The organism is Novosphingobium sp. KCTC 2891 (genome assembly GCF_025938155.1).
Classification (GTDB): domain Bacteria; phylum Pseudomonadota; class Alphaproteobacteria; order Sphingomonadales; family Sphingomonadaceae; genus Novosphingobium.
Genome location: NZ_JAPCZG010000008.1, coordinates 115833 through 172216 on the forward strand (window position 1 = coordinate 115833; position 56384 = coordinate 172216).

Sequence of the window (56384 nt, forward strand, 5' to 3'; positions counted from 1 at the left end):
TGGTCTGGCCGATTGGCTGGGGCTGGGCGCGGACGAACTCGATGCGCTGGAGCGTTCCGGCGCCATTGTGCAGGGCGCTGCCGGCGGATAGGTTTTCGCGCCCGTCATACGTATGCGGCTGGACAAAGTCGCGCGCACGGCCATGACAGCGCGGTACAAAGGGCCGTCAACGCACGACCCGCGTTGAGGAGAGACCTGACCATGGCGCTTGCCCCGTCTGCCGCGAGCAGCACCGATCCGTCCCCCGTCGAAGGCGAGGGCGGCCACATCGATGCGCCCGAACTGCGCCTGTTCGTGATGGCGCTGTTCTTCATCTTCGGCGGCATCACCTCGCTCAACGACGTGATCATCCCGAAGCTGAAAGAGCTGTTCACGCTCAACTACATGCAGGCGATGCTGGTGCAGTCGGCGTTCTTCGCCGCCTACTTCATCGTCTCGATTCCCGGCGCGGCGCTGGTCAAGCGCGTGGGTTACATGCGCGGTGCGGTGATCGGGTTGCTGACGATGATGGCGGGCTGCCTGCTGTTCATCCCGGCCTCGGCCAGCGCCACGTTCGGCGTGTTCCTGCTGGCGCTGTTCGTGCTGGCGAGCGGCGTGACGATCGTGCAGGTCGTCACCAACCCCCTGATCACGCTGCTGGGCGCGCCGCAATCCGCGAGCAGCCGGCTGACGTTCGCGCAGGCGTTCAATTCGCTGGGCACCACGATCTTCCCCTATTTCGGCGCGATCGTGATCCTGGGCAGCCTTGCCACGGTCAGTGCGTCGCAGCTTTCGGGCGCGGCGCTCGATGCCTATCGCGTCGCGGAAACGCAGGCGGTGGTGCGCGCCTACATCGGGCTGGCGGTGGCGCTGCTGCTGATCGCGGGCGTGGTGTGGATGAACCGCAACCGTCTGAAGGGCGAGCGCCACGAAGGCGGCTCGGCGCTGAAGAGCCTCGACCTGCTCACGCGTCCGCGCTTCGCTTTCGGCGCGGCGTGCATCTTCCTCTATGTCGGCGCGGAAGTCTCGATCGGCTCGATGATCGTGAACTACCTCAAGCAGGCCCACGTCCTGGGCCTTGACGAGCAGAGCGCGGGCAAGCTGATTCCGCTCTACTGGGGCGGTGCGCTGGTAGGCCGGTTCGTGGGGTCTGCGGTGCTGCGGATGGTCAGCCCCGGCAAGGTGCTGGCGTCGAGCGCGGTGGGCGCGATCCTGCTCATCCTGCTTTCGGCCAACAGCACCGGCGCGCTGGCGGGCTATGCGCTGCTGGCGATCGGCCTGACGAACTCGATCATGTTCCCCACGATCTTCAGCCTTGCTTGCGAAGGCCTGGGCAAGCGTGCGGCCGACGGTTCGGGCGTGATCTGCGTGGCCATCGTGGGCGGCGCGGTGATCCCGCCGCTGACCGGCGGCCTGGCCGACAGCACGGGCAGCCTTGCCATCGCGCTGGCGCTGCCGGCGGCATGTTACGGTGTGATCGCGCTGTTCGGGCTTTATGCCCGGCGGCGGGTCGCGGCCGCGTAAGCTCTGGCGGATAAATCTACCGGGCGCGTTGACTTTTGCGGTCAACGCGCCATCTGATACCCCTATGCTATCGCAAAAGACGCGCTACACCATCCGCGCCTTGCAGCACCTGGCCGATACTTTCGGGCAAGGCCCGGTGCGGCTGGATGCGATTGCCGAGGCGCAGAATATCCCTCGCAAGTTCCTGACCGTGATCCTTTCGGAAATGGCGCGAGAGGGGATCGTCGTCTCGCAGCGTGGGCGCGAGGGCGGCTATGAACTGGCCCTGTCGCCGGTCGACATCCGTTATGGCGACATCATCCGGCTGACGCGCGGCAGCCTTGCGCTGGTGCCCTGCGCCAGCCGCAACGCGCACGAGACTTGCGCCAACTGCCTGCCCGAAGCCGAATGCCGGCTGCGCGGACTCATGCTCCAACTGCGCGACGAGATGGCGGCGATGCTGGACCGCGTCACGCTGGCCGATCCGATTCCGCTGGAACCGCCGTTCGAAGGCGTGGAGCCCGCAACCGCCTGAAAGCGAGGGCTGAACGGGCACGTTTCGGGCCTGTTTCGCGGACTTTTTTCGATGCACTTCGCGGCATCCTTGCAGCATCTTGAAGATGCACGCGAACTTCACTTGGCGTTCATCGGGCCGCTGGTTATAGGGCGGACATGACCCTTCCTGCTTCCGCCCGCGCTTCCCTGCGGCTCGTCGTCCTTGCCGCCGCAACCGCCGCTCTGGGCCTGACCGCCGGTTGTGCCGGCGGTGCGAAGTCGAAGAAGGACGTGGCCTATGTCGCGCGCGACGTGGACACGCTCTACGCTGCCGCGAAAGACCGGCTCGACCGGGGTAATCCCAAGCAGGCGGCGGCGCTGTTCGACGAAGTCGAGCGCCAGCATCCCTATTCGCCGTGGGCGCGCCGCGCACAGCTGATGAGCGCGTTCAGCTACTACGCCGCGCGCGACTATCCCAAGTCGGTGCAGTCGGCGCAGCGGTTCCTGTCGATCCACCCCGGCAACAAGGACGCGCCCTACGCCTATTACCTGATCGCGCTTTGCTATTACGAGCAGATCAGCGACGTCACGCGTGACCAGAAGATCACGCAGCAGGCGTTGAACGCGCTGACCGAAGTGTCGCGCCGCTATCCCAACACGGATTACGCCACCGATGCGAAGCTGAAGCTCGACCTTGTCAACGATCACCTCGCGGGCAAGGAAATGGAGATCGGCCGCTTCTACCAGCGCAGCGGCAAGTGGCTGGCAGGCACGCTCCGCTTCCGCACCGTGGTCGACAAGTATCAGGCGACCAGCCACACGCCCGAGGCGCTGTATCGCCTTGTCGAGAGCTACCTTGCGCTGGGCGTGCCCGAAGAAGCGCAGAAGGCCGCCTCCGTGCTGGGCAACAACTATCCCGGCAGCGAGTGGTACCAGAAGGCGTTCAAGCTGATGAACGACAAGGCGCCCGGCACTTCTGCCGTCTGACGCTTTGGTTCGGTTCTCCGGGCCGGCATTATCCGACGAAGAAAAGGGGCCGCTCCGGGCAAGGAGCGGCCCCTTTCAGTTTGCCCGTCGTTCAGGCGATTGGGGGGCGACGGGCGGTTCGAAAGAATCAGGCGGCGATCATCGGTTCGATGCGCGACGAGGCGGCGGTGGTCAGCGCGGACAGGAACTGGTCCGTGGCGCGGTCCCAGTTGTAGCTCGCGCCGTGGACGGCCGCGCCCATGCGATCGCAGCGCAGCGCTTCGGTGATGGCGCGTGACAGGTCTTTGTGAACAGCGCCCACGCGCATAGGCAGGTTGCTGGTCGCGCCGCGCCCTTCGGCCCCGATGATATCGAGCGGGCCGGGGACGGGGAATGCCGCGACCGGCACGCCGCAGGCCAGGGCCTCGATCATCACCAGCCCGAAGGTATCGGTGCGGCTGGGGAACACGAACACATCGGCTCCGGCATAGGCCCGCGCGAGCCTCTCGCCCGAAAGTGCACCGAGGAACGTGACGTGCGGGTACCGCGCGCGCAGCATGGCGAGGTCCGGGCCGTCGCCGACGACGACCTTGGAGCCTTCCTCCGGCGCATCGAGAAACGCGGTGAGGTTCTTTTCAACCGCGACGCGCCCGACGTTCAGCATGATCGGACCGGCAAGGCCGGCGTATTCCTCCAGGGGAGCGTGGCCGGGGTGGAACAGGTCTCCGTCAATCCCGCGCGACCAAAGCCGCGCGTGGCCGATTCCCTGCTGCGCGAGTTCGGCGGCCAGCGTGGGCGTGGAGACGAGGACCGCGTGGCTGGGGGCGTGGAACCGCCGCATCAGCGGCCAGAAGTGCGCCGCGTCGATCCCGGTCCGCACCGCTGCATAATCGGGAAAGCGCGTGTGGAAAGCGGAGGTGAAGGGCACGCGGTTGGCCTTGCACCAGCCACGCGCGCTCCAGCCGATCGGGCCTTCGGTGGCGATGTGGACGATGTCCGGCGCGAAATCCCTGAGCGTGCGGCGCAGGCCGAAGCGGGGGGCCATCGCCAGCCTGATTTCGTTGTAGCCCGGCAGGGCGAAAGTGAAGAACTGGCTGGGTGTGATCAGTTCCACGTCGTGCCCGCGCTGGATCAGCCGGTCCACGGTGGTGGCAAGCGTTCGGACGACGCCGTTGACCTGGGGGTGCCAGGCATCGGTGCAGATGGCGATCCTCATGCCGTTTCCTTCTCGCGCGTGGGGGCGGGCTGCGGATGAGCGGCCGTGGCGGTGGCCGCATGGTGCTTGCGGGTTTCGGCGGCCCAGTCGATGATCGACATCTCGCCGACGAAGTCCTCGACCAGCGCGGTGCAGCTTTCGACCCAGTCGCCGTCGTTGTAGTAGGTCACCCCGCCGATCTGGCGGATTTCGGCGCAATGGATGTGGCCGCAGACCACCCCGTCGGCGCCCTGGTCACGCGCGGCATGGGCCACGGCTTCCTCGAAGTCGCAGACGAACTGGACCGCGTTCTTGACCCGCTTCTTCATGTAGGCGGAGAGCGACCAGTAAGGCAGCTTGAACTGGCGGCGCACCGCGTTGACCCAGCGGTTGGCGCGCAGCAGCACTTCGTAGGCCTTGTCGCCCAGGAAGGCGAGCCAGCGCGCGTAGAGCACCACGCCGTCGAAGCCATCGCCGTGGGTGACGAGCAGCTTGCGCCCGTCCGCGGTGATGTGGATCGTATCGAGCGCGAGTTCCACACCGCCGAAGTTCATGCCCGCATAAGGGCGGAGCATTTCGTCGTGGTTGCCCGCGATCAGCACCACGCGCGTCCCGCGGTGCGCCATCTTGAGCACGCGGCGGACCACTTCGTTGTGCGCGTCGGGCCAGTACCAGCCCTTGGACAGTCGCCAGCCATCGACGATGTCGCCCACGAGGTAGAGCGTCTCGCATTCGATCGAGGCGAGGAAGTCCAGCAGCATAGGGGCGTTGCAGCCCCGTGTGCCAAGGTGAAGGTCCGAGATCCAGACCGTCCGCACCCGCCGCTTGGGACGGAAGCTGACGGGCTCGGGATGTTCCAGCCATGCGGGAATCGACGTGGCGAGTTCAGTGATGCTCGGCATTGCGGCGCTGGCCTTGTTGCGGCTTGCCATCGGGTGCCTCCTGGATCGTCTGGTCCTGCTCCGAATCTCCTGTCACAATCACGTTTCGTTCGCGTGGCACCCTGTCACACTGCTGCAACAGGCGCGGCGTGATGCCGGCAGCCGGCTTGTCCGGGCGAACAGGGGGAGAACGGATGGTGACGAAGCCGATGCGCCGCGCTAAGACCGGGGGCAGATGCTGACCGGCCTTTCCATTCGCAACGTGGTGCTGATCGAGGCGCTGGACCTGGCGTTCTCGGGCGGTCTTGGCGTGCTGACCGGCGAGACGGGCGCGGGCAAGTCGATCCTGCTGGATTCGCTGGGCCTGATTTTGGGCGACCGCGCCGACAGCGGGTTGGTGCGCGCGGGCGAAGATCAGGCCAGCGTGACCGCGACCTTCGAATTCGCCAGCCTTCCCGGGCCTTTGCGCGGCGCACTCGCGGATGCGGATATCGATGTGGAGCCGGGCGAGCCGCTCATTATCCGCCGGCGTCTGCGCGCCGATGGGGGTAGCAAGGCTTTCGTCAACGACCAGCCGGTGGGCGTGGCGCTGCTGCGCGAGATGGCCCGCAGCCTTGTCGAACTGCACGGCCAGCATGACGATCGCGGGCTGGTCAACGCGCGCGGCCACCGCACGTTGCTGGACCGTTACGCCCGGACCGACGTGGCGGCCGTGGCCGATGCGTGGGACAAGTGGCGCCGGGCCGAGGATGCACTGGCTGCCGCGCGGGCGCAGATCGAGCAGGCTGCCGCAGAGCAGGACCTGCTGCTGGCGCATCTTGCCGAACTGACCGCGCTGGAACCCGTGCCCGGCGAGGAAGAGGAACTCGCCGGCCAGCGCGCCACCATGCAGAAGGGCGAGCGGCTTTCGGGCGACCTTGCCACCTTGCAGCACTTGTGGACGGGATCGGATTCCGCGCTGGCCTCCTTGCGCGGCGCGGCCCGGCGGCTGGACCGGATCGCGCATGAACTGCCCCTGCTGGCCGAGGCGCTGGAGGCGCTGGACCGCGCGGTGATCGAGGCGGGCGAGGCCGAGGACAAGCTGGCGCAGGCGGCCGAGGCGCTCGCGCACGATCCCGCGCTGCTCGACCGGATCGAGACGCGGCTGTTCGATCTGCGCGCCGCAGCGCGCAAGCACCATTGCACGGTCGATGAATTGCCCGAGAAGATGGCCGCGATGCGCGCCGCGCTCGATGCGATCGAAGGCGGCGAGGCACAGATGGCCGGCCTTGCGCGGGCGGCGCAGGAAGCGGGCCTCGATTATCGCGCCAAGGCGGAATTGCTGTCGGTGGCACGCGCAGAAGCGGCGCGGCGGCTTGATGCGGCAGTGGCGGCGGAACTCGCGCCGCTCAAACTCGATGCGGCAAAGTTCCGGACCGCCGTGGTGCGCCTGCCAGATGACCGCTGGGGCGCGCAGGGCGTGGACGCGGTGGAATTCCTGATCTCGACCAATCCCGGCGCCGACTTCGCCCCGCTGGCCAAGATCGCCAGCGGCGGCGAGCTTTCGCGCTTCATCCTCGCGCTCAAGGTGGCGCTCGCGGAAGAAGGCGGTGCGGCCACGGTGATTTTCGACGAGATCGACCGGGGCGTGGGCGGCGCGGTGGCCAGCGCGATCGGCGAGCGGCTGGCGCGGCTGGCGCACGGTGGGCAGCTGCTGGCGGTAACGCACAGCCCGCAGGTCGCGGCGCGCGGCAACGCGCACTACCTCATCGCCAAGTCGAGCGAGGGCACGGTGACGCGCACGTCGGTCACGCTGCTCGATTCCGCGGGACGGCAGGAGGAAATCGCGCGGATGCTCTCGGGCGCGGAAATCACCGCCGAGGCGCGGGCGCAGGCGGACCGGCTGCTCGAACAGGCATGAGCATGGAAACGGGACACCCCCTCGACCGGCCGGTGTGGAATGCGCTGGGCGGGCGGCAGGCGTCGCTGGCCGTGGCGCGGGGCGATGTGCGCAGGCTCGATCCGGCTTATGGACCATTTGCCGCAGCGGCGCCCGGATGCAAGGCCGCACTGGCCGGGCTGCTGCACGACATTGCGGACGAGGTATGGCTGGTGGAGCCTGGCACGGTGCCGCCGCCACCGGGCACGAGAACGGTTCGCACCGCGCCGTTGTTGCAGATGATCGCGGATGGCGGGCTGCCGCTCGCGCCGCATGAGGCAGATATCGTTCCGCTGGGCGAGGGCGACGTGCCCGAGATGACCGCGCTGGCACTGGCGACCGAGCCGGGGCCATGGGGACCATCGACCTGGCGCTACGGGCAATTCTATGGCGTCCGCATCGACGGGCGGCTCGCGGCGATGGCGGGCGAGCGGATGCGCCCCGGTGATGGGCTGGCTGAAGTCAGCGGCGTGTGTACCTGGCCCGAATTTCGCGGGCAGGGGCTTGCTGCCCGGCTGATCCGCCGGGTCGTGGCCGGCCTGATCGCGCGCGGCGACACGCCGTTTCTGCACAGCTATGCCGGCAACGCTGGCGCGATCCGGCTTTACGAATCGCTCGGCTTCCGGCCACGCCGGGAAATGGTGGCGACGATACTCGGGAAGGCGGAATGAGCGTCGAGGGACTGACCGAAGCGGATGCGGCGAACGAGCTGATGCGGCTGGCGAAAGCGATCGCGCGGCACGACCGGCTCTACCACGCCGAGGACGCGCCCGAGATCACCGACGCCGAATATGACGCGCTGGTGCGCCGCAATGCCGAGATCGAGGCAGCGTTCCCGCATCTGATCCGCGCCGATAGCCCGAGCCGGAAGGTGGGACACGAGATCGCCGCCTCGCCGCTGTCGAAAGTGACGCACGAGGTTCGCATGATGAGCCTCGACAACGCTTTCAGCGACGAGGAGGTCGAGGACTTCGTGGCGCGCGTGCGGCGCTTCCTGGCGCTGCCGGCCGACGCCGAGGTGGCGATGACCGCCGAGGACAAGATCGACGGCCTGTCCTGCTCGCTGCGCTATGAGCACGGACGGCTGGTGCGCGCGGCCACGCGCGGCGACGGGCAGGTGGGCGAGGACGTGACGGCGAATGTCGCGCACATTGCCGACATTCCGCAGGAACTGCGCGGCGAGGGCCTGTTCGACGTGCCGGCGGTGTTCGAGGTGCGCGGCGAGGTCTATATGGCCAAGGCCGATTTCCTCGCGCTCAACGAAGCCCAAGCGGAGAAGGGTGAGAAGATCTTCGCCAATCCCCGCAACGCGGCAGCGGGATCGCTGCGGCAGAAGGACGCGAGCGTGACTGCGAGCCGGCCCTTGCGCTTCCTCGCGCATGGCTGGGGTGCGGCCAGCGACGTGCCCGAGACCACGCAGTTCGCCATGATGCAGCGCATCGCCCGCTGGGGCGTGCCGGTCTCCTCGCTGCTGGTGCGCTGTCATTCCGTGGCCGACATGACCGCGCATTACCGCGCCATCCAGCAGGCCCGCGCGGACTTGCCGCACGATATCGACGGCGTGGTCTACAAGGTGGACCGGCTCGACTGGCAGGAGCGGCTGGGCTTTGTCGCCAAGGCGCCGCGCTGGGGCATGGCGCACAAGTTTCCCGCCGAGCAGGCCGAGACGACGCTGGAAGCCATCGACATCCAGGTGGGCCGCACCGGCAAGCTGACCCCTGTGGGGCGGCTCAAGCCGGTGTTGGTGGGCGGGGTGACCGTGACCAACGTGACGCTGCATAACCGTGACGAGATCGGCCGGCTGGGCGTGCGCGTGGGCGACCGCGTGGTGCTGCAGCGCGCGGGCGACGTCATCCCGCAGGTGGTCGAGAACCTGACGCGCGACGAACCGCGCGAGGCTTATGCCTTCCCCGATCACTGCCCCGAATGCGGATCGGAAGCCGTGGCCGAGGAGGGCGAAGTGGACGTCCGCTGCACGGGTGGCCTCGTCTGCCCGGCACAGCGGACCGAGCGACTCAAGCACTTCGTCAGCCGCGGTGCGCTCGATATCGAGGGGCTGGGCGAGAAGACCATCGCCGAGTTCTTCGCGCTGGGCTGGCTGGAAAGCCCGGCAGACATCTACCGCCTTCGCAAGCGCCGCAGCGACATCGTCGGGCGCGAGGGGTGGAAGGACAAGTCTGTGGATAACCTGTTGGCAGCGATCGAAGCGAAGCGTTCGCCCGATGCCGCCCGGCTGTTGTTCGGACTGGGTATCCGCCACGTGGGCGCGGTGACCGCGCGCGACCTGATGAAGCGTTTCGTCACGCTGCCGGCGCTGCGCGAGACGGCACAGCGCGCGCATGGCGGCGATGCCGAGGCGGCAAGCGAAGCTGCGGGCGAACTGCTCTCCATCGAAGGCGTCGGTCCGGTGGTGGTCGAGGCGCTGGGCGACTTCTTCCACGAGCACCACAACGTCGAGGTGTGGGACGACCTCCTCTCCGAAGTCAGCCCACCCGACTACATCGTCGAAACCCGGGCCAGCGAAGTCGCGGGCAAGACCGTGGTGTTCACGGGCAAGCTCGAAACCATGAGCCGCGACGAGGCCAAGGCGCAGGCCGAGGCGCTGGGCGCGCGCGCGGCGGGCACCGTCTCCGCCAAGACCGACCTTGTCGTCGCCGGGCCGGGGGCGGGATCGAAGCTCAAGCAGGCGGAAAAGTTCGGTGTGCCGGTGATTGACGAGGCCGCATGGGCGGAGATCGTCCGCGCGGCCGGCTGAACGCGAAAAGGGGAACAACATGGCGCTGCACACCTGGTGGCTGTTCGTGGTCACCGTCTTTTTCGTCTCCGCGTCGCCGGGGCCGAATATGCTCCATGTGATGGCGCGCAGCGTCGAACTGGGCGTGGCCCGCAGCGTGGCGGCAATGGCCGGGTGCTTCGTCGCGGTGCTGAGCCTGCTCACCGCCTCGGCGCTGGGGCTGACCGCGCTGCTGCTGGCGATTCCCGGCGCGTTCGCGGTGCTGCGCGTGCTCGGCGCGGGCTATCTGATCTGGCTCGGTTACAAGGCCTGGACAGCCGAGGATGCCCCCATCGACATCGGCGAGGGCGAGGTTTCGCCGCAGCTTTCGACCTGGCGAATCTTCCGCACGGCTTTCGTCATCGGTATCAGCAATCCCAAGGCGCTGCTGTTTGCCGCGGCGTTCCTGCCGCAGTTCATCGATGCCTCGCGGCCCGAATTGCCGCAGTTCGGCGTGATGGTGCTGACCTTCGGCGTCATCGAGATCTCGTGGTATTTCGTTTACGCGCTGGGCGGTCGCTCGATCGCCTCGGCCCTGACGAGGCCTTCGCTCAAGACGCTGTTCAACCGGGTCACGGGCGGGCTGTTCGTGGCGTTCGGCCTCGCCATGCTGGGGTCTCGCACCTGACAATCACATAACGACAAGGGGATGGGGATGCTGGAAGAACTGGCGGCGCTCGGCGCCGAAGCGGGCGCGCTGCTCAAGGCGCGGGGGCAGACGGTCGCGGTGGTCGATGGCGCGACGGGCGGGCTGATCTCGGCCGGGCTGCTGGCGATGCCGGGCGCCTCCGCCTATTTCACCGGGGCCGGCATCGTCTACACGCTGAAGGGCCGGCGCATCCTGCTGGGGCATGAACCGGGCAGCCTGCGTCCCTATCGCTCGGCTACGGAAGCCTATGCGCTGCGGCAGGCGGAACTGATCCGTGCGCGGTTCGATGCCGACTGGGGCATTGCCGAAACGGGCGCGGCGGGGCCGGGCAAGCATCCGCTGGGGGTGGCATCGGGCACCAGCGCGATCGGTGTCGTGGGGCCGGACGGCGTCACCGCATCGGTGCTGGTCGAGACCGGCAGCGAGGACCGGCTGGGCAACATGCAGGCGTTTGCCCGGGCAGCGCTGACGCTGCTCCGGGACACGCTCACGTCACGTTAGGTGTTGTTCGGGAATCACTCCGGAACGTAGACGGGACGGCGCTTTTCGAGGAAGGCGCGCATCCCCTCGGCGAAGTTCTTGCTGCCCGCCGTCATCAGCTGGTTGCGGTTTTCCAGCGCCATGACGTGCTCCAGGCTGGAGCCGTCGACCGAGACATTGATGCCTTCCTTGGTCATGCGCAGACCCATCGGCGATGCGGCGAGCATATCGTCGACATAGCTCTGCGCTGCCGATTCCAGCTGTTCGTCGGGCACGACTTCGGAAACGAGGCCGGTGGCGAGCGCGCGCGGAGCGTGGATGAAACGGCCGGTCAGCATCAGCTCCGAGGCGACCGATGTGCCGACGAGGCGGGGCAGGAAATAGCTGACGCCCATGTCGCACGAGGACAGGCCGAGCTTGATGAAAGCGGCATTCATGCGCGCGCTTTCACCCGCAATGCGAATGTCCGAAGCAAGCGCGAAGGCGAAGCCGCCACCGCACGCCGGGCCGTGGATCAGCGAGACGATCGGCTGCGGGCAGCGACGCATCTTGATATAGACGTCGGCCAGCCACCCCTGGAAGCCGAAGCCCCCGCCGAATGGCACTTCGCCGCGTTCGTCGCTGCGCTCCTTGATATCCAGCCCGGCGCAGAACGCTTTTCCTGCGCCGCGCATCACCACGATGCGGACCGTGCGATCATGATAGAGCTTGCCGAAGTAGTCGTTCAGCTCGCCCACCATCTCCGACGAAATCGAGTTCAGCGCGTCGGGCCGGTTGAGCGTGAGCCAATCGACCTCGCCGCGCTTTTCGATCAGAATCGTGTTGTAGCTCATCTCCGCATCCCCGCTTGTTAATTGTCCGGTTAAGTGGCGATACCGCACCAGATGCAGGGGGACAAGCCGGGCGTTACCGGTGGCGCGCCCATTCGCCGGCGCCGCGCCGCCGCAGCCACAGGATCGACCAGTCGCCGCGCACCATGCGTGCTGCGAGCCGCAGGCCGGCCTTGCGATAGGCGGCGCGCACGGCCGGTTCCTGCGTTTCGAGCAGCCCGGCAAGCAGCACGCTGCCGCCCGGCGCGACCGATGCAGCGAAATCGGGGGCGAGTTCGACCAGCGGTCCGGCGAGGATGTTGGCGATCAGCAGATCATAGGGCCCGGCGGCGCGCAGGAGGGGATGATCCATGCCCTGGGCGATCACCATCGCCATGCGTCCCGGCCCATCGCCCAGCGCGATGCCGTTGGCATCGGCATTGTCGGCCACAACCGGACCGCACACCGCGTCGATGTCGCTGGCTGTGGCGCGCGCACGCGGCCACAGGTGCATGGCGGCGAACGCGAGCAGGCCGGTGCCGGTGCCAATGTCGGCAAGGTTGCGGACGCGAACGCCCTGCCGCTTCATGTGGGCCAGCATGGCAAGGCATCCCGCCGTGGTGGCATGCTGCCCGGTGCCGAAGGCCTGGCTGGCGGGGATCAGGAAATTGCGGATGCCCGGCGCATCAAGGTCGGGATAGTCGGGCGTGTGGACGTAGAACGGCCCTTCGTGGATCGGCTCGACGCCCTGCTGGCTGAGCGTGACCCAGTCGGTTTCGGGCAGCTTCTCGATGATCAGGCTCGGCGCATCATCGCCGAACAGGCTGATGATCGAGGCCTTGTCGGCCTTGGTGGGCTTGCGGCCCATCCAGGCCTCGAGCTGCCAGTCCTCGGGCTTGTCCTCGGCGATTTCGCTGCCGGCGATGACAATGTCAGGATTCCAGTCGATGGCATCCTCGTGCCTGACCAGGGCCGCCTCAATCACGCCGCGCGGGCCAAAAACGGTAATCTTCCAGCTTTCAGCGGACATAGCTGGCTCCATTGGCGTCGATCGTGGTGCCGGTCATGCTGGGCGGCGCGTCGAGCGCGCAGAAGGTCGCGATCGTGGCGATTTCGTCAGGGGTCGCGACACGGCCAAGCGGGATGTCGGCCAGCAGGCCGGGACCGCCCCGGCTGGCGAGATAATCGCCGGCCATGGCGGTGTCGGTGAAGCCGGGGGTAATCGCGAAGCTCAGGATCCCTTGCGCCGCATAACCGCGCGCTATGGTCTTGTGCATGGCGATCATGCCGCCCTTGGCTGCCGCATAGTGCCAGTGGTCGGGCGAATCTCCGCGATAGCCCGCACGGCTGGCGACATGGACGATGCGGCCGGCATGGCCGCGCTCCAGCCAGTGCTGGACGGCAAAGCGGGAAAGCTGGGCTGCAGAGGTCAGGTTGATGCGCAAGGTGTCCTCGAACGCGTCGAGCCATGCGATGTCCGACCCGGCGATCGGGTTGGCCTCGAACAGCCCCGCATTGTTCACCAGCACGTCGATGGTGCCGCCCGCCGCTTCCAGCGCCGCCTGCCACAGCCGTTGCGGGGCGCCGGGATCGGCCAGGTCGGCCCCGATCACGCCGGGGGCGGGGCGGCTGCCGTGGCGGACCACGCGGATGCCGCGCGCCGCGAGGGACTCCGCGATCGCCGCGCCGATGCCGCGGGTGGACCCGGTGACGAGCGCTGCGGGGGGCAAGGTCGATGTTTCCATGGCCCCCTCTAGGCCATTGATTTGCCGCGCTGCAACCGGCGGATGGCATTTGGACCTTCGGCCTGCTTGCACAGGATAGCATTTCGACTAATACGAATCGCGTCCCGACCGTGGCATAGGCCCGGTCCGTCAACCAATTCGAGGGGGTTACAATGGCGCAGGCGCGCAGCAACCGGCCACTTTCGCCGCATCTCCAGATCTGGCGCTGGGGCCCGGCGATGCTGGTCTCGATCCTGCATCGCGTTACCGGCAACGGTCTGGCCTTCGCGGGCCTGGGCCTGCTGCTGTGGTGGGTCGGCGCGATCGCAAGTGGTCCGGAAAGCTATCAGACGTTCCTCGACTGGGTCTGGCTCGGCACCGGTGGCGGCCTTCAGGTCGTGACCGCGCTGCTCGGCAAGGTGGTCCTGGTCGGCCTTACCTGGGCGTTCTTCCAGCACGCGGCTTCGGGCATCCGTCACCTCGTGCTCGATATCGGCGCGGGTTACGAGCTTGAAACCAACGCCCGCTGGTCGACGCTGACGCTGGTCTTCTCCGTCCTCGCCACCATCCTCTTCTGGGCTTTCGTGCTGCTGCGCTGAGCGCCGGCACGATCTGTCCTTCCCAACACTCGGGGGTTTCATGGGTAACGGTACCTCAATCGGTCGCGTCCGCGGGCTCGGCTCCAGCCACCAGGGCACGCACCACTGGCTGCTCAGCCGCTTGACTGCGGTCGGCAACCTCGTCCTCATTCCGTTCCTGCTGGTCAGCCTGGCGCTGATGCCGTCGCACGATTACGCGACCGTCCACGCCTGGTTGTCCAAGCCGGTGCCGTCGACGGCGCTGGTGCTGATCCTGATCAACACCTTCTATCACGCGCGCCTTGGCGTGCAGGTCATGCTGGAAGACTACATCCACGAAGAAGGCGGCAAGGTCGTCGCGTGGCTGCTGGTCAACATCGTGCCCTTCGCCGGTGCCGCGTTCGGCATCATCTCGGTTATCCGTATTGCTCTCGGGGGCGCCTGAGCCATGACTTCTACCCAGCCTGCCTACAAGATCATCGACCACACCTACGACACCGTCGTGGTGGGGGCCGGCGGCTCGGGCCTGCGCGCCACCATGGGTTCGGCCCAGGCCGGCCTGCGCACCGCCTGCATCACCAAAGTGTTCCCCACGCGCTCGCACACCGTTGCGGCGCAGGGCGGCATCGCGGCCTCGCTCGGCAACAACAGCCCGGACCACTGGACCTGGCACATGTACGACACCGTCAAGGGGTCGGACTGGCTGGGCGACCAGGACGCCATCGAATACATGGTGCGCGAAGCTCCGGCGGCCGTCTATGAACTGGAACACGCCGGCGTTCCCTTCAGCCGCAATGCCGAAGGCACGATCTACCAGCGTCCGTTCGGCGGCCACATGCAGAACATGGGCGAAGGCCCGCCGGTGCAGCGCACCTGCGCCGCGGCCGACCGCACCGGCCACGCCATGCTCCACGCGCTGTATCAGCAGAGCCTGAAGTACGACGCGGACTTCTTCATCGAATACTTCGCGATCGACCTGATCATGGAGAACGGCCAGTGCCGCGGCGTGATCGCGCTGTGCATGGACGATGGTTCGATCCACCGCTTCCGCAGCCACGCGGTCGTGCTGGCGACGGGCGGCTATGGCCGTTCGTACTTCACCGCCACTTCGGCGCACACCTGCACGGGTGATGGCGGCGGCATGGTGCTGCGCGCGGGCCTGCCGCTGCAGGACATGGAATTCGTCCAGTTCCACCCGACCGGCATCTACGGCGCGGGCGTGCTGATCACCGAAGGCGCACGCGGCGAGGGCGGCTACCTCACCAACTCCGAAGGCGAGCGTTTCATGGAACGCTACGCTCCTTCGGCGAAGGATCTGGCCAGCCGTGACGTCGTCTCGCGTTCGATGGCGCTGGAAATCCGCGAAGGTCGCGGCGTAGGTCCGCACAAGGACCACATCTACCTGCACCTCGATCACATCGACCAGAAGGTGCTGGCCGAGCGCCTGCCGGGCATCACCGAAAGCGGCAAGATCTTCGCCGGCGTCGACCTGACCCGCCAGCCGCTGCCGGTCGTGCCGACCGTCCACTACAACATGGGCGGCATCCCCACGAACTACCACGGCGAAGTCGTCACCATCGGTGCCGACGGCAATCCGGAGACGATCATCCCCGGCCTGTTCGCGGTGGGCGAAGCGGCCTGCGTTTCGGTCCATGGCGCCAATCGCCTTGGCTCGAACTCGCTGATCGACCTGGTCGTGTTTGGCCGCGCCACTGGCCTGCGCCTCAAGGAACTGATCAAGCCGGGCACCGCGCACAACTCGCTGCCCAAGGACAGCGCGGACCTGTCGCTGACCCGTCTCGACCACTTCCGTCACGCCAAGGGCGGTTCGCCCACGGCCGAAGTCCGTACCGAGATGCAGCGCACGATGTCCGCCCACGCGGCCGTGTTCCGCACCGACGAACTGATGGCCGAAGGCAAGGTCAAGCTCGCCAAGACCTATGAGCGGATGCAGGACATCCACGTTTCGGACCGCTCGCTGATCTGGAACTCGGATCTGGTGGAGACGCTGGAGCTGGACAACCTGATCAGCCAGGCCTCGGTCACGATGCATTCGGCATACAACCGCAAGGAAAGCCGCGGCGCCCACGCGCACGAGGATTTCCCCGATCGCAACGATGCCGAGTGGATGAAGCACACCGCGACCTGGTTCGACGGCTGGGGCGGCAAGGGCGGCGCGGTGAAGATCGACTACCGCCCGGTCCACGAATACACGCTCACCGACGACGTCGAGTACATCAAGCCCAAGAAGCGCGTGTACTGATCCGCGTCCGTCTGGTTGCGAATGATGAGGCCGGGGCGAAAGCTCCGGCCTTTTCTCTTTGGGGGTCAGGGCGGCCATGCCCGTGCTGCCATGACGTTCGTCCGCCTGCCCTTGGCGGTTGGTAGAGCAGGGCGGGACCGCACGCGCAGCCGAAACTAGCAGGACGGCGGGTTCGGGGGCGAGTGAAAGGACCCGATCATGCCGTTTGCCAACCGACCCGCGTTGATGATCGCGACACTGGCGCTGGGCGGGCTGTTCCCGATGGCGGCCGCTTCCGCGCATCGCACGGCGGCCGCCTGTCCGGATGTGCCCCAGCCGCCGCTGCCGCCCGAGCCACCGGCCGCACCCATACCACCGGCCCCACCCGAACCGCCGGAGATCGACATGAGCGAGATGCGCCGCGAGATCGACGCCGGACGGCAGGAGGCCATCGCCGCGATCCGGGAGGCCCGGCGTGAGGTGGAGCATGAGGCTTACATGCCGACAGGCGTGCGGGCGCGGGTGCTGGCCGAGCTCGACGCGGCGCTGCGCCGGGTCGAGCGCGAATTCGCCCGCCGGCACGACTGAAACGGAACGCCTCGGCGGATATCAGCGCCGGCGGCGCGAAGGCGGCGTCTGCGCCGAGGCGGTCTTGTCCTTGGCCTTTTCCGCCTCCTTCGCGGCGACTTCCTTCGCGCGCGCGGCCTGAATCAGCGCGACGTCAGAGGCGCTTGCCGCGCGGGCGGGGTAGCGGCAGCCCTTCTGCTGGCCGAGCCCCTTGAGATAGGCGCGGCGGACCGACCCGGCGTAGATCGCGAGGTTCCACTGGCGCTGGTTCTCGTTCGCGCCGGAAATTTCGCGGATCACGCCGCCGAACGGGATCAGCGAGCCAACGATGGATTTGGCCAGGTTGCCCACGCTGTTGCCGCGCTTTTCCGACAGGGACTTTTCCTGCACCACGTCGATGTCATCGCCCAGCACGGCGTCGAGCTGGCGAACTTCCTCCTGGATCTGGCCGCACTTGCGCAGTGCCGATACATCGTACGGGTGATCGCGCGCCGCGATCAGGAGAGGCGGTATTTCGTCTTTCTTGAGGTTGATGTCCGCGAGCGGCTTGGTCACCACATCGGTCGCGGTCACGTCCTTGGGCGCAACCGCGGTCTGGGCGAGGGCCGGCACGGCCCCCATCAGCGCCAGCAGGCCGGCGGAAATCGTCAGTCGTCTGGTCATGTCGATCATCCCTGTTTTCGGCACTACGCGGCAAGGCGGGCGATGTTCCGCCCTTAGCCCGCCATGTCGGCAAAGGTGTCGCACTGGTCCTCGTTGCCCGTGTCGAGACCCTTGCGCAGCCACGTCATGCGCTGTGCCGCGCTGCCGTGGGTGAAGGCGGCCTCCACCGGCCGCCGGCCTGCGGCCTTCATCAGCGTGTCGTCGCCGATCTGATGCGCGGCGCGCAGGCCTTCTTCCAGATCGCCCGGCTCGATCCGGTCGCGGTTCTTCGCGGCCCAGACGCCTGCGTAGCAGTCCGCCTGAAGTTCAAGCCGCACCGAAAGCTGGTTGGCGCGGCTGGGGTCGCGCTGCTGCGCCTGATGGACCTGATCGGACAGCCCGGTCAGGCTCTGGATGTGGTGGCCATATTCGTGGGCCATCACATAGGCACGGGCGAAATCGCCACCGGCACCCATCTTCTTGTCCATCTCGGTGTAGAAGTCGGTGTCGATGTAGATGCCCTGGTCGGTGGGGCAATAGAACGGCCCCATCGCGCTCTGCGCCGCACCGCAGCCGGATTGGCCGGCCTGCGAATAGAACACCAGCTTGGGCGCGGCGGCATTGATGCCCGCCTTGGCGAGGATCGGTTCCCACGTGTGGTTGAGCGAGGCCAGCGCGTTGCAGCTTTCGTGGCTGAAGGCGTTGACGTTGCAGCTTTCCGCGATGGACTTGGCACCGGTCGGTCCGCTCGCCACCGGCCCGCCGACAACGCCCTGCTGCCCGCCGCCAAGCAGGTTGCCGAGGCCTCCGAACAGCGCCATGCCGATCACTACCACGATGATCCCGCCGATGCCGAAGCGGCTGCCGATCAGCGAGAGCAGGCCGAAGGGGAGGCCTCCGCCGCCGCCGCCAAAGCCGCCGCCACGGCCGCGCTGGTCTTCCACCCTGATCGAATCGTCGTAGTCGTCGAGCCGCATCGTCTTGTCCCTTCGCCGTTCCGGCGGGCGTGATCGCCCTGGCGGTTTGCGGCATCGCATAAAGGAAATGCCCCGGCCCGGGATGGTTCCGCAAGACGTTCCGGATGCCATCATGTGCCATGAGCACCCGGCGTTGCACCGATGCCGCGCTCAAGCGTTGTTCATGTTTGTTGTATCACTGGGAACTTGCGCCGCCCGACGGGTTTTGACAGCTATCGGACTTGCGGTGAAGCGTTTGGGGGCGTCGATGAGTCGTTGGACATGGCAGCGGCTATCAGGGCGGATCGTCCTTGCTGCTTCCGCGTTCGCGATGCTGGCGGCCGCAGCCCCCGCGAAACGCGAAAATCCGATCGAAAAGGCACTGCGCCAACACGTCGAGACGCTCGCCAGCGACGATTTCGATGGCCGCGAGCCAGGCACCGAGGGCGAGAGCAAGACGCTGCGCTATCTTGCCCGGCAGTGGTTCGACATCGGCATGGAATCGGGCACCAACGATCCGGCGCATGGCTGGTTCGCTCCGGTGGAAGTGGTCGAGCGCGAGCCACTGTCGTTCCGCGCTTCCTTCACGCGCGGACGGCGCAAGATCGTGGTGCCCGACGATGCCGGGCTGGTGGTCACATCGGGCATTCGCAGCCTTGTCGAAAACGCGCCGGTGGTGTTCGTGGGCTATGGCGATGCGCCGGCGGTCCCGCGCATCGAACTCGCGGGGCGCATCGCGCTGATGCTCGACAGCCGCCGGCCGGGCAGCGCGCCCGACAGGGAAGGCGGCGATCGCGCCGGGCGCCTGCTCGATGCCGGTGCGGCGGCGGTGGTGACCGTGCTCGATGGCGACCAGACGATCGACGACGTCACCGCACACCGACGCCGCGCGGGCTATGCGCTGTCGGGCGACAGGCTGGGCGGGGACATCGAGGCCTATGTCAGTTCTGCGGTGGCCAATGCCATGCTCGCCGGGGGCACGGTGGCCGATGTCAGCGCGCTGCGGCGCGAGGCGGCGGCGGTGGACTTTGCGCCGCGGCTGATGGGCCTGTCCGGCACGCTGGAGGCGACGAGCCGCGAGACGCGCATCCGCACGCACAACCTGATCGGCAAGCTGGAAGGCCGCAATCCCGGCAGCGGTGCGGTCATGCTCGTCGCGCACTGGGACCACTTCGGCAAATGCGCGTCCCCGCCGGCCGAAGACCTGATCTGCAACGGCGCGGTGGACAATGCCAGCGGGCTTGCGGTGATCACCGAGGCCGCGCGCATTCTCTCGCGCGGGCGGCAACTGGACCGCGACGTCTATTTCCTGGCGACCACGGGCGAGGAACTGGGCCTGCTGGGGGCGCTGGCCTTTGCCGAAAGCCCGCCGCTGCCGCTCGATCGGATCGTGGCGGTGTTCAACGTCGACAGCACGGGGCTGGCTCCCGCCGGTCAGCCATTCAGCGTGGTGGGCAAGGGCACGACCGATCTCGACGCCGGGATCGTGCAGGTGGTGCGCGCGATGAAGCGCAAGCTGGCGCCGGGCGATGCCGCCAATGCCTTCATCAAGCGGCAGGATGGCTGGGTGTTCCGGCAGCATGATGTGCCCGCCGTGATGGTCAGCACCAGCTATTCGAACCAGGAACGGCTCGAGAAGTTCATGGAGGATACTTACCACCGTCCGTCGGACGAGGCGGCGAAGGTGGAATATGGCGGCATGGTGGACGATGTGCAGATGCAGGTCGAACTCGTGCGCTATTTCGGTGACGCCCGGCGATTTCCGGGTCGAACGAATGCAGGTTCCCGTACCCCCTAGCGGAATGCGGCCGGCTTGATTACATGGGCCGCCACGATTCTCCCCGCACAGGAAGTGGCACCCATCATGGAAATCCCTCTCGGCCTTACCTTCGACGACGTTCTCCTGCGTCCTGCCGAGTCGGATATGCTGCCATCAGAGGCGGACACCAGCACCCGGCTGACCAAGTCGATTTCGCTCAATATTCCAGTGCTGTCGTCCGCGATGGACACCGTGACCGAGGCTGACATGGCCATCGTCATGGCGCAGCTGGGCGGCATTGGCGTGCTTCATCGCAACCTGACGATCGAGGAACAGAGCGCCGCCGTGCGGGCGGTGAAGCGTTTCGAGAGCGGCATGGTGGTCAACCCCATCACCATCGCGCCCGACGCCACGCTGGGCGAGGCGCAGGCGATCATGCGCACCAACAGGATCAGCGGCATCCCGGTGGTCGAAACGTCGGGCAAGCTGGTCGGCATCCTGACCAACCGCGACGTGCGCTTTGCCGACAATCCGGCGCAGCCGGTGCGCGAGCTGATGACTCATGAGAACCTCGCCACGGTCAAGCTCGGCAGCAGCGGAGACGAGGCGCGCCGCCTGCTCCACCAGCGCCGGATCGAGAAGCTGCTGGTGGTGGACGATGCGTTCCACTGCATCGGCCTGATCACCGTGAAGGACATCGAGAAGGCCGTCACCTTCCCGAACGCGACCAAGGACGCCGCTGGCCGCCTGCGCGTGGCCGCCGCCACCACCGTTGGCGAAAAGGGTCTGGCGCGCACCCGTGCGCTGGTCGAGGCGGAATGCGACGTCATCATCATCGACACCGCGCACGGCCATAACCGCGATGTCGCCCGCGCGGTCGAGGCGGTGAAGAAGCTGTCGAACACCGTGCAGGTCATCGCCGGCAATGTCGCCACCGCCGAAGCGACGCGCGCGCTGATCGACGCGGGGGCTGACGGGATCAAGGTGGGCATCGGGCCTGGCTCGATCTGCACCACCCGCATCGTTGCGGGCGTCGGCGTGCCGCAGCTGACCGCGGTGATGGAATGCGCCGCCGAGGCGAGCAAGTCGGGCGTGCCGGTGATCGCCGATGGCGGCCTGCGCACCTCGGGCGATGCGGCCAAGGCCCTTGCCGCCGGTGCCAGCTCGATCATGATCGGCTCGATGCTGGCGGGCACCGAAGAAGCGCCGGGCGAAACATTCCTCTACCAGGGCCGTGCCTACAAGTCGTATCGCGGCATGGGTTCGGTGGGCGCGATGGCGCGCGGCTCGGCCGACCGCTATTTCCAGCAGGACATCAAGGATTCGATGAAGCTGGTGCCCGAAGGCATCGAAGGCCAGGTGCCCTACAAGGGACCGGCCAAGGATGTGGTTCACCAGCTGGTCGGCGGCATCAAGGCGGCGATGGGCTATACCGGCAGCCGCAGCATCGAAGAACTGCGCACCAACGCGAAGTTCGTGCGGATCACGAACGCGGGGCTGAGCGAAAGCCATGTCCATGACGTCACGATCACGCGCGAGGCGCCGAACTATCCCACGCGCTGATCGGCGCGCGGGTGCAGGCGTGACCGGGGGCGGGCGATGACGCCTTCGGCGCGCGTACAGGCGGCTATCGACATTCTCGACGCTGTGATCGCGGCGGCACGGGGGCAGGGTGCTTCGGCCGACCGCATCGCGGCGGAGTGGTTCCGCGCGCGCCGTTTCGTCGGATCGAAGGACCGCCGCGCGATCCGCGATATGGCATGGAACGCCATCCGGGCCTGCGGTGACATTCCCGAGAATGGCCGGGCTGCCATGCTGCGGCTGGCGCAAGGCGATGCCGCGCTGGCGGCGCTGTTCGACGGATCGCGCTATGGCCCGGCGCCGATCGGTGCGGGCGAAGGCGCGGCAAGCGGGGGCGCGGCGCCGCAATGGCTGCTGGACCGTCTTGAAGCGTCGGGTCTTGGGCCGGACGAGCAGGGCGCGCTGCTGGCGCGTGCGCCGCTCGATCTGCGTGCCAACGGCCTGAAGATCACGCGTGAGGAATTGGCCGACCGGCTACCGGTGACGGCGGAGCCGACGGCGGCCCGGCAGGGGCTGAGGCTCGCTGCGGGCACGGCGGCCGAGAGCTGGCCGGAATATGCCCAAGGGCTGTTCGAGGTGCAGGACACCGGCAGCCAGCTTTCGTGCGAAGCGCTGGACGTGCGACCGGGCGAGACGGTGGTGGATCTGTGCGCCGGTGCGGGCGGCAAGACGCTCGCACTCGCCGCAGCGATGGGCAACACCGGGCGCCTGATCGCCTGCGACATCGACCGCGCGCGCCTTTCGCGCCTGCCCGAACGCGCGGCACGTGCCGGCGCGCTGGCGGAGACTCGGCTGCTCGATCCGGGCCGCGAGATGCAGGCGCTCGCCGATCTGGCCGGCGGCGTCGACGCAGCGCTGGTCGATGCGCCCTGTTCGGGCACGGGCACGTGGCGGCGCAATCCCGAGGCGCGCTGGAGGCTGACGCCCGCGGGCATCACGCGCTACGCCGGGATGCAGGCGAACGTCCTGCGCATTGCGGCCGATCTTGTCGCGCCGGGTGGCCGGCTCGTCTACATCGTCTGTTCGCTCCTCGATCAGGAGGGCGCCGACGTGGTGCGGGCCTTCCTTGCCGAACGGTCGGACTGGGTGGCGGAAACGGTGACGTGCCCGCTGGGCCGCGCCCGCGGCGATGGGTGGCGGCTGACACCGTTCCATGACGGGACGGACGGGTTTTTCTTCGCACGGCTGCGGCACTTGTGATAAAAACCCGGAGGATGGACGCCGGAGGATCTCGCAAGCTGGATTTCCGGCTCAAGGAGCTGTTGATGCGCTATACGCCTGCTGCTGTTGCCCTGTCCCTGTTGGTCCTGGTCACCGGAAGCATGGGATCGGCGCGCGTGAGCGACCCGATCGATCCGCGCGCGCAGATGCTGCTCGAAACGGGCCGTGCGCAGCTGTCGCACGGCGAAATCGATGGCGCGACGGACAGCTTCGAGGCGGCGCTGGCGGTCGATCCCGGCTATGTCGGCACGTACCTCGCGCTCGGCGACGCGGCGCGCAAGTCGGGCCTTCAGGGCAAGGCGATCCACTACTACCGCGAAGCGCTGGAGCGCGATCCCAACAATGTCGCGGCGATTTCCGGCGAAGGCGGTGCCTTGGCCGAGAAGGGCGCGGTCGAGAAGGCACGCGCGAATCTCGCCCGGCTGGAAGGGCTGTGCGGGAAGGGCTGCGGCGAGACGGAAGCGCTGTCCGCCGCCATCGCGCGCGGCGCGGTGCCCAAAGTGGTGACCGCCGAGGCGATCACGCCGCAACCGACTGTTGAAGCAAACTGACAGGCGAAGAACTGAGAGTGAAGGCAGCGGCCGGCGCAATCACCCGCCCGTAGCGTCAGATCAGCGCGCGGAACTCGTCCAGCACCTGCCGGTAGACACGCCGCTTGAACGGCACGATCAGGTCGGGGAGCATTTCCGGCTCGACCCATTTCCATTCGCAGAATTCGGGCGGGTTATGCGCCTCAAGGTCAATGTGCGCGTCTTCGCCGGTGAAGCGCAGCAGCAGCCAGCGCTGGCGCTGCCCGCGAAAGCGGCCGCCCCACAGTTTGCCGAGGAGCTCGCCGGGAAGATCATAGAAATGTTCTTCCCGGCTCTCCGCGATCACGGTGACGAGGTCCGGCGTGACGCCGGTTTCCTCGTGCAGTTCGCGGAACGCGGCGGGGTGGAGATCCTCCCCGTCGTCGATCCCGCCCTGCGGCATCTGCCAGGCATCGCCTTCCTTGTTGTCGATACGCTTGCCCACGAACACGCGGCCATGCGCATTGACCAGCATCACGCCCACGCAAGGACGATAGGGAAGCCCGGCAAAGTCAGCACTCATCGCGTTGTCGTTCCTCAGTGTTCAGCCCGGCATCAGGCGCCTGCCTTTGCCAGCTTCACGCGCACCTCGGCCAGAATTGCGGCGAGGTCGTCGTTCGCGCTCGGCAGGGCCTTGCGGGTCTGGACGAAGCCATGGATCGTGCCTTTCATCTCAAGGTAGGTTACGTCAACCCCCGCTTGGATCAGCGCAGCGCCATAGGCGCGGCCACCGTCCCGCAATGGATCGAGTCCGGCGGTGACGAGCACGGTCGGCGGGGTGCCGGCAAGATCGCCCTTGATCGGTGCGGAACGGGGATGGCCCTGCTCGGCGCCATAGGCTTCGCCGAACCAGATCATCGTTTCGCGGGTCAGCAGGAAGCCTTCGGCGAAGGCATGATACGACCAGTCGTCGAGGTTGTCGTCCGCCACGGGATAGAGGGGCACCTGCACCAGCACGGGAACCGCGGCGGGTTTTGCCGCGAGCGCCTGGGCGATGACGATGGTGAGGTTTCCGCCGGCCGAATCGCCCATCGGGACAAGCCCGGTGAACGTGCGGCCCAGTTCGGCCGGGCTGCTGGCGATCCAGCGCGTCGCGGCTTCGCAGTCATCGGGCGCGGCAGGGAAGGGGGCTTCGGGTGCCAGGCGGTAATCCACCGCCACCACCGGAAGGTCCAGATCGGCCGAGATCGCGGTGCACAGGCTGTGATGGCTTTCTAGATCGCCGATGACGAAGCCGCCACCGTGGTAGAACACCACCACTGGGCCGGCCTCGCGCACTTCGCGCGTATCGTAGAAGCGCAAGCGGATGTCGCCGGCGGGCCCCGGGCAGGTCAGGTCGCGGATCACGGCGAGCGGGCGGGGATCGGCCTCGGCCATCTGGCCCATGGCGATGTAGCCCGCGCGCGCGGCCTCGGGACCGACCGCGCTCATCGGGGGTGCATCGATCGCGTTCATCATGTCGAGGAAGGCGCGCACGTCGGGCCGCACGTAGTGCTCGGTCCGCTCGATGGTTTCGCTATCAGCCATTGCCCTTGGTCCTTTTCCCTTGTCCGGTTGCACCGCCGGGGTGCCCGCTCGTGATATTGAGTCTGCTTTTTGCAACTTGACTAGCCCTCTCGAACGGAATCAAGTCGGTGGGAGCGTTTTTGCGTGGGAGAGATTTTCTTCTTTGCGTGAGCGCCAGTGGGGGAATAGGCGCGGAGCAAGCTCTTCCGGGGGACTCTCCGGCGCGCAGCAGAGGATCATATGGCTACACTTGCAGAAGGACCGGACGCTCTGACGGGCGGCAAGGAAACGCCCGCCCCCGAGGCGGTCGTGGTACGTTTTGCCGGCGACTCGGGCGACGGCATGCAGCTGACCGGTGGTCAGTTCACGCTTTCCACCGCGCTGGCGGGTAATGACCTTGCCACGTTCCCCGATTTCCCCGCCGAAATCCGCGCGCCGCAGGGCACGCTGTTCGGTGTCTCGGCGTTCCAGATCAACTTTGGCTCGACTGACATCGACACGGCGGGCGACCAGCCCGACGTGCTCGTGGCGATGAACCCGGCTGCGTTGAAGACCAACGTCGGCGCGCTCAAGGCCGGCGGCCTGATCATCGCGGACACCGGCGAGTTCAACAAGCGCAACCTGGAAAAGGCCAAGTACGACGTCAGCCCGTTTGACGACGGCAGCCTTGAAAAGTGGCAGGTCCTGGCGTTCGACATCTCGGCACTGACGCTGGAAGCGGTGAAGCCCTTCGGCCTTGGCAACAAGGAAGCGCTCCGCTGCAAGAACATGTGGACGCTCGGCCTTGCGCTGTGGATGTTCGACCGTGATCGCCAGCCGCTGATCGACTGGCTCAACGCCAAGTTCGCCAAGAACAAGGTGCTGGCCGACGCCAACATTGCCGCGCTGAATGCCGGCCATGCCTATGGTGAGACGGCGGAAATCGCCGGGCCGCTCAAGCAGTATCACATCGCTCCGGTCGAAAGCGAACCGGGCCTCTACCGTACCGTCACCGGCGCGGAAGCGATCAGCCTGGGCCTCGTGGCGGGCGCGCAGCTGGCCGAATTGCCGCTGTTCTTCGGCGGTTATCCGATTACCCCGGCCTCCGCGATCCTGCACAACCTTGCGCGGCTCAAGGAATTCGGGGTCACCACCTTCCAGGCGGAAGACGAGATCGCGGCGATCGCCTCGGCCATCGGCGCGTCCTATGCGGGCCAGCTGGGCGTGACGTCGTCCTCCGGCCCCGGCATCGCGCTGAAGGGTGAGGCCATGGGCCTTGCCATCATCACCGAGCTGCCGCTGGTCATCGTCAACTCGCAGCGCGGCGGCCCTTCGACCGGCCTGCCGACCAAGACCGAGCAGTCGGACCTCTATCAGGCCGTTTATGGCCGCAACGGCGACGCGCCGATGCCGGTCATCGCCGCGCGTTCGGCGTCGGACTGCTTCGAATGCGCGATCGAGGCGTGCCGCATCGCGGTGGAATACATGACCCCGGTCATGCTGCTCACCGACGGCTACATCGCCAATGCGGCCGAACCGTGGAAGGTGCCGGATCCGGCCAGCTTCACGCCGTTCCCGGCGAAGTTCCTCGAAGAGAAGAACGGCCCGAACGGCGAACTGCTGCCTTTCGCGCGAGACGAGAAGGGCGCCCGTCCGTGGATCAAGGCCGGTACGCCTGGCCTGATGCACCGTATCGGCGGCATCGAGAAGAACCCCGGCACCGGCAATATCGACTATTCGCCGGCCAGCCACCAGCTGATGACCGACGCGCGCCGCGCAAAGGTCGACGGGGTTGCCAATAGCATCCCGCAGCAGGAGGTGACTCTTGGCGAGGCGGGCGGCAAGCTCGCGGTCGTTGGTTGGGGCAGTACCTATGGCCCGATCCACCAGGCCGTGCGCCGCGCACGCCGCAAGGGGCTCGACGTCGCGCACATTCATGTGCGCCACATCTGGCCGCTGCCGACCAACCTGGGCGATCTGCTCAAGGGGTATGACAAGGTGCTGGTGCCCGAAATGAACACCGGGCAGTTCAAGACCGTGCTGCGCGACCAGTATCTGGTCGACGCCAAGCCGCTCAACAAGACCAGCGGCCAGCCGTTCACGATCGCGGAAATCGAAGCCGCGATCGAAGCCGCGCTGGCGTAAGGGGAACAGACATGAACGACATGACCCCCATCGCGAAGTTCCAGACCACCATGAAGGACTGGGAAACCGACCAGGAAGTGCGTTGGTGCCCGGGTTGCGGCGACTACGCGATCCTGAAGGCGGTGCAGCGCACGCTGCCTGAAATCGGTGCCGATCCGTCGAAGACCGTGTTCGTTTCGGGCATCGGCTGCTCAAGCCGTTTCCCGTATTATGTGGAAAGCTATGGCTTCCACACGATCCACGGCCGCGCGCCGGCGTTCGCCACGGGCATCAAGCTGGCCAACCCCGAACTCGACGTGTGGCTCGTCACCGGTGACGGCGACGGCATGTCGATCGGCGGCAACCACACGATGCACATCCTGCGCCGCAACGTGAACACGCAGATCCTGTTGTTCAACAACGAGATCTACGGCCTCACCAAGGGCCAGTATTCGCCCACGAGCCGGCTTGGCACCAACTCGCCGACCTCGCCGCTCGGCTCGGTCGACCGGCCGGCGCTGCCTTGCGCTTTCGCGCTGGGTGCGGGCGGGCGGTTCATCGCGCGCGCCTATGACGTGTCGAAGGATCTTGGCTCGGTGCTGAAGGCCGCCCATGCCCACCAGGGCGCGGCGTTCGTGGAAATCTTCCAGAACTGCATCGTCTATAACAAGGACCGGTTCGACGATTTCACCGCCAAGGGCGTGGCCGACCAGAACCAGCTCTGGGTGAAGGACGGCGAGCCGATGCTGTTCGGCAGCGTCAAGTCCGGCGGCGTGAAGGGCATCGCGCTCGACATCGAGACGCTTAGCCTCAAGGTCGTCGACGTGGTCGATGGCGATTGGCAGGCGGCGGGCGTGATCGTCCACAACGTCAAGAACCGCGCGATCGCGCATATGCTGGTGGAAATGCCGTTCGGTCCGTTCCCGATGGCGCTGGGCGTGATCTACGATGATCCGCGTCCCACGTACGAGCAGACCACGCTGGAGCAGGACGCCAAGGCCCGCGCCGGCAAGGAAGCGAACCTCGCCAAGCTGCTCGGCAAGGGCCAGACCTGGACCGTTTCGGGCACCGCCGCCGATCCGATCTGATCCGGCGACAATCGCAGTGTAATCAGGAGGCCTCGCCGGGATCGGCGGGGCCTTTCTGCTGGACATCGCCGGGCGTCATCCCTTCCAGCGCAGCATCTGCCTGTTCAGCCACCGCCTTTGCTGGCCGGTGCAGCAGCGCCGAGGCGAGGAATGCCCAGCCAGCACCGCCAAGCCATCCGGCCACGACATCGCTGGGAAAGTGGACGCCCAGCCATACCCTGCTGAACGCGATCATCAGCGTCAGCAGCAGCGCGCTGGCTACGAGCGTCCAACGCACGCTGCGACGGGGGCTCATGGCGGCAAAGGCCAGCGCCATCGCTATATAGACCACGGCCGCGTTGAAGCTGTGCCCGCTGGGGAAGCTTTGCCCGCCGGCCTCGGTAAGGTGCGGCACGATCATCGGGCGCGGGCGGCCGACGGTCAGCTTCACCAGCGAATTGACGATCCACCCGCCGCCGATGGTCGCGGCGAGCAACACTGCTTCGCGGCGCAGGCGCAGGAACAGCAGCGCGACGATCGCACCCATCGCGAACAGGTTGCGCAGCAGCACGCCGCCCAGCGCGGTCATGTCGCGCACGCCTTCGAGCACCCACGGGGGACCGGCCGGAGTGAGTTCCGCCCCCCGGCGCCAGAGCAGCAGTCCTGCGCTGTCGACAGCCGCGGTGCGCCCCGCCTCGACCGCCCAGACGATCACGCCGAAGCCCGCCCAGCACAGCGCTGCGGCGACGAGTGCGTGTGTGGGCGAAATGCGCCACCCGTGGGTGGGCAAGGGCACCCTTACGGACAGGTGGCGATCATGGTCTGGTTCGGTCATTGCAGCGGGAAACCCTCGCGGGGCGCACGGTGTTCCCGAAAAGAATGGGCCGCGCGGCAAGGAAAGGATGGCATCGTGACAGCTTCGCCGGCGGCATCGCCCTGCATCGTCTGGCTGCGCCGCGACCTGCGTCTGGCCGATCAGCCCGCCTTCGCGGCTGCAGCGGCCTCGGGCGCGCCGGTGATACCGGTCTATGTGCTGGATGACGATACGCCGAAGCATCGCCGCATGGGCGCCGCCTCGCGCTGGTGGCTGCACCACAGCCTCGCCAGCCTCGATGCGGACTTGCGCCGGATTGGCTCGCGGCTGATCCTGCGGCGCGGCAAATGCCACGAGGAACTGGCCGCAGTCCGCCGGCAGACCGGGGCGCGCATCGTCCACGCGCTGCGGCATTACGAACCCTGGTGGCGCAATGCCGAAAAGGCGGTCGGCAAGGCCTTCACGCTGTATTGCCACGACGGCAACTATCTCGCACCGCCGGGGTCGGTGACGACGGGTGCGGGGCAACCCTACAAGATCTATACGCCATTCTGGCGCGCCCTGTCCGAGCGAATGCCTCCGGCGCCGCCGCTGCCCGCGCCGGAGCATCTGGCAGCGCCGGCGATCTGGCCCCAATCCGACGATCTTGCCGACTGGAACCTGCTGCCCAGCAAGCCCGACTGGGCGGGCGGGATGCGCGAGGAATGGACCCCGGGCGAGGCCGGCGCGCGCGAACGCCTTGCCGACTTTGCCCCCATCGCCGCGCGCTACGAGGAGCAGCGCAATCTGCCGTCGGTCGAGGGGACCTCGCGCCTGTCGCCGCATCTTCATTTCGGCGAGATTTCGCCGGCGCAGGCGTGGCACGCCGCAGCGGCGAAGGGCGGATCGGTCGGCACCTTCCTGGGCGAGCTGGGCTGGCGCGACTATGCGCAGAACGTGATCCTGCAATATCCCGACTATGCGACCCGCAACGCGCGCGAGGCGTTCGACCGGATCGCATGGCGCGATGCGCCCGCCGATCTGGCCGCATGGCAGCAGGGGCGCACCGGCTATCCCATTGTCGATGCCGGGATGCGCGAGCTGTGGCATACCGGATGGATGCACAACCGCGTGCGGATGATCGCGGCGAGCTTTCTGGTGAAGCACCTGCTGATCGACTGGCGCGAAGGCGAGCGCTGGTTCTGGGACACGCTGGTTGATGCGGACTATGGCTCGAACGCGGTGAACTGGCAGTGGACAGCCGGAACAGGCGTCGATTCCAACATGTTCGTGCGGATCATGGCGCCGTTGACCCAGTCTCCCAAGTTCGAGGCGGCGGACTATATCCGGCGCTGGGTTCCGGAACTCGCGCAACTGGCGGACAGGGACATCCACGATCCCGTGCGCCCGCCCAAGGGATATCCGGCGAAGATCGTCGGCCATGCGGAGGGGCGCGCCCGCGCGCTGGCGGCCCACGGCCTGATGAAGGAAAGTTGAGAGCGGCTGCCGCTTCGTTCAGCGGAGCCTTTCAGCGAGCGTGGCGGTAGACCCCGTCGCCGCGATAGCGCGCCAGAAGATTGTCATGCACGATCGGGCTGAGCAGGTTGGCGAAGGCGCAGCCCACCACGCCGTTGTGCCACCACGCCACTTCGGCTTGAAGCGATTCAAGGCCCGGCAGGGTCAGCCAGCAGATCGTGCCCACGTGCATCCGGTTGAGTGCGGTTCCCGAGAATCCGCCCAGCGAAAGATCCTGCACGATGGTGTGGAAGCCCTTGGCCGCAGAGGGGCGCAAGGTGGCCGGAATGGACACCCTGGACCGCGGCGCGCAGCGATCTTCCTGCGCTGAGTGTTCATAGCTGCCCGGTCCGAACCGGGAATCCCGCCAAGTCGTGCTCATCGACCAATCTCGCAAAGTCGCGCCATCGGGGCGCGATTCCTTCCGGAATTACCGGCAGGATTGGAGAAGGATGACGGTTCGACCTTACCGCTGCGTTATCAGGATTGGTTAACGCGCTCGCGGTGGGGGCTGGCGAAGCTTTCGCCGACCAGTGTGGCAATCCGGTTGGCCACCACTTCCGGTGCCTTGACGCTCTGCGGGTCTTCGCCCGGATAGGCCTTGGCGCGCATCGCGGTGCGCGTGGCACCCGGATCGACGATGGCGACGCGCACGTTCGATATCGAGCGCACTTCCTGCGCGTAGCAGTCCAGCAGGTTGTCGAACGCGGCCTTCGACGAACCGTAAGCACCCCAATAGGGGCGCGCGGTGGCGCCGACGCTGCTCGTCACGCCGATCACGCGGGCGTTCTTGCTCTTCTTGAGCATCTTGTCGAAGCCCATGATCAGCGCCTGCGTCGCCAGCACATTGAGCGTCAACCCGCGCATGAAATCGCGCTGGTCGATCTGCCACACCGGGGTCAGCACCGGGAGGACGGCCGCGTTGATGACCAGGATGTCCAGAGCATCCCACCGGCCGGAGATCGCAGTGGCCAGCCGGGCAATGCCTTCGGGCTCTGCAAGGTCGACCGGCGCGATCGTCGCGTGGCCACCGGCTGCGAAAATTGCTTCCTCGACCGCTTCCAGATCCTTCGCGGTGCGGGCGACGAGGACCACGTGCGCGCCGGCGGCGGCAAGAGCCTTCGCCGTTGCCGCGCCGATGCCACGGCTGGCGCCGGTAACAAGTGCGAGCTGGCCTTCGAGCGGCCGCGAGCCGTCCGTCATCAGGCCACCTTGCCGACAGGCAGCGAAAGCTGCGCGGGATCGTCCCGCTCGGCCAGGTCGGTCAGCCGGGTGGGATATTCGCCCGAGAAGCAGGCGTCGCAATATTGCGGGCAGGCGCTGTCGCGCTGCTTTTCGCCCACCGCGCGGTAGAGTCCGTCGATCGAGACGAACGCGAGGCTGTCGGCATGGATGAACTTGGCCATCGCCTGAATGTCCATGCGCGCGGCAAGCAGCTTCGAGCGTTCGGGCGTATCGACGCCGTAGAAGCAGGAATGCTCGGTCGGCGGGCTGGCGATGCGCATGTGCACTTCGGCGGCGCCGGCATCGCGCATCATCTGCACGATCTTGAGGCTGGTGGTGCCGCGCACGATCGAATCGTCGATCAGCACGATGCGCTTGCCTTCGACGAGCGCGCGGTTGGCGTTGTGCTTGCGCTTCACGTCAAGATTGCGCGCGCCGTCCGAAGGCTGGATGAACGTGCGGCCGACATAGTGCGAGCGGATGATGCCCAGCTCGAACGGGATGCCCGACTGCTGTGCATAGCCGAGCGCGGCGGGAACGCCGCTGTCCGGCACCGGAATGACGAGGTCGGCATCGGCCGGGCTTTCGATCGCCAGCTGGCTGCCGATGGCCTTGCGCACCTGGTAGACCGAGTGCCCGCCCATGACCGAGTCCGGGCGGCTGAAGTAGACGTGCTCGAAAATGCACGGACGGCCCGGCGTGTCGCCGAACGGGCGGTGGCTGCGGATCTCGCCGTCGAGATCGACCTGGATCAGTTCGCCCGGCTCGACTTCGCGCACGAAGTCCGCGCCGACCACGTCGAGCGCGACCGTTTCGCTGGCGAAGACCATCGCGTCGCCCAGCTTGCCCATCACCAGCGGGCGGATGCCCAGCGGATCGCGGCAGGCGATCATGCCCTCAGGGGTCATGCAGATCAGCGAATAGGCGCCTTCGACCAGCCGCAGCGCATCGACGAAGCGGTCGAGCAGGGTGGGGTAGCGGCTCGTCGCGACGAGGTGGATGATGACCTCGGTGTCGGACGTCGACTGGAAGATCGCGCCCTTCTGCACAAGGTCACGCTTCAGGAACATCGCGTTCGAGATGTTGCCGTTGTGCGCGATGGCGAACCCGCCGGAGGCAAGGTCGGCAAAGAGCGGCTGCACGTTGCGCAGGCCCGATCCGCCGGTGGTGGAATAGCGCACGTGGCCGGCAGCCATCATCCCCGGCAGTTCGGCGATAGCCTGCCCCGACGAGAAGTTGGCGGCAACGTGGCCGATGCCGCGGCGGGAGTAGAACTCCTGTCCGTCGAAGCTGGTGATGCCCACGGCTTCCTGCCCGCGGTGCTGCAACGCGTGCAGCCCGAGTGCAACCATGGCCGCGGCATCGCGCGCGCCGAGCGCGCCGAAAATGCCACATTCTTCGCGCAGCTTGTCGCCGTCGCGGCTGAGAAAGGGATCGGTGATGTTCATGTGTCTTGGTGGACTCGCAAGGGCGCAAAGGGCACCGGCCAGGGTCGGCGCCCATGTGGCGACCTTTGTCACGGAACGCAAGCGCCGAGTATGCGCGATTGCAGCAGGTGCATGTGCCAAGGGTGGTTCGGTTCCCGCAGGAACCGTCCGCGTCACCCGGCCTTACCGATAGTGACACGCGCAAAGCCATGTACGGCTGCAAGGAGAACCATCGTGACGGGCAACATCATCCGAGCCGCCCTGCTGGTGCTGGCGACGCTTTTCGCCGGACTGCTGGCTGCGCTCTATGCTTCAGGGGTGGTTTTTGGATAATCGGCACAATTTCCGGAAGTTAGATTGGAATTAACCGTTTCGGTCCCATTCCGGCGGCATGGATTTCGTCAGAAGCTACCGTCCCGCCATCGTCACCGCGCTGCTCTATTTCGCCGGAGTCGTCTATTCGGTCCACTACAGCCGCTTCGAGGGCGGCGTGGCCATGATCTGGATTTCCGGTGCCGTGCTGGCCGCGAGCCTGGTGGTGATGGCGCGCCCGCAGCGTTGCGCCACGATCCTTGCCTGCGTTGCCGCCAATACAGTGGGAACCGGCCTGTTCGGACTCGGCTGGGCACCTGCCTTCCCGCTGGCTCTGGTCAACGTGGGCGAAGCCGCGGCGGCGGCGATGGTGCTGCGCCGGCTGATCGAGGCGCACTGGCCGCGCGAGACGCTGGAACTGGTCGCGGGATACTATCTCGGCCTTGGCGTGATCGTCCCGCTGGCCGGCGCGACGGCGGGCTCGGCCATCGCTTCGTTGATCGCCGGCATCGATTTCGAACGGAACTTCTATCATTGGCTCATCGGCCATGCCGTTGGCCTGCTCACGGTCGCGCCGTTCAGCCTTGTCGCGGCGCGCAGCTTCGCCTCGCGGCGACCGATGATCTCGCGCGAAACTGCGACGACCCGTTTGCTGCTGGTTGCCACCATGGCCTTGTTGACGTTCGGCGTGTTTACCCAGCCGATCCGCCCGCTGATGCTGCTGCCGCTGGTCTTCGCGATGTTCGCAGCCGTCTGGTCTAGCGCGGCGGTGGCGATGGCGCTCCCGGTCGTGCTGGCGACGGTGGGCGGCACGCTCACGTTGCGCGGCCTTGGTCCGTTGGCCGGGATGAACCTGAGCCCCGGCGACCGGGTGCAGGTCTTTGAACTCTACGCAGCGTTCACCACGCTGTGCGCGCTGCCGATCATCTGCGAGCAGGAGCGCCGCCGCCGGCAGGTGAGCGATCTGGCGCGCAGCGAGGCCCGCTATCGCCTGCTGTCGGACGACCTTTCGCGCGCCGCGTTGACCGATCCGTTGACGGGTCTGCCCAACCGGCGCGCGTTTTCCGCAGCGCTCGATCAACTGGCGGGCCAGGCCGACCGAGCGTGTGTCGCGCTGGTCGATATCGACCGGTTCAAAAGCGTCAACGATCGCTATGGGCACCTCGTCGGTGACGAAGTGCTGGCCGCCTTCGCCGCCATCGCCGAATCCGCGCTGGGCGGGGAAGGGACTCTGGCGCGCATCGGCGGGGAGGAATTCGCGATCCTGCTGCCCGACTGCACCACGCGTGAGGCAGAGGCCGTGTGCGGCACGCTCAGCCGCTGCATTGCGGGTACGCCCATCGCCTCGCGCGCGGGGCCGGTCTCGATCACCGTCAGCGCGGGGATCGCGCCGCTGGATGGCGACATCGACGACGCGCTCGCCGCAGCCGACGCCGCGCTCTACCGGGCCAAGGCGCAAGGGCGCGCACGCTACGCGGTCGCCGCCTGACGGGCAGGCGGGCGGCGGGAACCGTTCTTCGCCGCAGGGGTTATCCGCGCCGATGCCCGCGGGCCATTGCCACCCCCGGCAAGTGGCCCTAAATCCCGCGCGTCCCGTTGCCCCGAGCGAAAGACCACCGGTTTGATCCTCTCGCCTTTTGAATGGACCATCGCCAAGCGCTATATGCTGCCGGGGCGAGGGGAGGCGTTCATCGCCCTGGTCGCCGGGATCAGCTTCGTCGCGGTAACGCTCGGCGTCGCCGCGCTGGTCATCGTGATGAGCGTGATGAATGGCTTTCGCGCCGAACTGCTCGACAAGATCGTCGGGCTGAACGGCCATGCCATCATCCAGGCCTACGGTGGCCGGCTCGATGACTGGCAGCAGATCCTGAAGCGGGTCGAAGCCACGCCCGGCGTTACCCATGCTTCGCCGCTGATCGAGCAGCCGCTGCTGGCCAGCTTCAACGGCCGGGTCGAGGCCATCCTCGTGCGCGGCAATACGAAGCCCGATCTCCAGCGGCTCGAGCAGAAGCGCCTCGCTGGCTCGTTCGCCGACCTTCAGCCGGAATCGGGCAGCGTCGCCATTGGTTCGCGCCTTGCCGAAAATCTTGGGGCGCGGGTGGGCGACACGATCACGATCATCAATCCGCAGGGGCGTTCCACGCCGTTCGGCACCGTCCCGCGTGAGATCGGCTACAAGGTGGCCGCGATCTTCGAGATCGGCGTCTACGACTACGACAACGCCTATGTCGTCATGCCCATCGCGGATGCACAGACCCTGCTGTTGACCGGTGACAGCATCGGCATGATCGAGGTCACCACCGTCGATCCCGATACCGTGATGGAGACGCTTGGCCCGCTCAAGCAGCAGCTTGCCGGCCGCGCCGTCCTCACTGACTGGAAGACGATCAACGCCAGCCTGTTCGAGGCGCTGGCGGTGGAGCGCGTGGCCATGTTCGTGGTGCTGTCGATCATCGTGCTGGTCGCGGTGTTCAACATCCTTTCGTCGCTGATCATGCTGGTGCGCGCCAAGATGCGCGATATCGCGATCCTGCGCACGATGGGCGCGACACGCAAAAGCCTGCTCAAGATCTTCGTCACCATCGGCTTCGTTATCGGCGCGCTGGGCACGCTGGGCGGATTGCTGCTGGGCTTCGTGTTCCTCTATTTCCGCCAGCCGATTGTCCACGCGGTCGAATATCTCACCGGGCAGAACCTGTGGGACCCGTCGATCCGTTTCCTCACTGACCTGCCCAGCCGCAGCGATCCGGTGGAGATCGTGACGATCAGCATCATGGCCCTTGTGCTCAGTTTCCTGGCGACGCTTTATCCGGCGCTGAAGGCGGCCAGCACCGACCCCGTGCAGGTGCTTCGCTATGAATGATCCGGTCAGCAGCTCTCCGGTCGTGCGCCTGAAGGACTTGCGGCGCAGCTTCTCGCAGGGCGGTGTCACCATCGATGTGCTGCGCGGGGTGAATCTCGACATCCGCCCCGGGGAAATTGTGGCGCTGCTCGGCCCGTCCGGTTCGGGCAAGTCGACCATGCTTCAGGCCATCGGCCTGCTCGAAGGCGGCTTCCAGGGCCTGATCGAGATTGCCGGCACCAACGCCTCGGCGCTCTCGGGCGATGCGCGCACCACGCTGCGGCGCGATCACCTGGGCTTCGTCTACCAGTTCCACCACCTGCTGCCCGATTTCAACGCGATCGAGAACGTGGTCCTGCCGCAGATGGTCGCGGGGCGCAGCGCCGCCGAAGCACGGGTGCGCGCCACCGAGCTGCTGACCGCGCTCGGCCTGGGCCATCGGCTCGAACATCGCCCCAGCCAGCTTTCGGGCGGCGAGCAGCAGCGCGTGGCCGTTGCCCGCGCGCTGGCCAACCGGCCCGAACTGGTGCTGGCGGACGAGCCGACCGGCAATCTCGACGAAGTGACCGCCGACCGCGTGCTGGAGGAATTCCTCAAGCTGGTGCGCGGTGAGGGCAGTTCGGCCTTGATCGCTACGCACAACGAACGCCTTGCCCTGCGCATGGACCGGGTGGTCCGCCTGCATGAGGGCGTTCTCGTCTAGGCGCGCGGGATACGGGAACCGGGTTCGCGCGTTGTGGGCGGACAAAGGAGATCGTATCCCCATGAACACCACGATCCGCGCCGAATCCGGCGATACCAGCTCTACCTTCTGGAATGACCACGCCACCGTCTTGCGCCGCGAGGCGGCAGATGGCGTGTTTCACAGTTTCGCGTCTCTGCACGGCGGCAGCTTTGCGGATATGGTTCGCCTTGTTTCGCGGATGCCCGAGGCGGAACGGCAGGGGCTGGTGATCGAGAAGTCCGGCGACCGCCAGTATGGTCCTGCCGAGATCGCAGCGCTGGCCAGGCGGGCAGACTTTCCGGCTTGATCCTCGCCGCTCGGTGTGACACCTCTTCCATTCGGTTGTGTGCAACATAATGGGGAGGGGTATCATGAGCGCACCGCGCACGATTGCCGATTTCAAGGCAAAGTTGCCCAACGGTGACGAGATCGATCTGGCCGACAAGGCTGGCAAGGTTCTGCTGGTGGTCAACACTGCGTCCAAATGCGGGTTCACGCCGCAGTACGACGGGCTGGAGGCGCTGTGGCAGAAGTACGGCGAACGCGGCTTCGAAGTGCTGGCGTTTCCCTGCAACCAGTTCGGCAACCAGGAACCCGGCTCGGCGGACGAGATCGAGAGCTTTTGCAAGGTCAACTTCGGTGTCAGCTTCCCGCTGATGGCCAAGGTCGACGTCAACGGCCCGCAGGCCAGTCCGCTCTACGATTGGCTGAAGGCCGAGGCGCCGGGGGTTCTGGGCACCAAGTCGGTCAAATGGAACTTCACCAAGTTCCTGATCGACCGGGATGGCAAGGTCGCCCGCCGCTACGCCCCGACCGACAAGCCGGAAAAGCTGGCGAAGGACATCGAGGCCCTGCTCTGAGCGGTTGAAAAGGCAGGGGCAGGCGCTCGCCAAGCCGCCCCCCGTTACCTACATCAGCACCATGCCCCACGCGTCTTTCGTCCCGCTCCGCGTCTTTTCATCCTATACGATGCTCGATGGGGCGATCGATCCCAAGGCGATTGCCAAGACGGCGGCAGAGCGCGGCTTTCCCGCCGTCGCCATCACCGACCGCAACGGGCTTTATGGCAGCGCGGCGTTTGCACAGGGGTGCAAGTCCGTCGGCGTGCAGCCGGTCATCGGCACGATGCTCGCGGTGGCGCGGCCGGACCGCGAAGGCGCGGCGAGCGGCTTCGGTCCGGCATCCCCGACGATCGACTGGCTCGCGCTCTATGCGCAGGATTCGACCGGCTACGACAATCTCTGCCACCTTGTCAGTCGCGCGCACCTTGATCGGCCGCTCGAATTCGCCGCCCATGTCGTGCTGGCGGATCTGGTGGGCCATACCGACGGCCTGCTCTGCCTGACGGCGGCGAACGAGGGCGGGCTGACCCGTCTTCTCGCCGAAGGACAGATGAGCGCGGCGCAAGCCTATGCCGACCGGCTGCAGGAACTGTTCGGCGACCGGCTCTACATAGAACTCGCGCGGCGCGGCGATCCGGTGGAGGAAGCGGCCGAGGAAGCGCTGATCGAGATGGCCTATGCCCGCGATCTGCCGCTGGTTGCCACCAACCCCGCCTGCTTCGCCGAGCGAGCGTTCTATTCCGCCCACGATGCGATGCTGTGCATCGCCAGTTCCACCCACGTCGACAGCCCGGACCGGCCGCGTTCGTCGCAGGAATGGTGGATCAAGCCGGCACCGGTGATGGAGGAGCTGTTCGCGGACCTTCCCGAGGCGCTCGCCAACACGCTGGTCGTGGCGCAGCGCACCGCGTTGATGCCGCCCAAGCGCAAGCCGATCCTTCCCAGCCTTGCGGGCGACCAGGAAGGCGAGGCACGGGCTTGCGCGGCGGACAGCCGCACCGGTCTCGTCGAGCGGCTCAAGCCCTATTACGCCGAAACCTGCCATGCCGAACTGGCTGCGGTGCTCACCTTCGGGCCAGACGGCGAGCCCGATCCCGCGCGCTTCCCCGCACTGGCGGCGGCGGGCGTGTGGGACGAAGTGCTGAATTACCGCCAGCGGCTCGAATTCGAAATCGCGATCATCAATCGGATGGGCTTCGGCGGCTACTTCCTGATCGTTGCCGACTTCATCAAGTGGGCCAAGGAGCACGGCATCCCGGTGGGACCGGGACGTGGTTCGGGCGCTGGCTCGCTGGTGGCGTGGGCGCTGACCATCACCGATCTCGATCCGATCAAGCTGGGCCTGCTGTTCGAACGCTTCCTCAACCCGGAACGCGTCTCGATGCCCGACTTCGACATCGACTTCTGCGAAACCCGGCGCGGCGAGGTGATCCGCTACGTTCAGCAGAAATACGGGCTGGATCACGTTGCCCAGATCATCACCTTCGGCAAGCTGAAGGCGCGTGCGGTGCTGCGCGATACCGGGCGCATTCTGCAGATGAGCTATGGGCAGGTGGACCGGCTGTGCAAGATGGTGCCCAACCATCCCACCGATCCCTGGCCGCTGCCCCGCGCGCTGAACGGCGTGGTCGAACTGAAGCGAGAGTACGACCGCGACCCCGAGGTCAAGCGGTTGATCGACCTTGCGATGCAGCTCGAAGGCCTGCCGCGCAACAGCTCGACCCACGCGGCGGGCGTGGTGATCGGCGATCGGCCGCTGGCGCAACTGGTGCCGCTCTACCGCGATCCGCGCTCGGACATGCCGGTCACGCAGTTCGACATGAAGTTCGTCGAGGACGCCGGGCTGGTGAAGTTCGACTTCCTCGGCCTCAAGACGCTGTCCGTCCTTCGCAAGGCGATCGACCTGATGGGCCGGCGCGGGATCTCGATCGACCTGTCGATGCTGCCGTGGGACGATGTCGACACCTACAAGCTGCTCCAGTCGGGCGATACCGTGGGCGTGTTCCAGCTGGAATCCGAAGGGATGCGGCGCACGCTGGCGGCGGTGAAGCCGACCAATTTCGGCGACATCATCGCACTGGTCTCGCTTTATCGACCGGGCCCGATGGACAACATCCCGCTGTTCGGCCGCCGCAAGAACGGCTTGGAAAGCATCGAATATCCGCACGACAAGCTGGCCGGCATCCTGTCCGAAACCTACGGCATCTTCGTTTATCAGGAACAGGTGATGCAGGCCGCGCAGATCCTTGCGGGCTACTCGCTGGGCGATGCAGACTTGCTGCGCCGCGCGATGGGCAAGAAGGTGCAGGCGGAAATGGACGCCCAGCGCCAGCGCTTCGTCGATGGTTGCAAGGTAAATTCGGGGATCGAGGCGGCCAAGGCCAACGAACTGTTCGACTTGATCGACAAGTTCGCCGGCTACGGCTTCAACAAGTCGCACGCCGCCGCCTATGCGCTGCTCGCCTACCAGACAGCGTGGCTGAAGACGCACTACCCGCACGAATTCTACGCCGCTTCGATGTGCTTCGATATGCACCAGTCGGAAAAGCTGTCGATCTTCGTGGACGACATGCGGCGCAACGGCGTCGCGCTAGCCGGGCCGGACATCAACCATTCCGAGGCCGAATTCACCGTCGAGCGCACGCACGAGGGCTTCGCCGTGCGTTATGCGCTGGCCGGCCTGCGCAACGTGGGTGAGCGCGCGATGGAGACCATCGTCGCCGAGCGCGAGGCCAATGGCGCGTTCGAGAGCCTGGACGACCTGTTCCGCCGCGTGCCCGCAGGCTCGATGAACCGGCGCCAGCTCGAAGCGCTCGCCGCGGGCGGCGCGCTCGATTGCCTGGAACCCAACCGCGCGATGCTGATCGCCAATGCGGAACTGCTGATGGCCGTGGCGGACGAAGCCGCGCGCACCCGCACGTCGGGTCAGGGCGGCTTGTTTGGCGGCGACGACCATGCCGTGCCCGCCACCCGGCTGGCCGAAACCAAGCCCTGGAGCCGCGCCGAACAGATGGCGGCCGAGCGCGAGAACTTCGGCTTCTATTTCGCCGCGCATCCGGTGGAGGAATACCGCGCGGTCGCCTCGGCCAACGGCGCGCGCAGTTATGGCAGCCTGATTTCCGGCGGCGGGGAAGGGGGCGGACGCTCTGGCGCGGCCATGGCCGCGCTGGTCGAGAACGTCCAGAAGCGCAAGACGAAGCGGGGCAAGGACTTCGTCATGGCCGACTTCTCGGATGCGTCCGGCCTGTTCTCGGCCTCGTGCTTCGAGGAATCGCTGGTCGATTCGTTCGTGCAGTGGGCGCGCGAGGGCACCTGCGTGCTGCTCACCGTCGAACTCGACCGGCCGAATCCGGACGAGCCGCCGCGCGTCACCGTGCGCGGCGCTCGTCCGCTCGCCTCGGTCACCAGCGCATCGCGCATGATCCTGAAGCTTGACGTTACGAAGCCCGAGGCGATGAGCGAACTGGCGATGCTCCTGCCGCGCGCGGCCGACGGCAAGGGCGAGGTGCTGGCCCGCCTGCGGACCGGAGGCCCGCGCGAGCCGCTGGTGCGGCTGGGGACGGACTTCCGTCTCGACAGCGAATTAATCGAACGATTGATTCCCATCGAGGGGCTTGCCAATGTGGCGCTGACCGCAAGACCGGAACGGCATCTGCGGCTCGTCGAATAACGACAAGGATGGGAGAGGGTATGATTCAGCTGGGTGCCATGCAGGACTGGAAGCTGCGCGTTACCCATTTGCTGGATCACGCCGCCCGCGAACACGCCCACCGCGAGATCGTCACCCGCTGGGCCGATGGCAGCGAGACCCGCACCAACTGGGCAGGCATCCGCCGCGATGCGCTGAAGATGGTGCAGGCGCTGCGCCGGCTGGGCATCGGGCCGGGCGACCGGATCGCCACGCTGGCGATGAACCACCACCGTCACCTCGTCACCTGGTATGGTGCGGTGGGCGTGGGCGGCATCCTCCACACGATCAACCCGCGCCTGTTCGACGATCAGCTCGATTATATCGCCAACCACGCGGAGGACAGGGTCCTGCTGTTCGACAAGGTGTGGGCGCCCGTGGTCGAGCGGATGAAGCCGCGCTGGAAAACGATCGAGCACTACATCTGCTTCGACAGCGACGAGCCTGCGCAAGCGTTCGAGGACTGGATCGGCGCGGAAGACGGCAACGCTACGTGGGCCGATGGCGACGAACGCGATCCCTGCATGCTCTGCTATACCAGCGGCACCACCGGCAATCCCAAGGGCGTGCTCTACGAACACCGCTCCACCATGCTGCACGCCATCACCTGCCAGTCGCCCGGCATTTTCGGCATGGATACGCGCATGGTGATGATGCCGATCGTGCCGATGTTCCACGCCGCCAGCTGGGGCATTCCGTGGGCGGGCGCGGCGGCGGGAGCGAAGTTGGTCCTTTGCGCCACCAACGATGCCGCCACCTTGTGCGAACTGTTCGAGAACGAGAAGGTCACCGCCTCTGCCGGCGTACCGACGGTCTGGCTCAGCGTGCTCCAGCACATCGACGCCACCGGCCGTGAAATCCCCGCCAGCCTCAACCAGGTCGTCTGCGGCGGTTCGGCCATGCCGCGCTCGATGATTGAACGTTTCATGGCGCGCGGCATCCGCATCGCGCACGCCTGGGGCATGACCGAGACCTCGCCCATCGGCACCTCCGGGGCGGAAACGTGGGACTGGGACGACCTGTCGTTCGAGGAACGGGTGGACATCAAGGCCAAGCAGGGCCGCGTGCCCTTCGGCGTCGAGATCCGCTGCGTCGATCTGGGCGATCCGTCGAAAGTGCTGGAACGTGACGGCACCACGTCCGGCGCATTGCAGGTGCGCGGGCCGTGGGTGGTCAAGCGCTACTTCAAGGCGGAGCAGGACGCGACTGACGCCGACCAGTGGTTCGATACCGGCGACGTTGCCGTCATCCACCCCGACGGCACCCTGCAACTGACCGACCGCACCAAGGACGTGATCAAGTCCGGCGGCGAGTGGATCAGCTCGGTTGAGCTGGAGAACGCCGCCGTCGGCCATCCCTGCGTGGCCGAGGCCGCCGCGATCGGCATCCATCATCCCCGGTGGGACGAGCGCCCGCTGCTGGTGGTCGTCCGCAAGCCGGGCGCCGAATGCAGCGAAGCGGAACTGCGCGATTTCCTGGGCGAGAAGGTCGCCAAGTGGTGGGTGCCCGACGCGGTCGCCTTCGTTGATGAGATTCCCCACACCGGCACCGGCAAGATCAGCAAGAAGGACCTGCGCGAGCAGTTCCGCGATTTCGCCTGGCCCGCCTGAAGGACAGCACATGACCAGCTACATCGACCCGAGCCGGGAAAACTTCGACCGGTTCAAGGCCCTGCCGCGCGACACGGCGGTGCACATGCTCAACCTCGTCCGGTTCAAGGCGCAGGCGGACTATCCCGAAGGCCACCCGCTCGCGGGCAAGGGGCTGACCGGGAAGCAGGCCTACGACGAGTATTTCCGGACGATCCAGCCCGTGCTTGAACGCGCCGGCGGCCACATCGTGTGGAAAGGCGCGTTCGAGGCGATGGTGACTGGCCCGTCCGAATGGGAATGGGACGAGACTTTCGTGATGGCCTATCCCAGCGCCGCCGCGTTCATGGGGATGGTCAAGGACCCGGACTACGCGCCCGTCGTGGTCCACCGCCAGGCTGCGGTGGAAGACAGCCGTCTTGTCCGTTTCGCGCCGGTGGAGAGCTGACACCATGAGCCACGATCTTCTCGCCCAGCCCCTGGTCCTGCCGCGCGGCCCGGCATGGCCCAACCGCTTCATGCTCGCGCCGCTCACCAACCAGCAGAGCCAGGCCGACGGCACGCTGGGAGACGACGAATACAACTGGCTGGTCAAGCGCGCCGAAGGCGGCTTCGGCATGGTCATGACCGCCGCCGCGCACGTGCAGCGCGTGGGGCAGGGCTTCGTCGGCCAGATCGGCATTTTCGGCGACGAGCACATTCCCGGGCTGACCCGGCTGGCCGATGGCATCCGCAAGCATGGTGCCGTCTCCTCGGTCCAGTTGCATCACGCCGGCTACCGGTCGGACAAGGCCGTGGTTCCGCACCCGGTCGCTCCGTCCGACCACGCCGAAAGCGGCGCGCGCGGGCTTTCCACCGATGAGGTCGAGCGCCTCCGCGACGATTTCATCGCCGCCGCCCGCCGCGCCGAGAAGGCCGGGTTCGACGGCGTCGAAGTCCACGGCGCGCACGGCTACATCCTCGCCGCGTTCCTCTCGCCCGATTTCAACCTGCGCGAGGATCGCTACGGCGGCAGCGCTGAAAACCGCGCGCGGCTGGTGCTGGAAATCATCGACGGCATTCGCAGCACGTGCGGCCCGCAGTTCCAGGTCGGCCTGCGCGTTTCGCCCGAACGGTTCGGCCAGCGGCTCATGGAAATCCGCGAGCTGATCCGCCGCGTGCTGGCCGAAGGCAAGCTCGACTATGTCGATCTTTCGCTGTGGGACGTGCGCAAGGCGCCCAACGATGCGGAAGGCGCAGGGCGTGACCTGATCGACTGGTTCATGGACTTGCCGCGGGGCGACACGCGCGTCTGCGCCGCCGGCAAGATCATGAGCGCAGAGGACTGCGCGTGGGTGCTGGACAAGGGCTGCGATTTCGTCGCCATCGGCCGCGCCGCGATCCTGCGTCACGATTTCCCGCGCCGCGTGCTGGCCGATCCGGCCTATGTTTCGCCCGCGCTGCCCGTCACCGAGCAGCACCTGCTGGACGAAGCGCTCAGCCCCACGTTCGTCCACTACATGAAGAACTGGAAGGGATTCGTGGGCGATCCGGCCCAAAGCCCGGCCTAGAACAGGGCCAGCTGCCCATCGACGGACGGCGCGCGGAACTGCGAGCAATCGAGGTCTGTCTTCACCTGCTCGATCCCCGCGCGCCGGCATGCGATGCGGAACCGGCTGCGGATCAGATCGGCCCACACGCCCTGCGGCTTCATGCGGGTGAAGAACCGCGCATCGTTGTCCTTGCCGCCGCGCACGTCGTTGATGATCGCCATGACCTTGCCCGCCCGGTCGGAAAAGTGCGCCTCGAGCCACTCACGGAACAACGGCGCCACCTCGTGCGGTAGGCGCACCATGATCCAGCTTGCGGAAGGCACGCCCAGCGCGCCGGCGCGTTCCAGGATGCCTTCCAGGAACATGTCGGTGATCGACGGGATGACGGGGGCGACCGACACGTGTGCCGGCACGCCTGCCTCCACCAGCTTGCCCAGCGCCGCCAGCCGCTTGTCCGGCGCGGAGGCGCGCGGTTCCAGCAGGCCCGACAGCCGCGGGTCGAGGCTCGTCACCGAAATTCCCACCGCGACCAGCTTGAGCCGCGCCAATTGCGCCAGCAGGTCCAGGTCATCGAGCACCCGCGCCGACTTGGTCGTGATCGTCACCGGGTGGCGCACCTCAAGGCACAACTCCAGCACCGCGCGCGTGATGCGGTAATCACGCTCGATCGGCTGGTAGGGATCGGTATTTGTCCCCATCGCGAGCGGCAGGGGACGATAGCCCTTGCCGGCGAAGGTCTTGCGCAGGATCTCGGCCGCCTGCGGCTTGGCAAACAGCTTCGTCTCGAAATCCAGCCCCGGCGAAAGATCATGGTAGGCGTGCGTCGGCCGCGCATAGCAATAGATGCAGCCGTGCTCGCAGCCGCGATAGGCGTTCAGCGAACGGTCGAAGGGAATGTCGGGCGAGCGATTGAAGCTCATCACCGTTTTCGGAAATTCTTCGGTGACGGTGGTGCGCAGCTTCGGCCCCGGGCCGTCAATGTCCTCGCGCGCGTCCAGCCAGTCGCCATCGGCCTCGCGCGTGGCAAGTCCGAAGCGCGTGGGCACTGCGCCCGATGGCGCGCCGCGACCATGAACCGGAGGAGGTTTCATGGCGAGATAAGAACATAAGTGGAACAAAATGACAAGCGGCACCGCCGCCCGCGATCAGCTTTCCAGCAGTCTCGGCATCAGCTGCACGAAGTTGCAGGGCCGGTTGCGGCTGTCGAGCTGCTCGGCAAGGATGCCGTCCCAGCCGTCCTTCACCGCGCCGTTCGATCCGGGCAGCGCAAAGATGTAGGTGCCCCGCGCCACCACCGCGCAGGCGCGCGACTGGATCGTGCTGGTGCCGATGGTCTTGTAGCTGAGCCAGCGAAACAGTTCGCCAAAGCCCGGAATGTCGCGCGTCTTCACGCGGTCCAGCGCTTCCGGGGTAACGTCGCGGCCGGTCAGCCCGGTGCCGCCGGTGATGATCACCGCATCGACTGCGCGGTCGTCGATCCAGTTGTTCAGGCGGCTGACGATGCGGTCCACCTCGTCCTTCTCGATCGCACGGGCCGCCAGCTTGTGGCCGGCGCCCTTGATCCGTTCGGCAAGGATGTCGCCCGAGGTGTCCTCGGCCGGGCCGCGCGTGTCGGAAACGGTGAGCAGGGCGATGTGGATGGGCGTGAACGTGCGTAAGGTATCAATTGCCACGCGAGGCGATCCTGACATTCTGCGCGCCGGAAAGGCCGGGGAACTGCGGCCAAAGCCCTTGCGCCAGCCCGATGCGGCTTTCCGAAGCGCCGCCGGCCTGCCGTTCGTACATCCAGTAATTGCGCATCACGATCGACACGTAACCGCGCGTTTCCCAATAGGGGATCGATTCCATCCACAGCAGCGGATCGCCCTTGTCCCGGATCTCGGCGTTCCAGCGGCCGATGGGCATCGGTCCGGCATTGTAGGCGGCGATCACCTTGGGCAGCAGCCCCTGCGTTTCCGGCCGGGCGCGCAGCTGCGAGAGATAGGTCTGGCCGAACGCCAGGTTCACGTCGGGCAGGTCGAGCTGCTTTTCGCGGCCCATCATCACCGGCTCCACCTTGGTCAGGTCGCGCGCGGTGCCGGGCAGCACCTGCATCAGCCCCTTGGCACCTGCCGGGCTGGTGACGGCGGTGCGGAAATTCGATTCCTGCAACGAATGCGCAAACAGCAGCGCCGGATCGACCTTCCAGCCGTTGGCGGGCGTCCACTTCGGCGCGGGGAAGCGTGCGGCTTCGTCCGGGCGGGCACCGGCCGGCGCGTTATAGGCCATCCACAACTGGGTGGATGGCAGGCCGAGATCGCGGGCGAGGCGTGAAAGCGGGGCATACTGGCCCGGCGCGCCGATGCGTGCCTGATAGCGCAGCACTTCGTCGGCCAGGCCATCTTCGCCCACTTCGGCCAGCTGCACCGCGATGCGCACGTTGTTCACGCTGCGCAGCGCCTGCCAGTCGCCATCGGAGAAATCGGGGGCGGCCGCCGGTGCGCTTTCGCGCAAGCCCAGCGCCTCGCCGGCGATCATGCCGTAAAGGGTGTCACGGCTGCGGGCAGCGGCGCGCAGCGAAGCGGCGACCTTTTCGGGCTTGCGGCAACGCAGCCATGCCCGGCTCGCCCAATAGCTTGCTGCGGAGGACAGTTCGGCATTGTTCGCCATGCCGCCGGCCTTCTCGAAGCTTTCGGCGGCGGCCACGCAATCGTCCATGCGCCACGCGGCAAGGCCGGCGGTCCACATCGCCTCTGCCACCCACGGGCCGGAGCCGGCGTCGAACGCCGAAAGCGAGATCGCGCGGGCGTTGGCGTCGTCGTTCTCGATATAGAACGCCCAGCCCACCTTCTGCCGCCACTCGGCGCGGGCCTCGGGCGACAGCGACGCATCGATGCCGTCGAGCAGCAGGCGTGCGCCCAGCGGATCGTCGTTCTTGATGCGGTCGTTGATGGCCAGCGCCACCGTATCGGGCATGGTGCCGTCGGCGATGGAGCGCGGCTTGATCCGCTTCGACAGCGTGGGCAGCGTGTAGAGCGCCTGCGTTGCTGGCAGCGTCACGGGAAGCGCGGTGGCCCCACGCTTCAGCGCGAGCCTGCCGACCTGTTCGGACCACGGCAGGTCCGGAGCCTGCGAAAGCAGGTCCGTCAGCGGCTGAAGCTCCACCTTGGGCGAGGTGGAGGCGAGATAGAATTGCGCCTTGGCCACGGCATGGAGCGGGCCATCGGCGCGCTGCGCGAACATCTGCTGGACGGAAATCCAGTCCTCGCGCTCGATCGCGCCGAACAGCGCCTTGTAATAGGCGCGGTCATCCTGGCTCAGCAGCGAGGGCACCGCGGTGCGGTCGGCGCGGTTGCGGAAATAGTCCACGGCGGCGCTGTTGGCGTGCGCGGGCAGGGCAGCGGCAACCGCGAGGGTTGCAGCAAGTCCGGCCAGTGTCGCGCGGGTCTTTCCCCGGATCGTCACGCTTGTTCTGTCCCCGTCCATTCCAGCCAGCGATTCCACAGGCTTGCCTTGAAAGCGGGTTTCGCCAGCAGGGCTTCCAGATCGTATGTGGAAATCGCCGGAACGCTGCCCCCGTCATGGTTAAACGCGCGTAAATCCGAACGCTTATGCGTCGAATCGTTGTCAAGAAGCGTTGAAACGAGAGATCTGCCGAAAACCAGCAAGCGGCGGGGTTGGGCCAGCGCGACGTGATGAGCCAGCACGTCGCCGAGCCGTCGGCTCGCCAGATCGGCCCAGTCCGGCACTGCGATTCGCGCCGGCAGCACCGAGGTGAGGTAGGTCCGGTCCCGCGACAGGTCCATCGCCGCCAGCATCGCATCGAGCATTTTTCCGCCGCGCCCGCTCAGCAGCCGCTCGGAATCCTCCTCCTCGGGCATGGCGACCAGCACCATCAATTCGGCTTCGGCCGGTCCTGCGGGAGGCACCCGTCGCGCACCCGCCGGGGCCAGTGAAGGCTCCGCCATCCACCATGCGGCAAAGCCCGCGAGTTCGCTCGGCCAGCCGGCCCGATCGGCGCCGATCGGGGGAATTGCCGCTACGACTTCGGCCTCTGCCATGGCCTTGCGCTGGGCCGGGGTGGGGGGCACCACCGGGCGCGATGCGGCCAGCCAGTCCTGAGGGTCATCCACGAAGGCGCAATCCACCCCCGCGTCGCGCCACCAGTCCAGCGCGGCGCCCAACGCCTCGGTCCATTGGCCGGGTTGTTCGAGGCTCCCGCCACTCACCTGTCTAAATGTCCAATCACTCTGGCGGTATTGACCTTGTCCGCGCCAGCTTTCAAGGCGGATGGGATATTCAACAGAGCAATTGGTCGGAGCCAGGGGAATGAGCGAACGGGAATCGATGCCGTACGACGTCGTGATCGTCGGGGGCGGTCCGGCGGGATTGGCAGCATCCATCCGCCTCAAGCAGGTCAATCCGGACCTATCGGTCTGCGTGCTCGAAAAGGGCTCGGAGATCGGCGCGCACATCCTTTCGGGCGCGGTGGTCGATCCCAAGGCGCTGGACGAACTGCTGCCGGAATGGCGCGATATGGGCTGCCCGATGGCGGAAACCCCGGTGACCGACAACTGGCACTGGGTGCTGGGCCGCAAGGGCAAGATGTCGATCCCGCACTGGCCGATGCCTCCGTTCATGTCGAACGACGGCAACTATACCGGCAGCCTTGGCAACCTGTGCCGCTGGCTCGGCGAACAGGCGATGGAGCTGGGGGTTGAAATCTTCCCCGGATTCGCCGCGGCCGAAGTGCTGTTCGACGAAAACGGCGCCGTCATGGGCGTCGCCACCGGCGACATGGGCGTGGGCAAGGACGGCGAGAAGAAGCCCGACTACCAGCCCGGCATGGAACTCCACGCCAAGTACACCCTCTTTGCAGAGGGCGCGCGCGGACACCTGACCAAGCGCCTGAAGGCGCATTTCGACCTCGAAGCCGATTGCGAGCCGCAGGTCTACGGCATCGGCATCAAGGAGCTGTGGGACATCGATCCCGACAAGCACGTTCCCGGCCGCGTGATTCACACGCAGGGCTGGCCGCTTTCGGAATCGAACACCTGGGGCGGTGGTTTCCTCTACCACCAGGCGAACAACCAGGTCGCGCTCGGCTTCGTCACCGCACTCGATTACGCCAACCCCTATGTCTATCCGTTCGAGGAATTCCAGCGCTGGAAGCAGCACCCGGAAATCCGCGCGATTCTCGAAGGTGGCCGCCGCGTGTCCTACGGCGCGCGCGCGATCAACGAAGGCGGCTGGCAGTCTGTGCCCAAGCTGGCGTTCCCGGGCGGCGCGCTGATCGGTTGCTCGGCCGGCTTCGTCAACGTGCCCCGCATCAAGGGCAGCCACACCGCGATGAAGAGCGGGATGCTCGCTGCGGAAGCGATTTCCGCCGCCATCGCGTCGGGCCGTGAAAAGGACGAGATGGGCGAATACGACGCCGCCGTCCGCGACAGCTGGATCGCCAAGGAACTGAAGAAGGTCCAGAATGCGCAGCCGCTGATTGCCAAGTTCGGCGGCGAGCTGGGCACGGTGCTGGCAGGTGCGGACATGTGGCTGCGCCAGCTGGTCGGCTTCGGCATTTCCAAGCCGCTCAAGCATCACCGCGACAGCGAGGCGACCCAGCGCGCCGATCTGTTCAAGCCGATCCAGTATCCCAAGCCCGATGGCGTGATCAGCTTCGACCGCCTGACCAGCGTGTCGTTCTCCTACACCAACCACGAGGAAGACCAGCCGTGCCACCTCGTGCTCAAGGACCCGACGGTGCCGACGCGGATCAACCTGCCGATCTACGCAGGACCGGAACAGCGGTACTGCCCTGCGGGCGTCTATGAGTTCGTCGGCGTGGAAGAAGGCGCGCCGCGTCTTCAGATCAACGCCCAGAACTGCGTCCACTGCAAGACCTGCGACATCAAGGACGTGACCCAGAACATCGAATGGGTCACGCCCGAAGGCGGCGGCGGCCCGAACTACCCGAACATGTGATCTTCGGCCCCAGGGGCGGAGAAAGGCGAGGCGCCGGGGCTTGCTCCGGCGCCTCGCTCGTTTCAGGAAGCAGCCGATGAGTCTTTCCCAAACCGCTTACGCCAAGATCAATCTCGCGCTCCACGTGCGCCGCCGCCGCGCGGACGGCTATCACGAACTGGAAACGCTGTTCGCCTTCGTCGATGCGGGAGATGAACTGACGGCGCGGCCTTCGCCTCAGGACCGGCTCCATGTAACCGGCGAATTTGCCGGCACGCTCGACGATCCCTTCGGCAACATCGTGGCCAAGGCGCTGTCGGCCCTGCCGCACGGGCAGGGCTGGGACGTCACGCTCGACAAGCGGCTGCCCGTCGCGGCGGGCCTTGGCGGCGGCTCGGCCGATGCCGGCGCGGTGTTCCGGATGGTCCGCGATGCCCACGGGTTGCCGGATGACTGGCACCAACGCGCCGCGCGGCTGGGTGCCGATGTTCCCGCTTGCGTCGAAAGCGTCGCCTGCATCGGGCGCGGCACCGGCACCGAACTGGAACCCGTCGCCAACGATCTGGCCGGCGCGCCCGTGCTGCTGGTCAATCCGCGCATCCCGTTGCCCACCGGCCCGGTGTTCAAGGGCTGGGACGGGGTGGACCGCGGCCCCATGCCCCAGGGCAACTTGCGCACCATCGCACGCGAGGGCCGCAACGATCTCGAAGCACCCGCGCTCGCGCTGGTGCCGCAGATCGGCGATGTCCTCGACGCGCTTGCCGACAGCGGCGCGTGGCTCGCACGGATGAGCGGCTCGGGCGCCACCTGCTTCGCGCTTTACGATACGGCCCGGCAGCGCGATGCCGCGAAGGCCGCCATGCCCGCGGCGTGGTGGACTCTGGCCGGGAGCCTGCGCTGATGGACCACGAAGCCTACCGCCTGATCGGCAGCCCTCGCTTTGGCGGCATCCTCGTCGTCTCCGACCACGCCTCGAACCGCGTCCCGGAAGACATCGACCTCGGCATCGCGCCGGACTTGCTCACCCAGCACGTTGCCATCGACATCGGCGTCGGTGCCATTGCCGAGCGCATGGCGCAGCGCCCCGGCACGGCCGCGTTCCTCGGCAATGTCAGCCGGCTGGTCTGCGACTTCAACCGCGACGAGCACCTGCCCACCGTCGTCCCCATCGCCAGCGATGGCCACGCCATCCCCGGCAACGCGCTCGATCACGCCGGCCACGAAGCCCGGCTCGCGCGCTTCTTCCGGCCTTATCACGAGGCGCTCGCCGCCACGATCGAGGCCGCGCCGCCGTCGCTGATCCTCTCGCTGCACAGCTTCACCCCGCGCCTCGCCAGCAGCGAGGAACCGCGTCCGTGGCATGTCGGCGTGCTCTACAATGCGGACGAGCGCGCGGCCCGTATCGCTATTCCGCTGCTCGAAGCCGAAGGGCTGATCGTGGGTGATCAGCAGCCCTATTCGGGCAAGCTGCTCAATGCGACGATGAACCGCCATGCCGAGGCCGATGGCCGGCCCTATCTTGGCGTCGAAGTGCGCCAGGACCTGATCGGCGACGAAGCGGGACAGGCCGAATGGGCGGAGGGCCTTGCCCGCATCGCGAACGCGGTCGCGATCTCGATTGCCTGAACCTCTGTGCCCCTTTCAAATTAATAAAGTCTAATATAGCTTGCCCTCAGCGCTGCGCCCCCACGCAGCCAAATAACAGCAGGAGCAAGGCACATGGTCCACGATTGGCAGGAAATGGCGCGCAATCTTTCGGGCGCGATCAAGCAGGTGCGTCAGGGAACGCCCGACGTGATGAAGGCGTTTTCCCAGATGGCGCAGTCCGCCACCGTCGATGGCGCTCTCGATGCGCGGACCAAGGAACTCATCGCGCTGGGTATCGCGGTCGCCATCCGCTGCGATGGCTGCGTGGCGTTCCACGCGCAGGCCGCGGTCAAGCACGGCGCAACGCGAGAGGAAGTGATGGAGACGATGGGCATGGCGCTCTACATGGGGGCAGGACCCAGCCTGATGTATGCGGCACAGGCGGTCGAGGCCTATGACCAGTTCGCCGCCGCGGCGGTCACGCCTACCGAAACGGCTTGACGATCGTCGCAAAATTAACCTTCGACGGGTGACGATTGCTGGGGTAGGGCGCATTCGGTCGCAAACCCGAACAAGCCCTCAACTTCGGAGCAGTCGTCATGCCCGCCTATCGTTCTCGCACCACCACCCATGGCCGCAACATGGCAGGCGCGCGCGGGCTCTGGCGGGCCACCGGCATGAAGGACAGCGATTTCGGCAAGCCGATCATCGCGGTCGTCAATTCGTTCACGCAGTTCGTGCCGGGCCACGTCCACCTCAAGGACCTGGGCCAGATGGTCGCGCGCGAGATCGAGGCCGCCGGCGGCGTCGCCAAGGAATTCAACACCATCGCGGTCGATGACGGGATCGCGATGGGCCACGACGGGATGCTCTATTCGCTCCCCAGCCGCGACCTGATCGCCGACAGCGTCGAATACATGGTCAACGCGCACTGCGCCGATGCGATGGTCTGCATCTCCAACTGCGACAAGATCACGCCGGGCATGCTGATGGCTGCGCTGCGTATCAACATCCCGGTGGTGTTCGTCTCGGGCGGGCCGATGGAAGCCGGCAAGGTCGTGCTGCGCGGCAAGGAAACGGCGCTCGATCTCGTCGATGCGATGGTTGCCGCCGCCGACGACAAGTACACCGACGAGGAAGTCGAGACGATCGAGCGCTCGGCGTGCCCCACCTGCGGGTCGTGCAGCGGCATGTTCACCGCCAATTCGATGAACTGCCTGACCGAAGCGCTCGGCCTGTCGCTGCCGGGCAATGGTTCCACGCTCGCCACGCACGGCGATCGCAAGCGCCTGTTCCTTGAAGCCGGCCGCCTCGTGGTCGACTTGTGCAAGCGCTATTACGAGCAGGACGATGAAAGCGCGCTGCCGCGTTCCATCGCCACGTTCGAAGCGTTCGAGAACGCCATGAGCCTCGACATCGCGATGGGCGGCTCGACCAATACCGTGCTGCACCTGCTGGCCGCGGCGCACGAAGCCGGCGTGAATTTCACCATGACCGACATCGACCGGCTTTCGCGCCGTGTCCCGTGCCTGTCGAAGGTCGCGCCCGCGAAGAGCGACGTCCACATGGAAGACGTCCACCGCGCGGGCGGCATCTTTGCCATCCTGGGCGAGCTGGACCGTGCCGGACTGCTCCACACCCATCTGCCCACCGTCCACAGCAAGACGCTGGCCGACGGGCTGAACCTCTGGGACATCAAGCGCACCAACGCGCCCAGCGTGCAGGAATTCTTCAAGGCGGCCCCCGGCGGCGTGCCGACGCAAGTGGCCTTCAGCCAGGATCGCCGCTGGACCGAACTGGACCTCGACCGTGAAAACGGCGTGATCCGCTCGGCCGACCATGCCTTCAGCAAGGACGGCGGCCTCGCCGTGCTCACCGGCAACGTCGCGCTCGACGGCTGCATCGTCAAGACGGCGGGCGTGGACGAATCCATCCTGAAGTTCACCGGCCCGGCCGTGGTGTTCGAAAGCCAGGACGCAGCGGTCACCGGCATCCTCACCGGCCAGGTCAAGGCGGGCGACGTCGTGGTCATCCGCTATGAAGGGCCGAAGGGCGGGCCGGGCATGCAGGAAATGCTCTACCCCACCAGCTACATCAAGTCGAAGGGCTTGGGGGCTGCCTGCGCGCTGCTCACCGACGGGCGCTTCTCGGGCGGCACCTCGGGCCTGTCCATCGGCCACGTCTCGCCCGAAGCGGCCGAGGGCGGCGTCATCGGGCTGGTGGAGAACGGCGACGTGATCGCCATCGACATCCCGGGCCGCTCGATCACGTTGCAGGTGGCGGAAGACGAACTCGCCCGCCGCCGCGCGGCGATGGACGAGAAGGGCTGGCATCCGGTCAAGGAACGCCCGCGCAAGGTCTCGGTCGCGCTTCAGGCCTATGCTGCGATGACCACCAGCGCCGCGCGCGGCGCGGTGCGCGACCTGTCGCAGCTCAAGGGCGCTAATGCGAAGGGCTGAGGCCCTTCTCCTGGCCGCTGCGCTGGCGGGCCTGCTCGCCGGCTGCTCGCGCGGCGGCGAGGACGCGCTGCCCCAGCGCAAGATCGATTGCGCGCTTGGCGGGGCAAACGCCTTTGCACCCGACTGCGCGGTGGAGGAGGCGGTCCAGCGCGGACGTGCCCTCCTCATCGTCTTTGACAAGGCGGGCGGTTTCCGCCGCTTCGAGAAAGTGGCAGACGGGCGCGGGGTGATCTCCGCCGACGGGGTGGAAGAAACCACCGTCCAATGGATTCCTGATGGTCGGCTCGAAGTGACCGTCGGCCAGGATCGCTACCGTTTTCCCGCCAAGGTGAAGCCTGAACCCGATGCCCCGAAGCCGTGACGTAACGCTGGCGCAAGTCCTCACCGTAGCGCAGATGCGCGCCGCAGAGGAAGCGCTGATCGCCGGCGGCACCAGTGTCGAAGCGCTGATGGAAGTCGCCGGGCGCGGGGCAGGGGAATATGTCCGCCGCATCGCCGCGACCCGGCCCGTCACGGTGCTGTGCGGCCCCGGCAACAATGGCGGCGACGGCTATGTCATTGCCCGCCACCTGATGGAGCACGGCAATCCCGTCACCGTGGTCGCCGCGCGCGATCCCGGCACCCCGGCGGCGAAAAACGCGCGCAGCCTGTTCAAGGGCACCGTTGTGGGACCGGACGCGGAACTTCACGGCGACGTGTTCGTCGATTGCCTGTTCGGCAGCGGCCTGACTCGTGCCTTGCCCGATGACCTGATGGCGCTGCTCACCGGCCTTGCCGCCAACCACCACTTGCGCGTGGCGGTGGACCTGCCCAGCGGCGTCGAAAGCGACAGCGGCCAGCCGCTTAACGCGGATCTTCCCGCAAGTGACCTGACCATCGCGCTCGGCGCGTGGAAGCACGCGCATTGGACCATGCCCGCCGCCGCCCAGATGGGAGCGCTGCGGCTCGTCGATATCGGCGTCACGTTGCAGCCGGAAGCCGCCGCGCTTCTGCAACGCCCCCGCTTCGCCGCCCCGGCGCCTGATGCCCACAAGTATCGCCGCGGCCTGCTGGCCGTCGTCGCCGGCGAGATGCCCGGTGCACCGATCCTCTCCGCCACTGCCGCCCTGCGTGCCGGCGCGGGTTATGTGAAGCTGCTGCTTGCAGGAGCCCCGCTTCTCACCCCCGCTCCTGCCGAGCCTGTCGAAACACGCGCCCTGCCGCCCGAATTGGTCGCAGCCCATGGCGATCTGGCAGAATTGCTCGCGGACCCGCGCCTTGCCGCCCTGCTGGTCGGCCCCGGTCTCGGCCGTAACGAGACGGCCCGCCAGCGCCTCCGCGCCGTGATGGAACGGGCCATCCCAAGCGTGATCGACGCCGATGCGCTCATGCTGCTCGGTCCCGATCTTCCGCTCAAGGCCCCAACCGTGCTGACCCCGCATGAGGGCGAAATGGCCGCGCTCGAACGCGCTTTCGGCCTTTCGGGCGACGCGCCCCGCCGCTGCCGTGCCGCTGCGCTCGCCAAGGCCAGCGGCGCCGTCATCGTGCTCAAGGGGCCGGACAGCCTGATTGCGGAGCCGGATGGCAGCGTCACGCTTGCGCCCCGCGCCTCGACCTGGCTCTCGGTCGCTGGCACTGGCGATGTCCTCGCCGGCCTCATCGCCAGCCGCCTGGCCACCCACGCCGATCCAGCGCGCGCCGCGCGCGAAGGGCTGTGGCTGCACGGCGAAGCCGCGCGTCTCTGCGGCCCCGCTTTCACCGCCGGGGAGCT

The 56384-nt window shown here is 67.0% G+C and carries 53 protein-coding genes (2 of these 53 cut by a window edge); 36 read left to right on the forward strand and 17 right to left on the reverse strand.

Annotated elements, in window-relative coordinates; translation table 11 throughout:
- From OLX02_RS15085 to OLX02_RS15100, 4 genes are all read left to right on the forward strand, one after another.
- Positions 1-91 carry the final stretch of a CaiB/BaiF CoA transferase family protein gene (locus OLX02_RS15085; RefSeq protein WP_264424176.1) on the forward strand. The gene continues 1160 nt to the left of window position 1, outside the view, so only the last 91 of its 1251 coding nucleotides appear in the window; its start codon lies beyond the left edge, outside the window; its stop codon occupies positions 89-91.
- A gap of 110 nt (positions 92-201) precedes the next feature.
- Positions 202-1503, forward strand: a complete 1302-nt coding sequence (locus OLX02_RS15090; protein WP_264424178.1) for a sugar MFS transporter — start codon at positions 202-204, stop codon at positions 1501-1503.
- Positions 1504-1567: 64 nt separating this feature from the next.
- On the forward strand, positions 1568-2017 hold the full coding sequence (locus OLX02_RS15095; protein ID WP_264424180.1) for an RrF2 family transcriptional regulator: 450 nt from the start codon (positions 1568-1570) through the stop codon (positions 2015-2017).
- Positions 2018-2154: 137 nt separating this feature from the next.
- Positions 2155-2964, forward strand: a complete 810-nt coding sequence (locus OLX02_RS15100) for an outer membrane protein assembly factor BamD (RefSeq protein WP_264424182.1) — start codon at positions 2155-2157, stop codon at positions 2962-2964.
- A 127-nt stretch (positions 2965-3091) separates the two neighbouring features.
- On the opposite strand, the gene OLX02_RS15105 is transcribed toward OLX02_RS15100, so the two are convergent.
- Together OLX02_RS15105 and OLX02_RS15110 are read right to left on the reverse strand one after the other, a co-directional pair.
- The gene (locus OLX02_RS15105) at positions 3092-4159 is read right to left on the reverse strand and encodes a glycosyltransferase family 4 protein (RefSeq protein ID WP_264424183.1); all 1068 of its coding nucleotides are present in this window, start codon (positions 4157-4159) and stop codon (positions 3092-3094) included.
- On the reverse strand, positions 4156-5070 hold the full coding sequence (locus OLX02_RS15110; RefSeq protein WP_264424185.1) for a UDP-2,3-diacylglucosamine diphosphatase: 915 nt from the start codon (positions 5068-5070) through the stop codon (positions 4156-4158). Before OLX02_RS15110 ends, OLX02_RS15105 begins: the two co-directional genes overlap by 4 nt.
- Before the next feature lie 184 nt (positions 5071-5254).
- Here OLX02_RS15110 and recN point away from each other — a divergent pair, with 184 nt between their 5' ends.
- Genes recN through OLX02_RS15135 form a run of 5 tightly spaced genes read left to right on the forward strand, consistent with a single transcriptional unit; the run spans position 5255 to position 10860 of the window.
- Positions 5255-6919: a DNA repair protein RecN gene (recN, locus tag OLX02_RS15115; protein WP_264424186.1), complete on the forward strand. Its 1665-nt coding sequence runs from the start codon at positions 5255-5257 to the stop codon at positions 6917-6919.
- Positions 6916-7608, forward strand: a complete 693-nt coding sequence (locus OLX02_RS15120; RefSeq protein WP_319641255.1) for a GNAT family N-acetyltransferase — start codon at positions 6916-6918, stop codon at positions 7606-7608. Before recN ends, OLX02_RS15120 begins: the two co-directional genes overlap by 4 nt.
- Positions 7605-9692, forward strand: a complete 2088-nt coding sequence (ligA, locus tag OLX02_RS15125) for an NAD-dependent DNA ligase LigA (RefSeq protein ID WP_264424187.1) — start codon at positions 7605-7607, stop codon at positions 9690-9692. Before OLX02_RS15120 ends, ligA begins: the two co-directional genes overlap by 4 nt.
- A 19-nt stretch (positions 9693-9711) precedes the next feature.
- Positions 9712-10338 carry a LysE family translocator gene (locus tag OLX02_RS15130; RefSeq protein ID WP_264424189.1) on the forward strand — a complete coding sequence of 209 codons (627 nt, stop codon included), beginning with the start codon at positions 9712-9714 and terminating at the stop codon, positions 10336-10338.
- 27 nt (positions 10339-10365) lie between these two features.
- Positions 10366-10860: a CinA family protein gene (locus tag OLX02_RS15135; protein ID WP_264424190.1), complete on the forward strand. Its 495-nt coding sequence runs from the start codon at positions 10366-10368 to the stop codon at positions 10858-10860.
- Positions 10861-10874: 14 nt separating this feature from the next.
- Here the strand turns inward: OLX02_RS15135 and OLX02_RS15140 are convergent, their stop codons facing one another.
- From OLX02_RS15140 to OLX02_RS15150, 3 genes are all read right to left on the reverse strand, one after another.
- Positions 10875-11672, reverse strand: coding sequence for an enoyl-CoA hydratase/isomerase family protein (locus OLX02_RS15140; protein WP_264424192.1), 798 nt, complete (start codon positions 11670-11672; stop codon positions 10875-10877).
- Positions 11673-11745: 73 nt separating this feature from the next.
- Complete coding sequence (locus tag OLX02_RS15145) at positions 11746-12678, reverse strand: 50S ribosomal protein L11 methyltransferase (protein WP_264424194.1); 933 nt, start codon at positions 12676-12678, stop codon at positions 11746-11748.
- Positions 12668-13393, reverse strand: a complete 726-nt coding sequence (locus OLX02_RS15150) for an SDR family NAD(P)-dependent oxidoreductase (protein ID WP_264424195.1) — start codon at positions 13391-13393, stop codon at positions 12668-12670. Before OLX02_RS15150 ends, OLX02_RS15145 begins: the two co-directional genes overlap by 11 nt.
- 152 nt (positions 13394-13545) lie before the next feature.
- Here OLX02_RS15150 and sdhC point away from each other — a divergent pair, with 152 nt between their 5' ends.
- From sdhC to OLX02_RS15170, 4 genes are all read left to right on the forward strand, one after another.
- Positions 13546-13971 carry a succinate dehydrogenase, cytochrome b556 subunit gene (gene sdhC, locus OLX02_RS15155; RefSeq protein ID WP_264424196.1) on the forward strand — a complete coding sequence of 142 codons (426 nt, stop codon included), beginning with the start codon at positions 13546-13548 and terminating at the stop codon, positions 13969-13971.
- 40 nt (positions 13972-14011) lie between these two features.
- Positions 14012-14395, forward strand: coding sequence for a succinate dehydrogenase, hydrophobic membrane anchor protein (gene sdhD / locus OLX02_RS15160; RefSeq protein ID WP_264424198.1), 384 nt, complete (start codon positions 14012-14014; stop codon positions 14393-14395).
- A gap of 3 nt (positions 14396-14398) precedes the next feature.
- Positions 14399-16213: a succinate dehydrogenase flavoprotein subunit gene (sdhA, locus tag OLX02_RS15165; protein ID WP_264424200.1), complete on the forward strand. Its 1815-nt coding sequence runs from the start codon at positions 14399-14401 to the stop codon at positions 16211-16213.
- Positions 16214-16411: 198 nt separating this feature from the next.
- Positions 16412-16780 carry a hypothetical protein gene (locus tag OLX02_RS15170; protein WP_264424202.1) on the forward strand — a complete coding sequence of 123 codons (369 nt, stop codon included), beginning with the start codon at positions 16412-16414 and terminating at the stop codon, positions 16778-16780.
- 21 nt (positions 16781-16801) lie between these two features.
- Here the strand turns inward: OLX02_RS15170 and OLX02_RS15175 are convergent, their stop codons facing one another.
- Positions 16802-17422, reverse strand: a complete 621-nt coding sequence (locus tag OLX02_RS15175) for a hypothetical protein (RefSeq protein ID WP_264424204.1) — start codon at positions 17420-17422, stop codon at positions 16802-16804.
- Between the two features lie 53 nt (positions 17423-17475).
- Positions 17476-18378 carry a neutral zinc metallopeptidase gene (locus OLX02_RS15180; RefSeq protein WP_264424206.1) on the reverse strand — a complete coding sequence of 301 codons (903 nt, stop codon included), beginning with the start codon at positions 18376-18378 and terminating at the stop codon, positions 17476-17478.
- A 247-nt stretch (positions 18379-18625) separates the two neighbouring features.
- Here OLX02_RS15180 and OLX02_RS15185 point away from each other — a divergent pair, with 247 nt between their 5' ends.
- The 4 genes from OLX02_RS15185 (at position 18626) to OLX02_RS15200 (ending at position 23469) form a co-directional block, all read left to right on the forward strand.
- The gene (locus OLX02_RS15185) at positions 18626-20155 is read left to right on the forward strand and encodes a M28 family metallopeptidase (protein WP_264424207.1); all 1530 of its coding nucleotides are present in this window, start codon (positions 18626-18628) and stop codon (positions 20153-20155) included.
- A gap of 66 nt (positions 20156-20221) precedes the next feature.
- A complete protein-coding gene (guaB, locus tag OLX02_RS15190; RefSeq protein WP_264424209.1) occupies positions 20222-21679 on the forward strand; it encodes an IMP dehydrogenase in 1458 nt (485 codons plus the stop codon).
- Positions 21680-21715: 36 nt separating this feature from the next.
- Positions 21716-22897 carry an RsmB/NOP family class I SAM-dependent RNA methyltransferase gene (locus OLX02_RS15195; RefSeq protein WP_264424210.1) on the forward strand — a complete coding sequence of 394 codons (1182 nt, stop codon included), beginning with the start codon at positions 21716-21718 and terminating at the stop codon, positions 22895-22897.
- A 65-nt stretch (positions 22898-22962) separates the two neighbouring features.
- The gene (locus OLX02_RS15200) at positions 22963-23469 is read left to right on the forward strand and encodes a tetratricopeptide repeat protein (RefSeq protein WP_264424212.1); all 507 of its coding nucleotides are present in this window, start codon (positions 22963-22965) and stop codon (positions 23467-23469) included.
- A 55-nt stretch (positions 23470-23524) separates the two neighbouring features.
- Here OLX02_RS15200 and OLX02_RS15205 read toward each other — a convergent pair whose 3' ends face one another.
- Positions 23525-24010, reverse strand: a complete 486-nt coding sequence (locus OLX02_RS15205; protein WP_264424214.1) for an RNA pyrophosphohydrolase — start codon at positions 24008-24010, stop codon at positions 23525-23527.
- Between the two features lie 32 nt (positions 24011-24042).
- Positions 24043-25014 (reverse strand): alpha/beta hydrolase, encoded by a 972-nt coding sequence (locus OLX02_RS15210; protein WP_264424215.1) that lies wholly within the window; start codon positions 25012-25014, stop codon positions 24043-24045.
- Between the two features lie 219 nt (positions 25015-25233).
- Between OLX02_RS15210 and OLX02_RS15215 the strand changes: the two genes are divergently transcribed.
- Both OLX02_RS15215 and OLX02_RS15220 read left to right on the forward strand, forming a co-directional pair.
- Positions 25234-27117 (forward strand): 2-oxoacid:acceptor oxidoreductase subunit alpha, encoded by a 1884-nt coding sequence (locus OLX02_RS15215; protein ID WP_264424216.1) that lies wholly within the window; start codon positions 25234-25236, stop codon positions 27115-27117.
- Between the two features lie 11 nt (positions 27118-27128).
- Positions 27129-28184 (forward strand): 2-oxoacid:ferredoxin oxidoreductase subunit beta, encoded by a 1056-nt coding sequence (locus OLX02_RS15220; protein ID WP_264424218.1) that lies wholly within the window; start codon positions 27129-27131, stop codon positions 28182-28184.
- Positions 28185-28206: 22 nt separating this feature from the next.
- Here OLX02_RS15220 and OLX02_RS15225 read toward each other — a convergent pair whose 3' ends face one another.
- Positions 28207-28998 (reverse strand): phosphatase PAP2 family protein, encoded by a 792-nt coding sequence (locus OLX02_RS15225; RefSeq protein WP_264424219.1) that lies wholly within the window; start codon positions 28996-28998, stop codon positions 28207-28209.
- A 75-nt stretch (positions 28999-29073) separates the two neighbouring features.
- On the opposite strand from OLX02_RS15225, the gene OLX02_RS15230 reads away from it, so the two are divergent.
- Complete coding sequence (locus tag OLX02_RS15230) at positions 29074-30453, forward strand: cryptochrome/photolyase family protein (protein ID WP_264424221.1); 1380 nt, start codon at positions 29074-29076, stop codon at positions 30451-30453.
- Between the two features lie 31 nt (positions 30454-30484).
- Here OLX02_RS15230 and OLX02_RS15235 read toward each other — a convergent pair whose 3' ends face one another.
- The 3 genes from OLX02_RS15235 to purF all read right to left on the reverse strand — a co-directional run bounded on the left by OLX02_RS15235 (position 30485) and on the right by purF (position 33143).
- Positions 30485-30853 (reverse strand): PilZ domain-containing protein, encoded by a 369-nt coding sequence (locus OLX02_RS15235; RefSeq protein WP_264424222.1) that lies wholly within the window; start codon positions 30851-30853, stop codon positions 30485-30487.
- Positions 30854-30951: 98 nt separating this feature from the next.
- Entirely contained in the window at positions 30952-31674 is a 723-nt protein-coding gene (locus OLX02_RS15240; RefSeq protein ID WP_264424223.1) for an SDR family NAD(P)-dependent oxidoreductase, read from the reverse strand.
- The gene (purF, locus tag OLX02_RS15245; protein WP_264424225.1) at positions 31674-33143 is read right to left on the reverse strand and encodes an amidophosphoribosyltransferase; all 1470 of its coding nucleotides are present in this window, start codon (positions 33141-33143) and stop codon (positions 31674-31676) included. The genes OLX02_RS15240 and purF overlap by 1 nt, the downstream gene beginning before the upstream one ends.
- A gap of 370 nt (positions 33144-33513) precedes the next feature.
- On the opposite strand from purF, the gene OLX02_RS15250 reads away from it, so the two are divergent.
- The 9 genes from OLX02_RS15250 to OLX02_RS15290 all read left to right on the forward strand — a co-directional run bounded on the left by OLX02_RS15250 (position 33514) and on the right by OLX02_RS15290 (position 44669).
- On the forward strand, positions 33514-34923 hold the full coding sequence (locus tag OLX02_RS15250; protein WP_264424227.1) for a diguanylate cyclase domain-containing protein: 1410 nt from the start codon (positions 33514-33516) through the stop codon (positions 34921-34923).
- 132 nt (positions 34924-35055) lie between these two features.
- Positions 35056-36297, forward strand: coding sequence for a lipoprotein-releasing ABC transporter permease subunit (locus tag OLX02_RS15255; protein ID WP_264424228.1), 1242 nt, complete (start codon positions 35056-35058; stop codon positions 36295-36297).
- A complete protein-coding gene (locus tag OLX02_RS15260; RefSeq protein ID WP_264424230.1) occupies positions 36290-36979 on the forward strand; it encodes an ABC transporter ATP-binding protein in 690 nt (229 codons plus the stop codon). The genes OLX02_RS15255 and OLX02_RS15260 overlap by 8 nt, the downstream gene beginning before the upstream one ends.
- Positions 36980-37040: 61 nt before the next feature.
- Entirely contained in the window at positions 37041-37307 is a 267-nt protein-coding gene (locus OLX02_RS15265) for a hypothetical protein (RefSeq protein ID WP_264424232.1), read from the forward strand.
- A gap of 64 nt (positions 37308-37371) precedes the next feature.
- Positions 37372-37860, forward strand: coding sequence for a glutathione peroxidase (locus OLX02_RS15270; RefSeq protein ID WP_264424233.1), 489 nt, complete (start codon positions 37372-37374; stop codon positions 37858-37860).
- A gap of 61 nt (positions 37861-37921) precedes the next feature.
- Positions 37922-41512, forward strand: coding sequence for a DNA polymerase III subunit alpha (dnaE, locus tag OLX02_RS15275; protein ID WP_264424235.1), 3591 nt, complete (start codon positions 37922-37924; stop codon positions 41510-41512).
- A 20-nt stretch (positions 41513-41532) separates the two neighbouring features.
- A complete protein-coding gene (locus OLX02_RS15280; RefSeq protein ID WP_264424237.1) occupies positions 41533-43140 on the forward strand; it encodes a long-chain fatty acid--CoA ligase in 1608 nt (535 codons plus the stop codon).
- Positions 43141-43150: 10 nt separating this feature from the next.
- Positions 43151-43567 carry a DUF1330 domain-containing protein gene (locus OLX02_RS15285; RefSeq protein ID WP_264424238.1) on the forward strand — a complete coding sequence of 139 codons (417 nt, stop codon included), beginning with the start codon at positions 43151-43153 and terminating at the stop codon, positions 43565-43567.
- Positions 43568-43571: 4 nt separating this feature from the next.
- Entirely contained in the window at positions 43572-44669 is a 1098-nt protein-coding gene (locus tag OLX02_RS15290; protein WP_264424240.1) for an NADH:flavin oxidoreductase, read from the forward strand.
- On the opposite strand, the gene OLX02_RS15295 is transcribed toward OLX02_RS15290, so the two are convergent.
- From OLX02_RS15295 to OLX02_RS15310, 4 genes are read right to left on the reverse strand one after another with little or no spacing between them, the layout of a single operon-like run.
- Positions 44666-45742 (reverse strand): PA0069 family radical SAM protein, encoded by a 1077-nt coding sequence (locus OLX02_RS15295; RefSeq protein WP_264424242.1) that lies wholly within the window; start codon positions 45740-45742, stop codon positions 44666-44668. The two genes, OLX02_RS15290 and OLX02_RS15295, sit on opposite strands and share 4 nt — an antisense overlap.
- A gap of 54 nt (positions 45743-45796) precedes the next feature.
- Positions 45797-46324, reverse strand: coding sequence for a molybdenum cofactor biosynthesis protein B (gene moaB / locus OLX02_RS15300; protein WP_264424244.1), 528 nt, complete (start codon positions 46322-46324; stop codon positions 45797-45799).
- On the reverse strand, positions 46314-48095 hold the full coding sequence (locus tag OLX02_RS15305) for a lytic transglycosylase domain-containing protein (protein WP_413630325.1): 1782 nt from the start codon (positions 48093-48095) through the stop codon (positions 46314-46316). Before OLX02_RS15305 ends, moaB begins: the two co-directional genes overlap by 11 nt.
- The gene (locus tag OLX02_RS15310) at positions 48092-48814 is read right to left on the reverse strand and encodes a uracil-DNA glycosylase family protein (RefSeq protein WP_264424246.1); all 723 of its coding nucleotides are present in this window, start codon (positions 48812-48814) and stop codon (positions 48092-48094) included. The genes OLX02_RS15305 and OLX02_RS15310 overlap by 4 nt, the downstream gene beginning before the upstream one ends.
- Before the next feature lie 145 nt (positions 48815-48959).
- Here OLX02_RS15310 and OLX02_RS15315 point away from each other — a divergent pair, with 145 nt between their 5' ends.
- The 7 genes from OLX02_RS15315 to OLX02_RS15345 all read left to right on the forward strand — a co-directional run.
- Positions 48960-50609, forward strand: a complete 1650-nt coding sequence (locus OLX02_RS15315; RefSeq protein WP_264424248.1) for an electron transfer flavoprotein-ubiquinone oxidoreductase — start codon at positions 48960-48962, stop codon at positions 50607-50609.
- Positions 50610-50685: 76 nt separating this feature from the next.
- The gene (locus tag OLX02_RS15320) at positions 50686-51489 is read left to right on the forward strand and encodes a 4-(cytidine 5'-diphospho)-2-C-methyl-D-erythritol kinase (RefSeq protein WP_264424249.1); all 804 of its coding nucleotides are present in this window, start codon (positions 50686-50688) and stop codon (positions 51487-51489) included.
- The gene (locus tag OLX02_RS15325; RefSeq protein WP_264424250.1) at positions 51489-52214 is read left to right on the forward strand and encodes an N-formylglutamate amidohydrolase; all 726 of its coding nucleotides are present in this window, start codon (positions 51489-51491) and stop codon (positions 52212-52214) included. Before OLX02_RS15320 ends, OLX02_RS15325 begins: the two co-directional genes overlap by 1 nt.
- A 93-nt stretch (positions 52215-52307) precedes the next feature.
- Positions 52308-52676 (forward strand): carboxymuconolactone decarboxylase family protein, encoded by a 369-nt coding sequence (locus tag OLX02_RS15330; RefSeq protein WP_264424252.1) that lies wholly within the window; start codon positions 52308-52310, stop codon positions 52674-52676.
- A gap of 98 nt (positions 52677-52774) precedes the next feature.
- Positions 52775-54634 carry a dihydroxy-acid dehydratase gene (ilvD, locus tag OLX02_RS15335; RefSeq protein ID WP_264424254.1) on the forward strand — a complete coding sequence of 620 codons (1860 nt, stop codon included), beginning with the start codon at positions 52775-52777 and terminating at the stop codon, positions 54632-54634.
- Positions 54621-54995, forward strand: coding sequence for a hypothetical protein (locus tag OLX02_RS15340; RefSeq protein ID WP_264424255.1), 375 nt, complete (start codon positions 54621-54623; stop codon positions 54993-54995). The genes ilvD and OLX02_RS15340 overlap by 14 nt, the downstream gene beginning before the upstream one ends.
- On the forward strand, positions 54979-56384 hold the 5' portion of the coding sequence (locus OLX02_RS15345; protein ID WP_264424257.1) for an NAD(P)H-hydrate dehydratase. Its footprint extends 43 nt past the window's final position; 1406 of the gene's 1449 nt are visible here — the first part of the coding sequence; it begins with the start codon at positions 54979-54981; its stop codon lies off the right edge, out of view. Before OLX02_RS15340 ends, OLX02_RS15345 begins: the two co-directional genes overlap by 17 nt.

Coding starts and splice junctions, on each gene's coding strand:
- OLX02_RS15260 (WP_264424230.1), top strand. CDS start 36,290: ATGAATGATCCGGTCAGCAGCTCTCCGGTCGTGCGCCTGAAGGACTTG.
- OLX02_RS15105 (WP_264424183.1), bottom strand. CDS start 4,159: ATGAGGATCGCCATCTGCACCGATGCCTGGCACCCCCAGGTCAACGGC.
- OLX02_RS15280 (WP_264424237.1), top strand. CDS start 41,533: ATGATTCAGCTGGGTGCCATGCAGGACTGGAAGCTGCGCGTTACCCAT.
- ilvD (WP_264424254.1), top strand. CDS start 52,775: ATGCCCGCCTATCGTTCTCGCACCACCACCCATGGCCGCAACATGGCA.
- OLX02_RS15325 (WP_264424250.1), top strand. CDS start 51,489: ATGGACCACGAAGCCTACCGCCTGATCGGCAGCCCTCGCTTTGGCGGC.
- OLX02_RS15225 (WP_264424219.1), bottom strand. CDS start 28,998: ATGACCGAACCAGACCATGATCGCCACCTGTCCGTAAGGGTGCCCTTG.
- OLX02_RS15185 (WP_264424207.1), top strand. CDS start 18,626: ATGAGTCGTTGGACATGGCAGCGGCTATCAGGGCGGATCGTCCTTGCT.
- OLX02_RS15140 (WP_264424192.1), bottom strand. CDS start 11,672: ATGAGCTACAACACGATTCTGATCGAAAAGCGCGGCGAGGTCGATTGG.
- OLX02_RS15145 (WP_264424194.1), bottom strand. CDS start 12,678: ATGTCCGCTGAAAGCTGGAAGATTACCGTTTTTGGCCCGCGCGGCGTG.
- OLX02_RS15215 (WP_264424216.1), top strand. CDS start 25,234: ATGGCTACACTTGCAGAAGGACCGGACGCTCTGACGGGCGGCAAGGAA.
- OLX02_RS15240 (WP_264424223.1), bottom strand. CDS start 31,674: ATGACGGACGGCTCGCGGCCGCTCGAAGGCCAGCTCGCACTTGTTACC.
- OLX02_RS15090 (WP_264424178.1), top strand. CDS start 202: ATGGCGCTTGCCCCGTCTGCCGCGAGCAGCACCGATCCGTCCCCCGTC.
- OLX02_RS15315 (WP_264424248.1), top strand. CDS start 48,960: ATGAGCGAACGGGAATCGATGCCGTACGACGTCGTGATCGTCGGGGGC.
- OLX02_RS15205 (WP_264424214.1), bottom strand. CDS start 24,010: ATGAGTGCTGACTTTGCCGGGCTTCCCTATCGTCCTTGCGTGGGCGTG.
- OLX02_RS15150 (WP_264424195.1), bottom strand. CDS start 13,393: ATGGAAACATCGACCTTGCCCCCCGCAGCGCTCGTCACCGGGTCCACC.
- OLX02_RS15200 (WP_264424212.1), top strand. CDS start 22,963: ATGCGCTATACGCCTGCTGCTGTTGCCCTGTCCCTGTTGGTCCTGGTC.
- OLX02_RS15330 (WP_264424252.1), top strand. CDS start 52,308: ATGGTCCACGATTGGCAGGAAATGGCGCGCAATCTTTCGGGCGCGATC.
- sdhA (WP_264424200.1), top strand. CDS start 14,399: ATGACTTCTACCCAGCCTGCCTACAAGATCATCGACCACACCTACGAC.
- OLX02_RS15220 (WP_264424218.1), top strand. CDS start 27,129: ATGAACGACATGACCCCCATCGCGAAGTTCCAGACCACCATGAAGGAC.
- OLX02_RS15250 (WP_264424227.1), top strand. CDS start 33,514: ATGGATTTCGTCAGAAGCTACCGTCCCGCCATCGTCACCGCGCTGCTC.
- OLX02_RS15110 (WP_264424185.1), bottom strand. CDS start 5,070: ATGGCAAGCCGCAACAAGGCCAGCGCCGCAATGCCGAGCATCACTGAA.
- OLX02_RS15135 (WP_264424190.1), top strand. CDS start 10,366: ATGCTGGAAGAACTGGCGGCGCTCGGCGCCGAAGCGGGCGCGCTGCTC.
- OLX02_RS15120 (WP_319641255.1), top strand. CDS start 6,916: ATGAGCATGGAAACGGGACACCCCCTCGACCGGCCGGTGTGGAATGCG.
- OLX02_RS15195 (WP_264424210.1), top strand. CDS start 21,716: ATGACGCCTTCGGCGCGCGTACAGGCGGCTATCGACATTCTCGACGCT.
- OLX02_RS15180 (WP_264424206.1), bottom strand. CDS start 18,378: ATGCGGCTCGACGACTACGACGATTCGATCAGGGTGGAAGACCAGCGC.
- OLX02_RS15095 (WP_264424180.1), top strand. CDS start 1,568: ATGCTATCGCAAAAGACGCGCTACACCATCCGCGCCTTGCAGCACCTG.
- OLX02_RS15340 (WP_264424255.1), top strand. CDS start 54,621: ATGCGAAGGGCTGAGGCCCTTCTCCTGGCCGCTGCGCTGGCGGGCCTG.
- OLX02_RS15290 (WP_264424240.1), top strand. CDS start 43,572: ATGAGCCACGATCTTCTCGCCCAGCCCCTGGTCCTGCCGCGCGGCCCG.
- OLX02_RS15130 (WP_264424189.1), top strand. CDS start 9,712: ATGGCGCTGCACACCTGGTGGCTGTTCGTGGTCACCGTCTTTTTCGTC.
- purF (WP_264424225.1), bottom strand. CDS start 33,143: ATGAACATCACCGATCCCTTTCTCAGCCGCGACGGCGACAAGCTGCGC.
- OLX02_RS15265 (WP_264424232.1), top strand. CDS start 37,041: ATGAACACCACGATCCGCGCCGAATCCGGCGATACCAGCTCTACCTTC.
- OLX02_RS15170 (WP_264424202.1), top strand. CDS start 16,412: ATGCCGTTTGCCAACCGACCCGCGTTGATGATCGCGACACTGGCGCTG.
- OLX02_RS15175 (WP_264424204.1), bottom strand. CDS start 17,422: ATGACCAGACGACTGACGATTTCCGCCGGCCTGCTGGCGCTGATGGGG.
- OLX02_RS15320 (WP_264424249.1), top strand. CDS start 50,686: ATGAGTCTTTCCCAAACCGCTTACGCCAAGATCAATCTCGCGCTCCAC.
- OLX02_RS15235 (WP_264424222.1), bottom strand. CDS start 30,853: ATGAGCACGACTTGGCGGGATTCCCGGTTCGGACCGGGCAGCTATGAA.
- OLX02_RS15270 (WP_264424233.1), top strand. CDS start 37,372: ATGAGCGCACCGCGCACGATTGCCGATTTCAAGGCAAAGTTGCCCAAC.
- sdhC (WP_264424196.1), top strand. CDS start 13,546: ATGGCGCAGGCGCGCAGCAACCGGCCACTTTCGCCGCATCTCCAGATC.
- ligA (WP_264424187.1), top strand. CDS start 7,605: ATGAGCGTCGAGGGACTGACCGAAGCGGATGCGGCGAACGAGCTGATG.
- guaB (WP_264424209.1), top strand. CDS start 20,222: ATGGAAATCCCTCTCGGCCTTACCTTCGACGACGTTCTCCTGCGTCCT.
- OLX02_RS15210 (WP_264424215.1), bottom strand. CDS start 25,014: ATGGCTGATAGCGAAACCATCGAGCGGACCGAGCACTACGTGCGGCCC.
- sdhD (WP_264424198.1), top strand. CDS start 14,012: ATGGGTAACGGTACCTCAATCGGTCGCGTCCGCGGGCTCGGCTCCAGC.
- OLX02_RS15100 (WP_264424182.1), top strand. CDS start 2,155: ATGACCCTTCCTGCTTCCGCCCGCGCTTCCCTGCGGCTCGTCGTCCTT.
- OLX02_RS15285 (WP_264424238.1), top strand. CDS start 43,151: ATGACCAGCTACATCGACCCGAGCCGGGAAAACTTCGACCGGTTCAAG.
- OLX02_RS15295 (WP_264424242.1), bottom strand. CDS start 45,742: ATGAAACCTCCTCCGGTTCATGGTCGCGGCGCGCCATCGGGCGCAGTG.
- dnaE (WP_264424235.1), top strand. CDS start 37,922: ATGCCCCACGCGTCTTTCGTCCCGCTCCGCGTCTTTTCATCCTATACG.
- recN (WP_264424186.1), top strand. CDS start 5,255: ATGCTGACCGGCCTTTCCATTCGCAACGTGGTGCTGATCGAGGCGCTG.